At 71.6% G+C, this 56874-nt stretch carries 51 protein-coding genes (1 of these 51 running past the window's edge); 37 read left to right on the top strand and 14 right to left on the bottom strand.

From position 1 onward, the window contains the following. Nucleotides 1–32: 32 nt before the first annotated feature. A complete protein-coding gene (locus tag CRP27_RS11625) occupies nucleotides 33–479 on the bottom strand; it encodes a MarR family winged helix-turn-helix transcriptional regulator (protein ID WP_097180803.1) in 447 nt (148 codons plus the stop codon). A gap of 122 nt (nucleotides 480–601) precedes the next feature. Between CRP27_RS11625 and CRP27_RS11620 the strand changes: the two genes are divergently transcribed. Beyond that, nucleotides 602–1588, top strand: coding sequence for a helix-turn-helix transcriptional regulator (locus CRP27_RS11620; RefSeq protein WP_141399747.1), 987 nt, complete (start codon nucleotides 602–604; stop codon nucleotides 1586–1588). Between the two features lie 17 nt (nucleotides 1589–1605). Here the strand turns inward: CRP27_RS11620 and CRP27_RS11615 are convergent, their stop codons facing one another. Next, nucleotides 1606–2640, bottom strand: coding sequence for a LacI family DNA-binding transcriptional regulator (locus CRP27_RS11615; RefSeq protein ID WP_255257552.1), 1035 nt, complete (start codon nucleotides 2638–2640; stop codon nucleotides 1606–1608). Between the two features lie 147 nt (nucleotides 2641–2787). On the opposite strand from CRP27_RS11615, the gene CRP27_RS11610 reads away from it, so the two are divergent. The 4 genes from CRP27_RS11610 to CRP27_RS11595 all read left to right on the top strand — a co-directional run bounded on the left by CRP27_RS11610 (nucleotide 2788) and on the right by CRP27_RS11595 (nucleotide 8495). After that, nucleotides 2788–4086, top strand: a complete 1299-nt coding sequence (locus tag CRP27_RS11610; RefSeq protein WP_097180801.1) for an ABC transporter substrate-binding protein — start codon at nucleotides 2788–2790, stop codon at nucleotides 4084–4086. Nucleotides 4087–4093: 7 nt separating this feature from the next. Then, on the top strand, nucleotides 4094–5110 hold the full coding sequence (locus CRP27_RS11605; RefSeq protein ID WP_097180800.1) for a carbohydrate ABC transporter permease: 1017 nt from the start codon (nucleotides 4094–4096) through the stop codon (nucleotides 5108–5110). Beyond that, complete coding sequence (locus CRP27_RS11600) at nucleotides 5107–5988, top strand: carbohydrate ABC transporter permease (RefSeq protein WP_097180799.1); 882 nt, start codon at nucleotides 5107–5109, stop codon at nucleotides 5986–5988. The genes CRP27_RS11605 and CRP27_RS11600 overlap by 4 nt, the downstream gene beginning before the upstream one ends. 128 nt (nucleotides 5989–6116) lie before the next feature. After that, nucleotides 6117–8495: a glycoside hydrolase family 3 N-terminal domain-containing protein gene (locus CRP27_RS11595; RefSeq protein WP_097181045.1), complete on the top strand. Its 2379-nt coding sequence runs from the start codon at nucleotides 6117–6119 to the stop codon at nucleotides 8493–8495. Nucleotides 8496–8585: 90 nt separating this feature from the next. Here CRP27_RS11595 and CRP27_RS11590 read toward each other — a convergent pair whose 3' ends face one another. Then, nucleotides 8586–9377 (bottom strand): SDR family NAD(P)-dependent oxidoreductase, encoded by a 792-nt coding sequence (locus CRP27_RS11590; RefSeq protein WP_097180798.1) that lies wholly within the window; start codon nucleotides 9375–9377, stop codon nucleotides 8586–8588. A gap of 91 nt (nucleotides 9378–9468) precedes the next feature. On the opposite strand from CRP27_RS11590, the gene CRP27_RS11585 reads away from it, so the two are divergent. Further along, entirely contained in the window at nucleotides 9469–9966 is a 498-nt protein-coding gene (locus CRP27_RS11585) for a MarR family winged helix-turn-helix transcriptional regulator (RefSeq protein WP_097180797.1), read from the top strand. Nucleotides 9967–10025: 59 nt separating this feature from the next. Here the strand turns inward: CRP27_RS11585 and CRP27_RS11580 are convergent, their stop codons facing one another. Then, nucleotides 10026–10925, bottom strand: coding sequence for an NAD-dependent epimerase/dehydratase family protein (locus tag CRP27_RS11580; protein WP_176505570.1), 900 nt, complete (start codon nucleotides 10923–10925; stop codon nucleotides 10026–10028). Between the two features lie 54 nt (nucleotides 10926–10979). Here CRP27_RS11580 and CRP27_RS11575 point away from each other — a divergent pair, with 54 nt between their 5' ends. The 3 genes from CRP27_RS11575 (at nucleotide 10980) to CRP27_RS11565 (ending at nucleotide 13410) form a co-directional block, all read left to right on the top strand. Continuing rightward, nucleotides 10980–11327, top strand: coding sequence for a MerR family transcriptional regulator (locus CRP27_RS11575; protein ID WP_097180795.1), 348 nt, complete (start codon nucleotides 10980–10982; stop codon nucleotides 11325–11327). Nucleotides 11328–11396: 69 nt separating this feature from the next. After that, nucleotides 11397–12893, top strand: a complete 1497-nt coding sequence (locus CRP27_RS11570) for an LCP family protein (RefSeq protein WP_097180794.1) — start codon at nucleotides 11397–11399, stop codon at nucleotides 12891–12893. Between the two features lie 22 nt (nucleotides 12894–12915). Next, nucleotides 12916–13410, top strand: coding sequence for an NUDIX hydrolase (locus CRP27_RS11565; protein WP_097180793.1), 495 nt, complete (start codon nucleotides 12916–12918; stop codon nucleotides 13408–13410). 189 nt (nucleotides 13411–13599) lie between these two features. Here the strand turns inward: CRP27_RS11565 and CRP27_RS11560 are convergent, their stop codons facing one another. The 4 genes from CRP27_RS11560 to xylA form a co-directional block, all read right to left on the bottom strand. After that, nucleotides 13600–14793: a Fic family protein gene (locus CRP27_RS11560; protein WP_097180792.1), complete on the bottom strand. Its 1194-nt coding sequence runs from the start codon at nucleotides 14791–14793 to the stop codon at nucleotides 13600–13602. 70 nt (nucleotides 14794–14863) lie between these two features. After that, nucleotides 14864–15850 carry an acetylxylan esterase gene (locus CRP27_RS11555; RefSeq protein ID WP_097180791.1) on the bottom strand — a complete coding sequence of 329 codons (987 nt, stop codon included), beginning with the start codon at nucleotides 15848–15850 and terminating at the stop codon, nucleotides 14864–14866. Between the two features lie 25 nt (nucleotides 15851–15875). Further along, nucleotides 15876–17345, bottom strand: a complete 1470-nt coding sequence (locus tag CRP27_RS11550; RefSeq protein ID WP_097180790.1) for an FGGY family carbohydrate kinase — start codon at nucleotides 17343–17345, stop codon at nucleotides 15876–15878. Further along, nucleotides 17342–18532 carry a xylose isomerase gene (gene xylA, locus CRP27_RS11545; protein WP_097180789.1) on the bottom strand — a complete coding sequence of 397 codons (1191 nt, stop codon included), beginning with the start codon at nucleotides 18530–18532 and terminating at the stop codon, nucleotides 17342–17344. The genes CRP27_RS11550 and xylA overlap by 4 nt, the downstream gene beginning before the upstream one ends. A gap of 97 nt (nucleotides 18533–18629) precedes the next feature. On the opposite strand from xylA, the gene CRP27_RS11540 reads away from it, so the two are divergent. From CRP27_RS11540 to CRP27_RS11495, 10 genes are all read left to right on the top strand, one after another. Next, a complete protein-coding gene (locus tag CRP27_RS11540; protein WP_097180788.1) occupies nucleotides 18630–19808 on the top strand; it encodes a Gfo/Idh/MocA family protein in 1179 nt (392 codons plus the stop codon). Beyond that, nucleotides 19809–20507, top strand: coding sequence for a ThuA domain-containing protein (locus tag CRP27_RS11535; protein WP_097180787.1), 699 nt, complete (start codon nucleotides 19809–19811; stop codon nucleotides 20505–20507). Further along, nucleotides 20504–21604 carry a Gfo/Idh/MocA family protein gene (locus CRP27_RS11530; protein ID WP_255257551.1) on the top strand — a complete coding sequence of 367 codons (1101 nt, stop codon included), beginning with the start codon at nucleotides 20504–20506 and terminating at the stop codon, nucleotides 21602–21604. Before CRP27_RS11535 ends, CRP27_RS11530 begins: the two co-directional genes overlap by 4 nt. A 26-nt stretch (nucleotides 21605–21630) precedes the next feature. Beyond that, nucleotides 21631–22656 (top strand): sugar phosphate isomerase/epimerase, encoded by a 1026-nt coding sequence (locus CRP27_RS11525; protein ID WP_097180786.1) that lies wholly within the window; start codon nucleotides 21631–21633, stop codon nucleotides 22654–22656. Next, complete coding sequence (locus CRP27_RS11520; protein ID WP_097180785.1) at nucleotides 22653–23945, top strand: ROK family transcriptional regulator; 1293 nt, start codon at nucleotides 22653–22655, stop codon at nucleotides 23943–23945. Before CRP27_RS11525 ends, CRP27_RS11520 begins: the two co-directional genes overlap by 4 nt. Then, nucleotides 23942–24979: an NAD(P)-dependent alcohol dehydrogenase gene (locus tag CRP27_RS11515; protein WP_097180784.1), complete on the top strand. Its 1038-nt coding sequence runs from the start codon at nucleotides 23942–23944 to the stop codon at nucleotides 24977–24979. Before CRP27_RS11520 ends, CRP27_RS11515 begins: the two co-directional genes overlap by 4 nt. Before the next feature lie 239 nt (nucleotides 24980–25218). Next, a complete protein-coding gene (locus CRP27_RS11510) occupies nucleotides 25219–26592 on the top strand; it encodes an MFS transporter (protein ID WP_097180783.1) in 1374 nt (457 codons plus the stop codon). A 181-nt stretch (nucleotides 26593–26773) separates the two neighbouring features. Then, complete coding sequence (gene glmU, locus CRP27_RS11505) at nucleotides 26774–28207, top strand: bifunctional UDP-N-acetylglucosamine diphosphorylase/glucosamine-1-phosphate N-acetyltransferase GlmU (RefSeq protein ID WP_097180782.1); 1434 nt, start codon at nucleotides 26774–26776, stop codon at nucleotides 28205–28207. Nucleotides 28208–28261: 54 nt separating this feature from the next. Beyond that, nucleotides 28262–29239 carry a ribose-phosphate diphosphokinase gene (locus CRP27_RS11500; RefSeq protein WP_097180781.1) on the top strand — a complete coding sequence of 326 codons (978 nt, stop codon included), beginning with the start codon at nucleotides 28262–28264 and terminating at the stop codon, nucleotides 29237–29239. Continuing rightward, nucleotides 29236–30015 (top strand): putative protein N(5)-glutamine methyltransferase, encoded by a 780-nt coding sequence (locus CRP27_RS11495; protein WP_097180780.1) that lies wholly within the window; start codon nucleotides 29236–29238, stop codon nucleotides 30013–30015. Before CRP27_RS11500 ends, CRP27_RS11495 begins: the two co-directional genes overlap by 4 nt. Before the next feature lie 214 nt (nucleotides 30016–30229). On the opposite strand, the gene CRP27_RS11490 is transcribed toward CRP27_RS11495, so the two are convergent. Beyond that, entirely contained in the window at nucleotides 30230–31768 is a 1539-nt protein-coding gene (locus CRP27_RS11490) for a molybdopterin-dependent oxidoreductase (protein WP_097180779.1), read from the bottom strand. A 253-nt stretch (nucleotides 31769–32021) separates the two neighbouring features. Here CRP27_RS11490 and CRP27_RS11485 point away from each other — a divergent pair, with 253 nt between their 5' ends. Continuing rightward, nucleotides 32022–32711, top strand: a complete 690-nt coding sequence (locus CRP27_RS11485; protein ID WP_141399746.1) for a hypothetical protein — start codon at nucleotides 32022–32024, stop codon at nucleotides 32709–32711. Between the two features lie 151 nt (nucleotides 32712–32862). On the opposite strand, the gene gndA is transcribed toward CRP27_RS11485, so the two are convergent. After that, on the bottom strand, nucleotides 32863–34320 hold the full coding sequence (gndA, locus tag CRP27_RS11480) for an NADP-dependent phosphogluconate dehydrogenase (protein WP_097180777.1): 1458 nt from the start codon (nucleotides 34318–34320) through the stop codon (nucleotides 32863–32865). 113 nt (nucleotides 34321–34433) lie between these two features. On the opposite strand from gndA, the gene CRP27_RS11475 reads away from it, so the two are divergent. Further along, entirely contained in the window at nucleotides 34434–34973 is a 540-nt protein-coding gene (locus tag CRP27_RS11475; RefSeq protein ID WP_097180776.1) for a gluconokinase, read from the top strand. Here CRP27_RS11475 and CRP27_RS11470 read toward each other — a convergent pair. Further along, entirely contained in the window at nucleotides 34960–35202 is a 243-nt protein-coding gene (locus CRP27_RS11470) for a hypothetical protein (protein WP_097180775.1), read from the bottom strand. The genes CRP27_RS11475 and CRP27_RS11470 overlap by 14 nt on opposite strands. Before the next feature lie 215 nt (nucleotides 35203–35417). Here CRP27_RS11470 and CRP27_RS11465 point away from each other — a divergent pair, with 215 nt between their 5' ends. Together CRP27_RS11465 and CRP27_RS11460 are read left to right on the top strand one after the other, a co-directional pair. Further along, entirely contained in the window at nucleotides 35418–36728 is a 1311-nt protein-coding gene (locus CRP27_RS11465; RefSeq protein WP_097180774.1) for a sensor histidine kinase, read from the top strand. Continuing rightward, on the top strand, nucleotides 36725–37417 hold the full coding sequence (locus CRP27_RS11460; RefSeq protein WP_097180773.1) for a response regulator transcription factor: 693 nt from the start codon (nucleotides 36725–36727) through the stop codon (nucleotides 37415–37417). Before CRP27_RS11465 ends, CRP27_RS11460 begins: the two co-directional genes overlap by 4 nt. Before the next feature lie 123 nt (nucleotides 37418–37540). On the opposite strand, the gene CRP27_RS11455 is transcribed toward CRP27_RS11460, so the two are convergent. Continuing rightward, nucleotides 37541–38137: a class I SAM-dependent methyltransferase gene (locus CRP27_RS11455; RefSeq protein WP_097180772.1), complete on the bottom strand. Its 597-nt coding sequence runs from the start codon at nucleotides 38135–38137 to the stop codon at nucleotides 37541–37543. Nucleotides 38138–38217: 80 nt separating this feature from the next. Between CRP27_RS11455 and CRP27_RS11450 the strand changes: the two genes are divergently transcribed. Further along, nucleotides 38218–39018, top strand: a complete 801-nt coding sequence (locus tag CRP27_RS11450; RefSeq protein ID WP_176505569.1) for a sugar phosphate isomerase/epimerase — start codon at nucleotides 38218–38220, stop codon at nucleotides 39016–39018. 101 nt (nucleotides 39019–39119) lie between these two features. Here the strand turns inward: CRP27_RS11450 and uxaC are convergent, their stop codons facing one another. Beyond that, nucleotides 39120–40559 carry a glucuronate isomerase gene (gene uxaC, locus CRP27_RS11445; RefSeq protein ID WP_097180770.1) on the bottom strand — a complete coding sequence of 480 codons (1440 nt, stop codon included), beginning with the start codon at nucleotides 40557–40559 and terminating at the stop codon, nucleotides 39120–39122. A gap of 11 nt (nucleotides 40560–40570) precedes the next feature. Then, complete coding sequence (locus tag CRP27_RS11440; RefSeq protein ID WP_097180769.1) at nucleotides 40571–41608, bottom strand: LacI family DNA-binding transcriptional regulator; 1038 nt, start codon at nucleotides 41606–41608, stop codon at nucleotides 40571–40573. A gap of 221 nt (nucleotides 41609–41829) precedes the next feature. On the opposite strand from CRP27_RS11440, the gene CRP27_RS11435 reads away from it, so the two are divergent. The 13 genes from CRP27_RS11435 to mfd all read left to right on the top strand — a co-directional run. Beyond that, the gene (locus CRP27_RS11435; protein WP_097180768.1) at nucleotides 41830–43188 is read left to right on the top strand and encodes an ABC transporter substrate-binding protein; all 1359 of its coding nucleotides are present in this window, start codon (nucleotides 41830–41832) and stop codon (nucleotides 43186–43188) included. Then, nucleotides 43188–44219, top strand: coding sequence for a carbohydrate ABC transporter permease (locus tag CRP27_RS11430; RefSeq protein WP_097180767.1), 1032 nt, complete (start codon nucleotides 43188–43190; stop codon nucleotides 44217–44219). Before CRP27_RS11435 ends, CRP27_RS11430 begins: the two co-directional genes overlap by 1 nt. Next, a complete protein-coding gene (locus tag CRP27_RS11425) occupies nucleotides 44216–45169 on the top strand; it encodes a carbohydrate ABC transporter permease (RefSeq protein ID WP_176505568.1) in 954 nt (317 codons plus the stop codon). Before CRP27_RS11430 ends, CRP27_RS11425 begins: the two co-directional genes overlap by 4 nt. Nucleotides 45170–45262: 93 nt before the next feature. Continuing rightward, nucleotides 45263–46099 (top strand): sugar phosphate isomerase/epimerase, encoded by an 837-nt coding sequence (locus CRP27_RS11420; RefSeq protein ID WP_097180766.1) that lies wholly within the window; start codon nucleotides 45263–45265, stop codon nucleotides 46097–46099. Further along, on the top strand, nucleotides 46096–47286 hold the full coding sequence (locus CRP27_RS11415) for a Gfo/Idh/MocA family protein (protein ID WP_097180765.1): 1191 nt from the start codon (nucleotides 46096–46098) through the stop codon (nucleotides 47284–47286). The genes CRP27_RS11420 and CRP27_RS11415 overlap by 4 nt, the downstream gene beginning before the upstream one ends. Then, nucleotides 47283–48170, top strand: a complete 888-nt coding sequence (locus CRP27_RS11410) for a sugar phosphate isomerase/epimerase (RefSeq protein WP_097180764.1) — start codon at nucleotides 47283–47285, stop codon at nucleotides 48168–48170. Before CRP27_RS11415 ends, CRP27_RS11410 begins: the two co-directional genes overlap by 4 nt. Further along, nucleotides 48167–49435, top strand: a complete 1269-nt coding sequence (locus CRP27_RS11405) for a mannitol dehydrogenase family protein (protein ID WP_097180763.1) — start codon at nucleotides 48167–48169, stop codon at nucleotides 49433–49435. Before CRP27_RS11410 ends, CRP27_RS11405 begins: the two co-directional genes overlap by 4 nt. Continuing rightward, nucleotides 49432–50784 (top strand): D-mannonate dehydratase ManD, encoded by a 1353-nt coding sequence (gene manD / locus CRP27_RS11400; RefSeq protein ID WP_255257550.1) that lies wholly within the window; start codon nucleotides 49432–49434, stop codon nucleotides 50782–50784. The genes CRP27_RS11405 and manD overlap by 4 nt, the downstream gene beginning before the upstream one ends. Nucleotides 50785–50801: 17 nt before the next feature. Continuing rightward, nucleotides 50802–51695: a hypothetical protein gene (locus CRP27_RS11395; RefSeq protein ID WP_097180762.1), complete on the top strand. Its 894-nt coding sequence runs from the start codon at nucleotides 50802–50804 to the stop codon at nucleotides 51693–51695. A gap of 519 nt (nucleotides 51696–52214) precedes the next feature. Beyond that, nucleotides 52215–53594 (top strand): RbtT/DalT/CsbX family MFS transporter, encoded by a 1380-nt coding sequence (locus CRP27_RS11390; protein WP_097180761.1) that lies wholly within the window; start codon nucleotides 52215–52217, stop codon nucleotides 53592–53594. 341 nt (nucleotides 53595–53935) lie between these two features. After that, nucleotides 53936–54568 carry a 50S ribosomal protein L25/general stress protein Ctc gene (locus tag CRP27_RS11385; protein WP_097180760.1) on the top strand — a complete coding sequence of 211 codons (633 nt, stop codon included), beginning with the start codon at nucleotides 53936–53938 and terminating at the stop codon, nucleotides 54566–54568. 30 nt (nucleotides 54569–54598) lie between these two features. Then, entirely contained in the window at nucleotides 54599–55183 is a 585-nt protein-coding gene (gene pth, locus CRP27_RS11380) for an aminoacyl-tRNA hydrolase (protein ID WP_097180759.1), read from the top strand. A gap of 33 nt (nucleotides 55184–55216) precedes the next feature. Beyond that, nucleotides 55217–56874, top strand: the 5' end (the start) of a protein-coding gene (gene mfd, locus CRP27_RS11375) for a transcription-repair coupling factor (protein ID WP_097180758.1). It continues 1954 nt past the right edge of the window; 1658 of the gene's 3612 nt are visible here — the first part of the coding sequence; it begins with the start codon at nucleotides 55217–55219; its stop codon lies off the right edge, out of view.

The raw sequence follows: 56874 nt of genomic DNA, 5'->3' as shown, positions 1-56874 counted from the left end.
GAGGTGCGGTCGTCGTCGCCCGTACCCTGCCGTCAAGGCGACGGGGCGCCGAATTCGAGCGCTTCGATGACGCGGTCGATGACCCGGACGTACTTCGCCCGTTCGCGATCAGTGAAGGAGGACAACAGCTCGTGCAGGTGCTCGTTCGTGCTGTCCATCGCCGAGGCGTAGGCGCGCTCGGTCTCCGGCGTCAGCTCGATGAAGCGGCTCCGGCCGTCGTCCGGGTTCGGGACGCGGCAGAGGTGGCCCGCGCGCTCGAGCCGGTCGACCGTTCCCGTCACGGCGGGCCCGCTGAGGCCCAGGTGCGACGCGAGGTCCTTCACCCTGACCTTCCGCTCGGCCGCCGCGGCACGGGCCACGAACTGCAGGACCGTCAGGTCGGATCCGGACACGTCCAGTCGGTCCCGCAGTCGACCGCGCAGCGCCCCCATCGCGGCCTCGAGCCGGGTGACGGCCGCGGTCAGGTCGATCTCGCTCACGTGGTCGCCCTCTCGGTGCGGATCGTTTGCGCGACACGATACGCCGCACTCGTCACGCCAGCGTATCCAGATAACGAGGGTGGCAGCGGAATGTGGACACCCGAGTCGGAGCGTGGGCGCGCATGAGCGAGCAGCGGCCGAACCCGACCGGAGTGCCGGAGGCGATCCGGTTCGAGGTGTCCGGCCACCGTCCCGAGGACGCCGTCCGTGACCTCGCGAGGGTCTACGGCGGGGGCGTGGACGGCGCGGGGCGGTGGATCGCCCGCCCGACCGACGGCACCTTCGACCACCGCTACACCGCGCTCGGCGACGCCGAGGTGACGATCCGCCGCGCGATGCTGCACGGTGCGCTCCACGGGGTGGTGCCGGCCGGCGGCGACCACGTCGTCCTGTGGGTCGGGGCCGGCACGGTGGAGGTCGAGCAGCGCCCGCTGCCGCTCGAGGTACCCGTGCTGCTGCCGGCGGACCAGGAGTTCGCCTTCCGGGCGGTCGACCACGACCTGCGGATCGTGCACCTCGACCGAGCGTTCGTCCGCCGGGTCGCTGCACTCCGCGGCGACGTCGGCGAGCACGTCCTGCGCTTCGACAGCCACCGTGAACTCGGTCCGGAGGCCGCGGCGCGGTGGCGGGGAGCGCTCACCGCGCTCGCCCGTGCGTTGCGGGCCGGCGGGACGGAATCGGCAGCCTGGCAGGAGGCGAAGTCCGCGGCGCTCGAGGTGTTCCTGGACCTGTTCCCGCCGGTGCTCGACGACCTGCCCGCCGTCCTCGGGCAGCCGCGCAACGCACGGCTCCGAGCCGCCGTGGAGTACGTGCACGACCACGCGGCGGAGCCCATGACGATCTCGGACCTGTCCGCGGCGTCCGGACTGAGCGTTCGGTCCGTGCAGGAGTCGTTCCGCCGGGTCTTCGACGTGTCACCCCTCACGTACCTGCGACACGTGCGGCTCGACCGGGTCCGAGCGGAGTTGACCACCGCGGATCCGCAGGCCGGGGCGGTCGGTGACGTCGCGCGGCGCTGGGGGTTCGCACATCTCGGGCGGTTCTCGGCGGCGTACGCGGAGCGGTTCGGCGAGTACTCGAAGGAGACGCTGCGGCGGTCCGTGCACTGAACCGTCGTCGCGCCCGTTCAGGCAGGCGGGGCGGGCGGTGCCGTGCTCGCGCGGACGCGGAGGGTCGTCGGAAGCCGGACGTGGTCGGACGCCGGCTCGCCGCGCAGCATCGTGAGCAGCATCTCGACGGCGCGTGACCCGAGTTCGGCGAGCGGCTGCGCGACGGTCGTGAGCGGCGGGGTCGTGGTCGACGCCTGTGGGACGTCGTCGAACCCGACCACGGACACGTCCTCGGGCACGCGGAGGCCCAGGTCGGTCGCGGCGCGGAGCACACCGACCGCCGAGGAGTCGTTCGCAGCGAACACCGCGGACGGTCGATCGGGGCCGGCGAGCAGTTCGCGGGCGACCGCGGCGGACTGGTCCTCCTGGTAGCCGCCGTCCCGGACGAGTGACTCGTCGACGGGGAGCCCGGCGGCAGCGAGGGCGCGTCGGTACCCGGCCTCGCGGAGTTGCGCCGACGCCAGGTCCGGGCGGCCACGGAGGTGCGCGACGCGTGTGTGCCCTTGGGCGACCAGGTGCTCGACCGCCTGGACGGCACCGTCCTCGTTGTCGGCGTCGACCGTGGCGTGGCCCTCCGGACCGGTGTGCGGGTCGATCGCGACGACGGGGATCGACGAGCTCGACAGCGCGGTGGTCGGCGTCACGACGATGGCGCCGTCGATGAGCGTTCCGGAGAGCCGCGAGAGCGATCGCCGTTCCCACCCTGGCTGGTCGGCGCCCGTCACGAGCCCCGCGTAGGCGAGCAGTTCGTACCCGGTGCCGATGGTGGCGCTCGAGACGCCGCGGAGGAGCTCGGTCGAGAACGGTTCGAACTCGGGCACCAGGATGCCGAGGACCCCGGTGCGGGAACTGCGCAGGCTCCTGGCGACGAGCGAGGTCTCGTAGCCGAGCTGCTCGACGACCTCCTGCACGCGGAGGATCGTCGCCGGTGCGACGCCGTCGCGCTGGTTGATGACCTTCGACACCGTGGGGATCGAGACCCCTGCGGCCCGTGCGACGTCCCCGATCGTCACCCGGCCGGCTCCGGGACGCATGCCGAGAGCCGTGTCCATGTGCACACCGTACCGCTGCCTCGACGCGAAATCAGCAAAGAAAACGTTATCGATATCGATTGACAAGCCTCGCGTCGACCTGGCACGCTCTCCGCAAGCGGCAGTCGATGTCGCTGCAGGTCAACGACGACACTCAGGAGTTCCACGATGACGAGGAAGATCCGTGCCGCGGCAGCCATCGCGCTGATCGGGGCCACAGCACTGGTGGCCGCAGGCTGCTCGGCGGGCAGCGATGCCGCCGGGGGCGACGGCGGGAAGGTCTCGATGACCTTCTGGCACAACTCCACCACCGGTCCCGGCAAGGCGTTCTGGGAGAAGACCGTCAAGGACTTCGAGGCGGAGAACCCGAACGTCACCATCAAGATCCAGGCGATCCAGAACGAGGACCTGGACGGCAAGCTCCAGACCGCGCTCAACTCCGGTTCCGCTCCGGACGTGTTCCTGCAGCGCGGCGGCGGGAAGATGGCAGCAATGGTCAACGCCGGCCAGCTGATGGACATCTCCGGCTCGATCGGCAAGACCGCCAAGAGCGAGATCAGCGACGGCACGTTCAAGGGCTACGAGCAGGACGGCAAGACGTGGGCCATGCCGGTCGACGTCAACCCGGAGGGCATCTGGTACAGCCAGGACCTCTTCAAGCAGGCCGGCATCGAGGGCACGCCCACCACGATCGACGAACTGAACGCCGACATCGCCAAGCTCAAGGCAGCGAACATCCAGCCGGTCGCCGTCGGCGCCAAGGACGCCTGGCCGGCCGCGCACTGGTACTACAACTTCGCGCTCCGGGCATGCCCGAGCAGCGTCCTGACCAAGACCGCGAAGGACCTGAAGTTCACGAACTCGTGCTGGGAACAGGCGGGCAAGGACACCAAGGCGTTCTTCGACACGAAGCCGTTCAACGACGGCTACCTCACCACCGCCGCGCAGCAGGGCGCCGGCAGCTCCGCCGGTCTCATCGCGAACCACAAGGCCGCGATGGAGCTCATGGGCGCCTGGGACCCCGGTGTGATCTCGTCGCTGACCCCGGACGGCAAGCCGCTGCAGGACCTCGGCTTCTTCCCGTTCCCGGAGGTCTCCGGCGGCAAGGGTGCTCCCGGCTCGATGATGGGCGCCGTCGACGGGTACTCGTGCTCGGCCAAGGCCCCCAAGAAGGCCTGCACCGACTTCCTGAACTACATGACGCAGAAGCCCGTGCAGGAGGCCTACTACAAGGCGTTCAACGCGATCCCGGCGAACAAGTCGGCGCAGTCGGTCGTCACCGAGCCCTACCTGAAGACGGTGCTCGAGGCGTTCAACAAGGCACCGTTCGTGTCGAACTACCTCGACACGGTCTACGGCCAGAACGTCGGCAACGCCCTGAACACGAGCGTCGTGAACCTGCTCGCCGGCAAGGGATCCGTCGACGACATCGTCAAGACCGTCAACCAGGCCGCAGCGAAGGGCTGACGACACGATGACCACCTCCGTCGCACCGCGTTCCGACGCTGCGCGGTCCGGGGCGGGACGGAACACGACCGGGGCGGACGGTTCGCCGTCGGCCCCGGTCCGCCGGCGCCGCACGGGCACCGACGTCCGAACCCGCGTCGAGATCGCCGTCCTCGCCGGGCCGGCCACGATCATGTTCGTCGGGTTCGTGATCCTGCCCGTCGCGCTCGCCGCCTACTACGGCTTCTACAAGTGGCAGGGCTACGGCACCCCCACCGACTTCGTCGGCCTGCAGAACTACGCGATCATCTTCACCGACCCGGACTTCCGGGGCGTCCTGCTCCACAACGCGTTCATCGTGATCGGGTCGCTCCTCGTGCAGGGACCGATCGCGATCGTGCTCGCCCTCCTGCTCAACCAGCGCATCCGGGGTCGCGGACTCATCCGCGTCCTGATCTTCCTGCCGTACGTCATCTCCGAGGTGATCGTCGGCACCGGATGGAGCCTCATGCTCCAGTCGAGCGGCGCCGTGAACGACCTGCTCCAGGCGGTGGGGCTCGGTGCTCTGCGCGCCGACTGGCTGTCGAACCCGGACATCGCGATCTGGACCCTGCTCGCGATCATCTCGTGGAAGTACATCGGCTTCGCGGTGATCCTGTTCCTCGCCGGCCTGCAGAGCATCCCCGAGGAGCTGTTCGAAGCAGCCCAGCTCGACGGCGCCAGCTACTGGCAGATCCAGCGGCGCATCACCCTGCCGCTCCTCGGCCCGACCGTCCGCATCTGGGCGTTCCTGTCGATCATCGGGTCGCTGCAGCTGTTCGACCTCGTCTACATCATCTGGGGTCAGTACATCGCCGCGACGGCGGGCACCTCGACGATGGCGACGTACATGGTCGCGAACGGCCGCATGTCCGGCAACTACGGGTACGGCAATGCCGTCGCCGTGGTCATCTTCCTCATCTCGCTGGCGGTCGCACTCGTCTACCAGCGGTTCGTCCTGCGCCGCGACACCGCCGGCGCCCTCACCGAGAAGGCCGACCGATGACCGCCACCGCCTCCATCGTCGCGCCGAAGCGCCGACGCGGCCCTCAGGACTCCGGACCCGTCCGCCGCGAACGGAACCTCGGCACGTACTTCGTCGCCCTGCTGTTCATCGCGGTCTGTGTCGGGCCGGTGCTGTACATCGTGCTCGGCGGGTTCCGCAGCAACTCGCAGATCACCGCGAGCCCGGCCGGTCTGCCCAGCCCGTGGCAGTTCGGCAACTACCTCTCCGTGCTGTCGAGCGGCGTCTTCTGGCAGCAGCTCGGCAACTCGGTGATCGCCGGCGTCACCACCACGGTCGGTGTCGTCGTGCTCGGCCTCATGGTCAGCTTCGTGATCGCCCGCTACCGGTTCCGCGGGCGCGACGCGCTGTACTCCCTGTTCGCGGCCGGTCTGATGTTCCCGATCACCGTCGCGATCACGCCGCTGTACCTGCTCGTCAAGGACCTCGGCCTGACGAACAGCCTGGCCGGGGTGATCCTGCCGCAGATCGCGTTCGCGCTGCCGACGACGGTGATCATCCTCGTGCCGTTCCTCCGGGCGATCCCGGACGAACTCGAGGAAGCAGCGTCGATCGACGGTGCCAGCCGACTCGGGTTCTTCTTCCGGATGGTCGTGCCGCTGTCGCTGCCCGGCGTCGTCACCGTCGGCATCCTGGCGTTCATCGGCAGCTGGAACAGCTACATCCTGCCGCTGTTCATCCTCAACGACGCGTCGGCCTACACGCTGCCGCTCGGGGTGCAGGCGTTCTCGTCGCAGTACTCCGTCGACACCGCGCGGGTCCTGGCGTTCACGTCGCTGTCGATGATCCCGGCGCTCGTGTTCTTCGCCGTCTTCCAGCGCCGCATCGTCGGCGGCCTGACCGGGGCGGTGAAGGGGTGACGACGGCGGACGCGACGCGGACCGCCGGGGACGACCCGCGCCTCCAGGCCGACGCCGCGCGCACGACGGACGCGGCCGGCGCGACCGATGCGACCGACGGGACCCGCGCCACCGCCCTGCTCGCCGCGATGACCCTCGAGGAGAAGACCGCCCAGCTCGTCGGGTACTGGCTCGACCAGAACGGCGTCGTCGCCCCGATGCAGGGCGAGATGACGGCGACGGCGGACGGCCGCACCCTCGCGGACATCACCCGCCACGGCATCGGCCAGTTCACGCGCGTCTACGGCACCCGACCGGTCGAACCGGACGAGCGTGCCGCCTGGCTGTGGGCGGAGCAGCGACGACTCGTCCGCGAGACCCGGCTCGGGATCCCCGCGCTCGTCCACGAGGAGTGCCTCACCGGGCTCGCCGCGTGGAAGGCCGCCACGTTCCCGACGCCGCTGGCGTGGGGTGCGGCGTTCGACCCTGACCTCGTCGAGCAGGTCGGCGCCGTGATCGGGGAGTCGATGCGCCAGCTCGGCATCCACCAGGGCCTCGCGCCCGTGCTCGACGTGGTCCGCGATCCGCGCTGGGGCCGCGTCGACGAGTGCATCGGCGAGGACCCGTACCTGGTCGGGACCGTCGGCACGGCGTACGTCCGGGGACTGCAGGGCGCGGGCGTGGACGCGACGCTGAAGCACTTCCTCGGCTACTCGGCGTCGCAGGCCGGCCGGAACCACGCACCCGTTCATGCCGGGCCGCGCGAGATCGCGGACGTCTTCCTGCCGCCCTTCGAGATGGCGCTGCGGGACGGTGGCGCGCGGAGCGTCATGAACTCGTACGCCGAGATCGACGGCGTGCCCGTCGCGGCGAACGGCGAGCTGTTGACCGACGTGCTGCGCGACCGGCTCGGGTTCGACGGGACGGTCGTCGCGGACTACTTCTCGGTCGCGTTCCTCGAGGTCATGCACGGCATCGCCGCCGACCGTGGCGAGGCCGCCGCGCTGGCGCTGTCCGCGGGCATCGACGTCGAGCTGCCGACGGGGGACGCGTTCCTGCAGCCGCTCGTCGACCGCGTGCGCGCCGGGCTCGTCGACGAGGCGCTCGTGGACCGAGCCGTGCTCCGGGTCCTCCGGCAGAAGGAGCGGCTCGGGCTGCTCGACCCGTCCGCGTTCGAGGACGAGCCGCCCACCGGCATCGACCTGGACACACCCCGGCACCGGGCGCTCGCGAAGGCGCTCGCGGCACGGTCGCTCGTCCTGCTGGCGAACCGACCCGTCCCCGGCGGCGCGGACCTGGCGGACACCGTCCACGCTGCGCCCGTGCTCCCGCTCCGCGCCGACGCGACCGTGGCCCTGATCGGCCCGAACGCCGACCGTGCCGAGGCCCTGCAGGGCTGCTACTCCTTCGCCAACCACGTGCTCGCCGCCCACCCGGACCTGCCGCTCGGCTTCGACATCCCGACCGTCCGCGAGGCCCTCACCACGTCCCTCGGATCGTCCGCCGTCCGGTTCGCCACCGGCTGCGCCGTCAGCGGCACGGACCGTTCCGGGATCGCCGACGCGGTCGCCGTGGCGCAGGCCTCCGACGTCGCGGTGGTGGTCGTCGGCGACCAGGCCGGACTGTTCGGCCGCGGCACCGTCGGCGAGGGCAACGACACCGAGTCCCTCGACCTGCCCGGCGTGCAGCGCGAGCTCGTCGAGGCCGTGGTCGCCACCGGGACGCCCACCGTCGTGGTGCTGCTGACCGGGCGGCCGTACGCCATCGGGTGGGCGCTCGACGGCGACGCCCAGCGGCCCGACGCGCCCCTGCCCGCGGCCGTCGTCCAGGCGTTCTTCCCCGGCGAGGAGGGCGGCACCGCCATCGCCGACGTCCTCACCGGAGCAGCCTCGCCCTCCGGCCGTCTGCCGGTCTCGCTCCCGCGCGCCGCAGGGGCGCAGCCGTACACGTACCTGCACCCGCGGCTCGGTGGGCCGTCCGACGTCACCGCAACGGACTCGACGCCCGTGCGGCCGTTCGGCTTCGGGCTCACCTACACGTCCTTCGCGTACGAGGACCTCGTCACCGATCCCACCGTCGGCAGTGACGGCGCGTTCGACGTGTCCGTCACGGTCCGGAACACCGGAGACCGCGCGGGTGACGACGTGGTGCAGCTCTACGGACACGACGTGCACGCCGGCGTCACGCGCCCCGTTGCGCAGCTCCTCGGCTACGCGCGGGTCGCGCTGGCACCGGCGGAGTCGGTGCGGGTGCGGTTCAGCGTGCCGGTCCAGCGGTTCGCGTTCACCGGTCGCGACCTGCGGAAGGTGGTCGAGCCCGGCGACGTCGAGGTCTGGGTCGCGTCGCACGCTGCGGCGTCACGGCCTGGAGGCACGGTGCACGCCGACGGGATCGTGGCCGTCCGCGGCGGGTCGGGTCCGGAGCCCGTCCCCGGCTCCGCCACGGACCGCGCCGTGGTGCGCGTCACCGGCCCCGTCCGCGAGGTCGAGGCGTCCGACCGCCGGATCGTCACGTGGGAGCGCGTCTGAGGGGCGCGTCGGCGGCCGGGGTCGTTCAGTGAGCAGGGGTGGTCGAGTCCGTTCGCGCGACTCGACCACTCCTGCTCAGTCGATGTCGCGTCAGAGGATGCCGGTCAGGACTCCGCCGTCCGCTCGGACCGCCGCACCGTTCGTCGCCGAGGACAGTGGGCTCGCCAGGTACGTCACGAGGTGCGCGATCTCCTCCGGCGCGATGAACCGCTCGAGCAGCGTGGTCCGGTTCTGGCCGATCACCGCGGCCCGGACCGCCTCGGCCGGGGCACCCTGCGCCGCAGCGATCGCCTCGACCGTCGAGGCCACCCCGTCCGAGTAGGTCGGACCGCCGAGCACCGTGTTCACCGTGACGCCGGTGCCGCGGGTGCGCTTCGCGAGGCCGTTCCCGAGCGCCACCACCGCGGCCTTCGTGACGCCGTAGTGGACCATGTCGACCGGCACGTTCACGCCGGACTCGCTGCTGGTGAACACGACGCGGCCCCACCCGCGGTCGAGCATCGGGCCGAGGAGCGCGCGGGACAACCGGACGCCGCTCATCAGGTTGACGTCGAGGTACCTGGCCCACTCGTCGTCGTCGACGGCGTCGAAGTCGGCGAGGCCGAACAGCCCGACGTTGTTCACGAGGACGTCGATCGCGGGCAGTCGGTCGATCAGTACCGCGACCTGTTCGGGGTCGGCGAAGTCCGCGGCGATGCCCGACAGCTCCGCGCCGGGGTGTGCGGCCCGGAGCCGCTCCACCGCGGCGTCGACGCGGGTCTGCTCCCGTCCGTTCAGCACCACCCGTGCGCCCTCGGCCGCCAGCGCCGAGGCGACCGCGTACCCGATGCCCTGCGTCGAGCCGCTGACGAACGCCGTCCTGCCGGTCAGTCCCAGGTCCATGTCCACTCCCGTCGTGTCGATTCACTTGCTCAGGCAAGTCAACCTACGGTGTATCACTTGCCTGAGCAAGTCACAGTGCTAGCCTCGAGGCATGCCGAACCCCGACGCGGACGCCGCGCTGAGCGCCGAGCAGCTCGAGGTCTGGGCCGCGCTGGCGACCGTCCTCGAGCGGCTGCCCACCGCACTCGACGCGCAGCTCCAGCGCGACAGCGGCCTGACGCACTTCGAGCACGGCGTCCTCTTCGCCCTCGACGCAGCTCCCGACCGAATCCTCCGGATGAGCACCCTCGCCGGGTACGCGAGCTGCACCCTGTCGCGGCTCTCCCGTGCGGTGACGCGGCTCGAGGGGAAGGGGTGGGTCCGGCGGATGGTCGACCCGAGTGACGGTCGCTTCACCCTCGCCGAGCTCACGGCAGCCGGTCACGACCAGGTGGTGGCGTCGACCCCGGCACACCAGGACCTCGTCCGCCGGGTCGTCTTCGACGCCCTCACGCCGACGCAGGCCCGCCAGCTCGGGGTGATCGGCCGCCGCATCGCGGAGGCCGTCGGCGGTGGCCCCGTCTGGACCCCGCCGGCCGACGCGCGGTGAACGCCGGACCGGCGGACCGGAGGCGCGGTGCGGGCTGCCACCGCGCCTCCAGTCCGACGTCAGGCGCGCGTCGGCGCGACGTACGAGCCGTTCCGGACGTCGTCGAGCAGCGAGCGCTCGGACGGACGCCAGCCGAAGGTCGACCGCGCCTTCGTCGCGAGGAGGTGGGTCGAGGTCGTCAGTGTGCGGACGGCAGGGCCCATCTGCGCCTCCGCGACCTCGAGCGGGACCGGGACGGCCGGCGTGCCCGTGAGGTCGCCGATCGCTTCGGCGAGCTCTCGGAACGTGAACGGGACGGTCCCGACCGCGTTGTAGGCACCGGGGACCGGGTGCTCGATCGCCCGGACGTAGAGATCAGCGAGGTCGTCGACGTGCACCGGGTACCAGGCGTTCGCGCCGTCGCCGATGTACGTGGACGCCCCGTTCCCCACCGCGGCGTCGATCAGGCCCGTGACGAGGCCGGTGCCCCCGCGGCCGAAGACGAGACCGGCGCGGATCGCGATGCCCGCGACCCGGGCATCGCCGAGCACGATCCGTTCCGCCTGTGCCTTGACGGGCTGGGCGCTCACCGCGGGGAGCTCGGCGTCCTCCGTGACGTCGGTCGGGTCGGGGCCGTAGACCAGACCGGTCGAGGTGTAGACGACGGGCTTCGGAGCGGTCCCCGGAGCGGCAGCGCCGCCGACGACGGCGCCGACGGCGGCGAGTTCCGCCTGCATCGACTCATCGGTCGGCGCGTAGTCGGACGCGGCGTACACCACGGCATCCGCGGCGGCCGCAGCCGATCGCAGCACCGCGGTGTCCGCGATCGATCCGGCGACGGGTTCGGCGCCCGCTGCCCGGAGGCGTTCCGCGCTCCGGTCGGACCGGGCGAGGGCGGTGACGGTGTGGCCGGCAGTGAGCAGGTGTTCGACGAGGACCGAGCCGAAGTAGCCGGTGCCGCCGATGACGAAGACGTTCATGGACGGCACGCTAAACTCTGACATCAGTGTCAAGGTCAAGCGGGAGGCGGCACGATGCGCATCAGCGACCTGAGCCGGGCCAGCGGGGCGAGCGCCCGATCCCTGCGGTACTACGAGCAGCTCGGCTTCATCAGTCCCGAGCGCCGGTCCAACGGGTACCGGGAGTACGACGAGTCGGACGTCGAGACGGTCGGCACGATCAAGATGCTGCTCGACCTCGGACTCCCGACGGCGCTCATCGAGCAGGTCCTGCCGTGCACCCGGGGCACGAAGGTCGAGGACCAGTGCCCGGGGATCATCGACCAGGTCGTCGCGATCCGGGACGACATGGACGCCAGGGCGCAGCGGTTGCTCGCGATGCGGGACGCGCTGTCGGAGTCGTTGTCGCGGGTGGGTCGCTGACCACGAGCCCGGTCGTGTTCTCAGGTCCGCTTCCCGCATCCTCGCCGGAGCCGCCCCTAGGGTGACGGGATGCACGAGGATCCTGTGGGGGACGAGGTCCCGGTGGTGACCGAACCGAACGGTGCCGTCCGGCACGGGCGGCAGCGACGGGGCGCGCGGGTCTGGTTCGCGGCGGTCGGCGGGGTCGTCGCGATGGCGCTCGTCCTGGCCGGCGGGTACGCGGCGTGGTCGTACGTGCAGCTCGACACCAGCGTGACGAAGGTGCACATCGCACTGCCACACCCGTCGTCGTCACCGGACACGGACGGTGCAGCGCAGAACATCCTGTTGGTGGGCGACGACCACCGTCCCGCCGACGCCACGCCGCAGGAACTCGCGGAGCTCGGCACCGAACTCGACGGCGGCGCGACGAACACCGACTCGATGATCGTCCTGCACATCCCGGCCGGCGGTGGGAGCGCGACGATGATCTCGTTCCCACGCGACTCGTGGGTGCCGATCCCCGGCCACGGGACGTTCAAGCTCAACAGTGCGTTCTCGGACGGCGCGGCGAACGGCGGCGGCGACGCGGGCGGCATGCGGTTGCTCATCCAGACCATCGAGAACATGAGCGGGCTCTCGATCGACCACTTCGTCCGGGTGTCGCTGCTCGGCTTCTACCAGCTCGTCAAGGCGCTCGGACCGGTGCAGGTCTGCCTGAACGAAGCCGTCCACGACACGAACTCGAACGTCGACCTGCCCGCCGGGAACTCGACGCTCAACGCCTCGCAGGCCCTCTCGTTCGTCCGCCAGCGCGACGGACTGCCACGGGGTGACCTCGACCGCGAGGTCCGCCAGCAGTACTTCCTCTCGCAGGAGGCCCGGAAGGCCCTGTCCGCCGGGACACTGCTCAACCCCGTGAAGGTCTCGAACCTGCTGCAGGGCGTCGGGCAGTCGATCCAGATCGACGACGGGTTGAGCATCCCCAGCCTCGTGAACACCTTCCGGAGCATCGACCTGGCGAACATCCGCTCCACGGCCATCCCGACGTCGGGCACGCCGACGATCGACGGCTACTCCACCGTGGCGGTCGACTCCGCGGCGATGCCGGCGTTCATCCAGGGCATCGTCGGGCCGCCGGCCGCGTACACGTCGGCGACCGCCGCCGCGCCCGCCAGCGTGCACGTGTCCGTGCAGAACGGCGGGTCGACGCCCGGTGGTGCGACGGCGGCCTCGGCAGCGCTGACCGCGAAGGGCTTCGTGGTCGGCGCGCCGTCCGACACGACGACCACCACGACGACCGTCGTGGAGTACCCGAAGGGTTCGGAAGCCCAGGCCAAGGCGGTCGCGAACGCCGTGCCGGGGGCGACCGCGGTGCTCTCGACGACGGCCACCGGGGTGACGCTCGTGCTCGGGACGGACGGGCACACGGCCGCGACGGGGACCTCGTCCTCGAGCTCCTCGGCGAAGGCTCCGGCGTCGGACGCTCCGGCGTCGAAGGCCCCGTCGTCGAAGGCGTCGGCCGCGTCACCGTCGTCGACGCCGGTGGGGAACGCGTACGGCAAGCAGGGCACCTGCATCAACTGACCAGCGGTGGCAGGGTGGACCGATGGGGACCATCAGGAACATCGCCGTGGGGTTGCCCGTCCGGGGCGGCCACGTGCTGCTCTCCGAGGGGTTCGACCGCGTCCGGCAGCTCCGCTTCCACCGGGCGGTCGGCGGTGGGATCGAGTTCGGCGAGCTCGCCGTCGAAGCACTGCACCGGGAGTTCCGCGAGGAGCTCGACGTCGCGATCGATTCGGCTGAACCACTCGGCGTGCTCGAGAACCGGTTCGCGTTCGAGGGGACCCCCGGGCACGAGGTCGTGCACGTCTTCGCGGTCCGCTCGGCAGCACTCGACGCGGTACCGCTCGACGCCGAGCTCGTGGTGCTCGACGAGGGCAGTCCGGTGCGCTGGGTGCCGCTGGACACCAATGTCCCGGTGTTCCCGCCCGGCGTCCTCGATCTGCTGCCTCAGCGGGGCCGCGAGGCGCGAAGAACGGTGCCGACCGCGGCCGTCGCCAGTCCCAAGCCGGTCACTCCGACGAGCATGCCCAGCACGTAGAGCAGGCCGGCTGGGAAGTTCACCCCGGTGCCGATCGGCGTCAGGATCGTCCACACGGAGCCGACAGCGGTGAGGACGAAGCCCGCACCCGTGACGACAAGTGCCGCGACGACGAGGCCGCGGACGTCGGAGACGGCTCGTGCTCCACCGGAAGGGTTCTGCGGTACGGTCATGGTCACAGCCTCGTCGTCAACTGCGCCGGCCTGCACGTGCCGCGAACGCGTCGAGCGCGCGGAGGATCTCGTCGTTCCGGTAGACGACCCCGTGCCGGTACTCGTTCTTCTTCGCCAGGACGCCGGCCTCGACCAGGCGTTCGAGGTGCGGGTACACGTTCTTCGGGTCCACCCCCATCTCGGCGGCGAGCGTCGACGCGTTGAGGACCGGTTGCCGCGCCACCACCTCGAGGGCACGCCACACACCGGAATCGCTGCGGGCGGTCACCGCCGTACGCCAAGCAGCCCGGATGGCCGAGATCTCCTCGACGAGTTCGCGCGCGTTCCCGACCGCCTCGAACGATGCCTCGGACACGAGCCGGATGATCGGGTCGACCTCACCACGGCGGTACGCAGTGAGCGCGTCGACGTAGCCCGCGGTGTCGGTCAGCAGTCCTGCCGAGACGGGCACCGTGACGTTCTGCGTGAGTTCGTTCGAGCGCAGCATCGCCTGGAGCAGCGCGCGCCCGGTTCGTCCGTTGCCGTCGGTGAACGGGTGGATCGTCTCGAACTGTGCGTGGGTGACGGCCACCTGGGCGAGTCTTGGGAGGTCGGTCCGGCGGGCGAAGGTCATCGTGTCGTCCACGAGGGCGGGGACACGCTCCCAGGACGGCACGACGTACTCTGCACCCACTGGTGTGCGCCCGCTCGTCCCGATCCGCACCGGTTCCTCGCGGAAGCGGCCGGCCTCGTGGCGTCGGTCGTGCTCCATCAGGACTTCGTGCATCGACAGGACGGTCGCCGTGGTGAGCTCGTCGGAGAGTTCGATGGCCGTCCGCATCGCGCGCGTGTTCGAGACGATCTCGCTCGCGTTGCGTTTTCCCTCCCCGCCGAGCTCCGCCGTGAAGATCTGTCGTGCACTCGCCGTGAGGTGCTCGATCTGCGAGGAAGCAGCGGCTTCCGATCGGAGCAGGAGTGCGGCGAACGGAGCAACCTCGTTGCCCAGCGAATCGTCGAACCGAGCGAGGGCCGTCGAGGCCTCGTCCGCCAGGGCAGCGACCTCTGCCGAGGGCCGGAGCGAGCGCTGCGCGATGGTCGGCGGGAGCGCGGCTTCGTACCGTTCGCTGACGACGTCACGTCGCGCGGCTCGCGGTCCGGATTCCGCGTACCGGCTCTGCCACCGGAGTTCCTCGAACTCGAGAGCAGGCCAGGCCTCGGATGCCGATGTCATGACGACCTCCTCGGATTTTCTGAGTTAGACGATTATCTCAGAAAATCTGCCCTCCGCGTCCTGTGATCCGTCAGCCCCGCGCCCGCAGGAACGCGACCTGCCGCTCCCAGTGCCGGAAGCCGCCACCCTCGTGCCCGTTGTACGGGTAGACCTCGATCGCCTTGTCCGCCGAGCCGAGGGCGTTGTACGCCGCGAAGGTCGTCCGCGGCGGCACGACGTCGTCCATGAGCGCGACGGAGAACAACGCGGGAGCGGTGATCCCGGCGGCGAAGTGCACCCCGTCGAAGTACGCGGCGGTGTCCCACACGGTGTCGATCGCGTCGCGGTGCACGGACAGGTACTGCGCGAGTTCGCGGTACGGTCCGCCGACCGCGACCGCCGTGCCGTTCTCCCAGTCGCTGAGGAACGCGACGTCGGGCAGCAGTGCTGTGATCGGTCCGACGTGCGCCTCGACGAGGGCGGCAGCGGCGATGGTGATCCCGCCGCCCTGGCTGCCGCCGGTGAGCGCGATGCGCGTGGCATCGACGCCGGGCAGTGTCCGGACGGCGTCGACGAGCCGGACGGCGTCGGTGTACACGCGCCGGTAGTAGTGGTCGGCGGGCGATCCGATGCCGCTCGTCATCCACCCGCCGATGTGCGGGGCGGACCCGTGCGGGTCGGGAGTGTCACCACCGGAACCCCACCCGCTGCCCTGACCGCGGGTGTCCATGACGACGTGCACGTACCCTGCGAGGGCCCACGAGACGCGCTCACCGGGCAGCCCCCGCCCGCCGTTGTAGCCGAGGAACTCGACGACGACGGGCAGGGGCTCGGTGGTCCCGACCGGACGGGTGATCCAGGCGCGGACCGGGTCGGCGGCGAAGCCCGGGAACGTGAGGTCCTCGACGACGAGTCCCGTCACCGGGGTCTCCGCGGGGACGACGACGGGCGCGACGCCCGCCCCGGCGGTCCGTGCCGACTCGATGGTCTCCGTCCAGAACGCGTCGAAGTCGGCGGGGCGCCGGACCTCGGGTCGGTACGAACGGAGCGCGTCGAGGGGCAGGTCGGTCAGGGGCATGTGGGTTCCTCCGGGTGTGCTGGTGTCAGCGAGCCGCTCCACGGTACTGCGCGAGCACCTCAGGACGCGGGTCCGCCGTGACGGTCGTCGCGTCGGTCGTCCACGTCGGCAGGGCGCCGGTGAGCGCCCACGCGGCCTGCTTCGCGGCGCCGGCCGCGACGTACTCGCCGGGTTCCGGCACGAGGACGTCCCGCCCGAACACCTGTGCGGCGACGACGCGCACGGCCTCGTTGCGTGCGGCACCGCCGATGAGCAGCAGCCGTTCCACCGTGACGCCGGTGCCCTCGACGGCCGCGAGACCGTCCGCGAGCGCGCACAGCATCCCCTCGACGGCGGCCCGCGCCAGGTGCGCACGGTCCGTGGTCGCGGGTGTCATGCCGAGCAGCGAGGCGGTCGCGTCGGGCCGGTTCGGGGTGCGCTCGCCGACGAAGTACGGCACGAGGACGAGTCCGTCGGCACCGGCCGGCGCCTGCAGCGCCAGCTCGCCGAGCTCGTCGTGGTCCACGCCGAGCAGTCCGCCGATCACCTCGAGCACGCGGGCCGCGTTGAGCGTGGTGACGATCGGGAGGCGCGACCCGGTCCCGTCGGCGAATCCCGCCACGGTCCCGCTCGGGTCCGTCACCTCGGCGTCGGTGACCCCGAAGACGGTGCCGCTCGTGCCGAGGGACACCGCGACGTCACCCGGGCCGAGCCCGAGGCCGAGCGCCGCCCCGGCGTTGTCGCCGAGCCCGGCGCCGACGACGAGACCGGACGGTGCCGTGGCACCGTGCGGCAGCGGGACGTCGACGTCGAGCGTGCCCATCGCCTCGTCCGGGGCGACGACCCGCGGCACGACCACGGCGTCGTCGTCCCCGGTCTCGGCGGTGCGGAGGGGCCGGCCGAACGCGAGCGCGAACAGCTCCGGGTCGTACTCCCGGCGCACCGGGTCCCAGTAGGCCGTCCCGCTCGCGTCGGAGCCGTCCGTGGCCAGGGCGTCGAGGTCGGGACCGAGGGGGCTCTCGTCCGCCGGACCGTACCCGCGCAGCCGCCACGACAACCAGTCGTGGGGGAGCGCGACGGCGGCCACGCGCGCCGCGTTGTCCGGCTCCGCGTCGCGGAGCCACCGCAACTTGGTCCCGGTGAACGACGCGACCGGCACCAGACCCGTGTGGGCGACCCATGCCTCCCGGCCGAGCTCCTCGACCATCTGCGCGGCCGCATCCGCACTGCGGACGTCGTTCCAGAGGAGGGCGTCGCGGACCACGTGACCGTCGGCGTCGAGCGCGACCATGCCGTGCTGCTGCCCGGCGATCGCGATCGCACCGACGTCCTCGAGGCCGCCGGCGTCCGCGATCGCGGCGCCGAGGGCGTCCCACCAGTGGCGCGGGGCGACGGACGTGCCGTCCGGGTGGGACGCGCGCCCCTCCCGGACGACCGCACCGGTGCCCGCGTCACGGATGGTGACCTTGCAGGACTGGGTCGACGAGTCGACCCCGGCGACGAGCTGCTGGCTCAACGAGCGCCCATGAGGTGCTCGATCGCGAGCTGCTGCAGCTTGACGAAGCCGAAGCCCTTGCCGCCGAAGTACGCGTCCGCGTCGAAGTCCTCGTACGCGGAACGGTCCGCGAGGAACGCGTCGTACGACTCGCCGTCGTTCAGCGTCGGCGTGCTGAGCTCGCCGACCTTCGACGCCTCGAGCGCGGCTTGGACCTCGGGGTCGGCGCGGAACGCCTGGGCACGCTCCTTGAGCAGCAGGTACATGCGCATGTTCGCGGCCGCGGAGTCCCAGACGCCGGAGATGTCCTCGGTGCGGCTCGGCTTGTAGTCGAAGTGGCGCGGGCCGTCGTAGGCCGGTCCGCCCTGGGGGGCACCGTGCTCGAGCAGGTCGACGAGCGAGAACGCGTTCTGCAGGTCGCCGTGACCGAACACGAGGTCCTGGTCGTACTTGATGCCGCGCTGACCGTTGAGGTCGATGTGGAAGAGCTTGCCCTGGTAGAGCGCCTGCGCGATGCCGGCCGTGAAGTTCAGGCCCGCCATCTGCTCGTGGCCGACCTCGGGGTTGATGCCGAACAGCTCCGGGCGTTCGAGCGTCTCGGTGAAGGCGATCGCGTGGCCGAGGGTCGGCAGGAGGATGTCGCCGCGGGGCTCGTTCGGCTTCGGCTCGATCGCGAACCGGATGCCGTAGCCCTTGTCCGTGACGTAGTCGGCGAGGAGGTTCACGGCCTCGCGGTAGCGCTCGAGCGCGGCCTGCACGTCCTTCGCCGCGTCGTACTCGGCGCCCTCGCGGCCGCCCCACATCACGAAGGTCTTCGCGCCGAGCTCGGCGGCCAGGTCGATGTTGCGGAGGACCTTCCGGAGCGCGAACCGACGGACCTGGCGGTCGTTCGAGGTGAAGCCGCCGTCCTTGAAGACCGGGGCCGAGAACAGGTTCGTGGTGACCATCGGGACGACGATGCCCGTGGCCTCGAGTGCGCCCTTGAGCCGGTCGATCTGCTTCTGACGCTCGGCGTCGGTCGAGCCGAACGCGAAGAGGTCGTCGTCGTGGAACGTCAGGCCGTAGGCGCCGAGTTCGTCGAGCTTCTCGACGCCCTCGACCACGTCGAGGGCGGGGCGGGTCGGGCCGCCGAAGGGGTCGGAGCCGTTGTAACCGATGGTCCAGAGACCGAAGGAGAACTTGTCTGCACGGGTGGGCGTCGTTGCCATGGGGATCACCGTTCGTCGTCGAAACAAAATGTTGCCGCGCCCAACATAAGCGGTAGTGTTGGCTGTGGCAAGGACGTGATCGCAAGGGAGCGAGCGGATGGCACAGGATCGACCACGGGTCGCCATGATCGGGCACGGCTTCATGGGAGCCGCGCACTCACAAGCCTGGCGGACAGCGCCGCGGTTCTTCGACCTCGGTGTCGAACCGGAGATGGCGGTGATCGTCGGACGCGATCCGGACCGCACCGAGGCCGCGCGGGTGCAGTACGGATGGCAGGCCGCCTCCACCGACTGGCGTGCCGTCGTCGCCGACCCGGACATCGACGTCGTGGACATCGTGTCGCCGGGGTCGTCGCACGTCGAGATCGCGATCGCCGCGCTCGAGGCGGGCAAGCACGTGCTGTGCGAGAAGCCCCTCGCCAACAGCGTCGCCGAGGCCGAGGCGATGACCGCTGCCGCCGCGGCTGCCCGGGCGGACGGCGTCCGCGCGATGGTCGGGTTCAGCTACCGTCGCGTGCCCGCCATCGCGTTCGCGAAGCAGCTCGTGGCGTCCGGCCGGATCGGGACCGTGCGGCAGGTCCGTGCGCTGTACCTGCAGGACTGGCTGGCCGACGCCGACGGCCCGATGACCTGGCGGCTCGACAAGGAGCTCGCCGGGTCCGGAGCGCTCGGTGACATCGGTGCGCACGCGATCGATCTGGTCGAGCACGTCACCGGTGCGTCGCTCACCACGGTCTCGGGGCTGCTCGAGACCTTCGTGACCGAACGGCCGCTGCTCGCCGACGGCGTCGGACTGTCCGGCACGGCGTCGAGCGAACGCGGGCAGGTCACCGTCGACGACGCGGCGTTCTTCACCGCACGGCTCGGCGGCGGCGCGGCCGACGGTGCGATCGGCACGTTCGAGGCCACGCGCTACGCCACCGGCCGGAAGAACGGTCTGACGCTCGAGATCAGCGGGTCCGACGGCGCGATCCAGTTCGACCTCGAGTCGATGAACGAACTCCGACTGTACGAGTCGTCGGCACCCGCGGGGGAGCAGGGCTTCCGCCGCATCCTCGTCACCGAGCCGGAGCACCCCTACATGGCGGCGTGGTGGCCCACCGGACACCTCATCGGGTACGAGCACACGTTCAGCCACCAGGTGAAGGACTTCATCGAGGCGATCGTCGCGGGCACCGACCCGTCACCGTCGTTCGAGGACGGCCTGCACGTGCAGCGCGTGCTCGACGCCGTCGAACGCAGTGCCGCCGACGGCAGCGCCTGGACGGTGATCTGAGTGACGGGACGCAAGCAGGCGCTCGTCGTCCGCGGTGGCTGGGACGGCCACCAACCCGTCGAGACCACCGACTCGTTCGTGCCGTTCCTCCGCGACAACGGGTTCGACGTGCAGGTGTCGGACTCGACCGCCGTGTACGCCGACGAGTCCGTCATGGCGGACGTCGACCTGATCGTCCAGGTCGTCACGATGTCCACCATCGCCGACGACGAGTTCGCCGGGCTGCAGCGGGCCGTCCTCGGCGGCGCCGGGCTCGCGGGCTGGCACGGCGGCATCGCGGACGCGTTCCGGAACACCGCCGACTACCTGCACATGATCGGTGGGCAGTTCGCACACCACGCGGGGAAGCACCCGTCGGAGCGCACCGGCGAGCAGTCCGACAACTACATCCCGTACACGGTCCACATCACCGACCTCGGGCACGAGCACCCGATCACGCACGGCATCGAGGACTTCGACCTCGTCACCGAGCAGTACTGGGTGCTGAGCGACGAGTACAACGACGTCCTCGCGACCACCACACAGGAGGCACGGGACTTCGACACCTGGAACCGACCGGTCACGGCGCCGGCGATCTGGACCCGGCAGTGGGGCGAGGGGCGCGTGTTCGTGTCCGCGCCCGGACACCGGCTCGAGGTCGTCGAGTCGCAGCCGCTCCGCACGATCATCGAACGGGGACTCCTGTGGGCAGCCCGGTGAACGGACCAGCGCTGCGGGTCGGTGTCGTCGGTGTCGGCACCATCAGCCAGCAGTACTTCGAGCACTTCCCGGCCCTGCCCGGCCTGGCGCTCACGGCCGTGGCGGACCTCGACGTCGACCGCGCCCGGTCGGTCGGCGACGCCCAGGGCGTGCGGGGGACCAGCGTCGACGAGCTCCTCGCCGCGGACGACGTCGACGTCGTGCTCAACCTGACGATCCCGGCCGCGCACGCCGAGATCGCCACCCGGGCCCTCGACGCCGGCAAGCACGTGTACGGCGAGAAGCCGCTCGCACTCGCGACGGCCGAGGCCGCTCCCGTGCTCGAACTGGCCGCACGCTCGGGCCTGCGGGTCGGCAGCGCGCCGGACACCGTGCTCGGGACGGGGATCCAGACCGCCCGCGCGGCGATCGACGACGGCCGCATCGGCGACCCGGTGGGCGCCGCGGTGTCGTGGAGCGCCCCCGGACACGAGCTCTGGCACCCGGCACCCGCGTTCTACTACCAGCCAGGCGGCGGACCGCTGCTCGACATGGGGCCGTACTACCTGACGAGCCTCGTGCAGTTCTTCGGCCCGGTCGCCCGGGTCAGCGGCAGCGCCACACGCTCCACCCGCGAGCGCACCATCGCGACCGGCCCCTTCGCCGGCGCGCCGATCCCGGTCGACGTCGACACCCACGTGGTCGCGGTGCTCGAGCACGCGAGCGGCGTGGTCTCGACCGTGACCGTCTCGTTCGAGGTCTGGGCCACCCGGGCGCCGCTGTTCGAGGTGCACGGCACCGCGGGCAGCCTGGCGGTGGCCGACCCGAACCGCTTCTCGGACCCGGTGTCGATCGCCACGGCCGACGACCGCGAGTGGCGCGAGCTGCCGGTCGCGGCCGGGTACGCCGACGCCGGACGTGGCTACGGTCTCGCGGACATGGCGCACGCGATCGCGACCGACCGGCCGCACCGGGCGTCGGGCGAGCTCGCGTTCCACGTGCTCGAGATCATGGAGGCCGTCCAGACCGCGGCACGGGAGCACACCGTCGTGACGGTGTCGTCCCGCGTCGAGCGGCCCGCGACGGTGCCCCTCGGTGCCCGGCCGGGCACCTGGTGAACCGGCCACAGGAGGAAGGAAGCAGCATGACGGACACGACCCGTGCCTCCAGGCCGGTCACCCTGTTCACCGGCCAGTGGGCGGACCTGCCCTTCGAGGAGGTCGCACGCCTGGCGGGCGAGTGGGGCTACGACGGCCTGGAGATCGCCTGCTGGGGCGACCACCTCGACGTCCGCCGCGCCGCGACGGACCCGTCGTACGTCGCCGACCGCAAGGCGGTCCTCGAGCGCAACGGCCTGCAGGTCTGGACCATCGCGAACCACCTCACCGGGCAGGCGGTGTGCGACGACCCCATCGACCAGCGGCACGAGGACATCCTGGCACCGCACGTGTGGGGCGACGGCGACCCGGAGGGCGTCCGGCAGCGTGCCGCCGAGGAACTGCAGTGGACCGCGCGTGCGGCCGCAGCGCTCGGCGTCGACACCGTCACGGGGTTCTCGGGCTCGTCGATCTGGAAGACCGTCGCCGGGTTCCCCCCGGTTCCCGCGTCGATGATCGACGCCGGGTACCAGGACTTCCACGACCGGTGGTCGCCGATCCTCGACGTGTTCGAGGAGGTCGGGGTCCGCTTCGCGCTCGAGGTGCACCCGTCCGAGATCGCCTACGACTACTGGACGGCTGCACGGGCCCTGGAGGTGTTCGCGGACCGGCCGTCGTTCGGGTTCAACTTCGACCCGTCGCACTTCGTCTGGCAGGACCTCGACCCCGCCGCGTTCCTGCTCGACTTCGCCGACCGGGTCTACCACGTGCACTGCAAGGAGTCGGTCAAGCAGCTCGACGGCCGCAACGGACGGCTCTCCTCGCACCTGGCCTGGGGCGACCCCCGACGCGGGTGGGACTTCGTCACCGCCGGACACGGGGACGTGCCGTGGGAGCGGGTGTTCCGCGTGCTGAACCACATCGGGTACGCGGGTCCGACGAGCGTCGAGTGGGAGGACGCCGGCATGGACCGACTCGTCGGCGGCCCGGAGGCGCTCGCGTTCGTGCGCAGGCTCGGGACGATCGCGCCGCCGGAGGCCTCGTTCGACGCGGCGTTCTCGCGGTCGCGGTGAGCGGCCCGCGGGGCCCGAGACCCGGCCGCAGCGACAGTCCTCGCGCTCCCGAGCCCGAGGACGGTCGCTCAGGCCGAGTCTCGGCGACCAAGCCGGCGGCGACCAAGCCCGGCAACGCCGCGCGGGTCCTCCGCATCGTGCACGAGGACGGCCCGGTCACGCGCGCCGAGCTGACGCGCCGCACCGGGCTCAACCGGTCCACGATCCTCGCACTCGTCGGGGAGCTCGTCGACCTCGGCCTCGTGCACGAGGAGACGCCGGCGCCGGGCACCCCGGGAGCCGGCGTCGGGCGCCCGAGCGGCGTCGTCCGAGCCTCGAGCGACGTGCTCGCCGCAGCGGTCACGGTCGAGATCGACGCGGTCGGGGTGGCGCTCGTCGGCCTCGACGGCACCGTGCGCGACCGCGAGGTCGAAGCCCAGCAGGACGTCCCCACCGCAGCGCAGGCGATGGACGCCGTCGTCCGGGTCCTCGCGGTGCTGACCGCCAGGACCGCCCCCGCGGCCCGGATCGTCGGGGTCGGCGTCGCCGTCCCCGGCATCGTCCGCGTCGAGGACGGCACCGTCCGGGACGCCCCGCACCTCGGGTGGCGCGACGAACCCTTCGCCGCGCCCCTCGCCGATCGGATCGGTCTCCCGGTGCGTGCGGCGAACGACGCCAACCTCGGTGCCTGGGCGGAGCGCCTGTACGGCAGCGCCCGCGGCGTCGACGACCTGGTGTACCTCAACGGTGGTGCGAGCGGCATCGGCGGCGGGATCGTCAGCGCCGGCCGACCCTTCAGCGGCGCAGACGGGTACGCGGGGGAGCTCGGCCACACCTTCGTCGCCGCGAACGGCATCCGCTGCCACTGCGGTGCGGTCGGGTGCCTCGAGACCGAGGCATCGCGGTCGGCCCTCACGCTCGCCACCGGCACGCCCCCGGACGACCTGGCGGCGCTCGCCGTCGCGCTCGCCGCAGGACGCCCGGAGGTCGAGCGGGTCGTCGACCGGCAGGTCGCCGCGCTCGCCACGGGGCTCCGCAACGCGATCCACACGGTCGACCCGGAGGTCGTCGTGCTCGGCGGCTTCCTCGGGGCCCTGCTCGGCCACGTCGGGGACCGCATCGAGGCCGACGTCCGTGCCCAGTCCATGCCGGCCATGACCGAGCGGCTCCGGATCGTGCCGGCCGCCCTCGGCACCGACGTCCTCGTCCGCGGTGCCGCCGAGATCGGCTTCCGCGACCTCCTGCTCGACCCGTCATCACCCACCACCACGGGCCGCGCCGCTGCGGCCGAGGAAGCGAGACCCGCATGACCACCGACCAGCACCAGCGTGTGAGCGTCCTGCTCGGCACGCAGGACCTCACCGTCGAGGACCGCCCCGTCCCCGCCGTCGACCCCGGCGACGTGCTCGTCCGGGTCGCCGCCGTGGGCGTCTGCGGCTCCGACGTGCACTACTACCGGCACGGCCGCATCGGGGACTTCGTCGTCGAGGAGCCGCTCGTCCTCGGCCACGAACTGTCCGGCACGATCACCGCCGTCGGCGAGGGCGTCGACCCGTCCCGCGTCGGGCAGCGCGTGGCGATCGAACCGCAGCGGCCGTGCCACCGGTGCGCGCAGTGCCTCGCCGGGCGCTACAACCTCTGCCCGCACATGCGCTTCTACGCGACGCCGCCCGTCGACGGTGCCTTCGCCGAGTTCGTCACGATCGAGTCCGAGTTCGCGCACCCGCTGCCCGACTCGGTGTCGTTCGAGGCCGGAGCCCTGCTCGAACCCCTGTCCGTCGGCATCGCCGCCGTCCGCAAGGCCGGGATCGTCCCCGGTTCGAGCGTGCTCATCGCCGGTGCCGGTCCGATCGGCATCATCTGCGCGCAGGCCGCGAAGGCGTTCGGCGCCTCGCGGATCGTCATCAGCGACCTCGTCCCGGAGCGTCGCGAGCGTGCGCTGTCCTACGGCGCCACCGAGACCGTCGACCCGACCGTGGTGTCCGTCGCGTCCGACCTGCCGCCGTTCGACGCGTTCATCGACGCCAGCGGTGCGCCGCGGGCGGTCTCGGACGGCATCAGGGCCGTCGGACCCGCTGGCGCGGCGGTGCTCGTCGGGCTCGGCAACTCCGAGATGACGCTGCCGGTCGAGCACATCCAGAACCTCGAGGTCACGGTCACCGGGATCTTCCGCTACACGAACACGTGGCCGGTCGCGATCGAGCTGGTCGCGTCGGGCCAGGTGGACCTGGACTCGCTCGTCACCGGCCGCTACGGCCTCGACGACGTCCGCGAGGCGCTCGAGAGCGACACCGACCCCGAGTCCCTCAAGTCGGTCGTCTACCCGGGTGGCGTGCCGGCCTGACCTCGCACGGTGCGAGGTGTGCCGTCGGACCGTGCGAGGTTCCGCGCAGGGTGGCACCCTCGGTGCCTCGCACCGTGGACGGTGCCTCGCACCGACCGAGGCGCGCGCACGGCGGGCAGGGACGACGTGACGGATGGGCGGACTGGAGGCGCGGTGCGGGCCCGCCCCGTTCCTCCAGTCCGGCACGTGACCCGGAACGGGGCCACCGGTGCGACACCCGGACGCGCTACGGTTCGCGCATGACGGCTTCCCCCGCGGCTGCAGTGCCGCAGCGCACCGACCGCCGCGCGCTCGTGTCCTGGGCCCTGTGGGACTGGGGGTCCGCGGCGTTCAACGCCGTCGTCACGACCTTCGTGTTCAGCACCTACCTGGCGAGCCGTGCGTTCGTCGACCCGGCGCTCGTCGCCGACACCTCGGCCGCCGGGAAGGCGCTCGTCGAGCGCGAACTCGCCCACAACGCGGCCGTCGTCTCGACGGCGCTGACCATCGCGGGGATCGTGGTCGCCCTGGTCGCCCCGGCGGTCGGTCGGCTCGCCGACTCGTCCGGGCACCGGCGGCGCTCGGTCCTCGTCGCCACCATCGGCGTCGTGCTGTCCATCGCCGGCATGGTCTTCGTCGCGCCGAGCCAGCCGTACCTGCTGCTCGGCGCGGCGCTGCTCGGGATCGGGACGGTCGCGTACGAGATCGCGAGCGTCGGGTACAACGCCATGCTCGGCCAGGTCGCGTCGGGGGAGGAGACCGGGCGGGTCTCGGCGATCGGCTGGGCGGCCGGGTACTTCGGCGGGATCGTGCTGCTCGTCGTGCTGCTCGTGCTGTGCATCCAGGACTTCGGCGGCGGCGACGTCGCGGGACTCCTGCAGCTGCCGGCGACGGTGGCGTCCGGGCAGTGGGACGTCCGCGTCGCGATCGGCATCGCCGCCGTCTGGCTCGCGGTCAGCTCGATCCCGCTGTTCGTCACCGTGCCCGAGGCCGTGCCGGACCCGTCGGTCCGTGGCGGCGGCGTGTTCGGCGCCTACCGGGACCTCGGGCGTGACATCGCGCGGCTCTGGCGCGAGCGGCGCAACGTCCTGGCGTTCCTGCTCGCGAGCGCCGTCTTCCGTGACGGGGTCGGCGCGGTGTTCACCTTCGGCGGGATCGTCGCCGCCCAGGTGTTCGGGTTCAGTCCGTCGCAGGTCATCCTGTTCGCCATCGCCGCGAACGTGGTCGCCGGCGCCGCCACGTTCCTGTCCGGCAGGTTGGACGACCGTTTCGGGTCGCGCGCGATCATCACGGTGTCGCTCGTTGGGCTCGCGGTGTGCGGGATCGGCGTCTTCGCGGTGGGCACCGTGACGGCGGGCTTCTGGGTGCTCGGCCTGACGCTGGCGGTGTTCGTCGGGCCGGTGCAGGCGTCCTCGAGGGCGTACCTCGCACGGTTGGCGACACCCGGGCGCGAGGGCGAGCTCTTCGGGCTGTACGCCACGACCGGTCGTGCGGCGTCGTTCCTGGCCCCGGCGCTGTTCGGGATCGCGGTGACGGTCGGCGGGTCCACGCGGTTCGGGATCCTCGGGGTCGTGGTGGTGCTCGTCGCCGGGCTGGTGCTGATGACCCTGGTGAAGCGGGAGCCCCGGGCGTAGTGAGCGGGCGCGGCGTGCCGGGCGCCGGGTGCCGGGCCCCGGGCGAAAAGGGGCGTACCTGGCGAGAACGGGCGTACCGAGTGCTTCTTTTCGACCGGGTACGCCCGTTCTCCCATTGGATCGCGCGCGTTCTGGGAAGGAACGTCCGACTTCCGCAGGTCGCGTGCGCCAGGATGGTGGCATGACCGACCAGCGGATCGCCGTCGTCGTCCTCGCCGCCGGGCAGGGCACGCGCATGAAGTCGTCCACCCCGAAGGTGCTGCACCGTCTCGCAGGCCTGCCGCTCATCGCACACGTGCTCCGGACGGCGTCGTCCCTCGAGCCGGAGTACGTCGCCGTCGTCGTGCGGCACGAACGCGACCGGGTCGCGGCCGAGGTCGTCGAGCGCGCCCCGGACGCCATCGTGGTCGACCAGGACGACGTGCCGGGCACCGGGCGGGCGGTCGAGGTCGCCGTGCAGGCGCTCCCCGCCGACTTCGACGGTGCCGTCGTGGTGCTGTCGGGCGACGTGCCGCTGCTCGACGCACCGTCCCTCCGTTCGCTCGTGGACGCCCACGTCGGTGGCCGCAACGGTGCGACCTTCGTCAGCGCCATCGCGCCGGATCCCACCGGGCTCGGACGCATCGTCCGTGACGCCGACGGGGCGTTCGTCGCGGTCGTCGAGCACAAGGACGCGACGGCCGAGCAGTTGACCATCACCGAGGCGAACGCCGGCATCTACGCGTTCGACGTCGCACACCTCCGTGCGGTGCTGCCGTCCCTCACCACCGCGAACGCGCAGGGCGAGAAGTACATCACCGACGCGCCGGCACGCATCGGCGAGCGGGGCGGCCGGGTCGACGTCGTCACCCTCACCGACCCGTGGCTCGTCGCCGGGATCAACGACCGCGCGCAGCTGTCCGACGCGGCCCGCGTGCTCAACGAGCGCATCGTCCGCCGCCACCAGCTCGCCGGGGTCACCGTGCAGGACCCGGCGACCACGTGGATCGACCTCGACGTGTCGATCGAGCCCGACGCCGAGATCCTCCCGGGCACGCAGCTCGTGGGCGCGACCGCGATCGCGGCCGGCGCCGTGGTCGGCCCGGACACCACGCTCCGTGACACCGAGGTCGGTGCCGGCGCGGTCGTCAACCGTGTCGACGCGACCCTGGCGGTCATCGGCGACGACGCCTCGGTGGGACCGTTCGCGTACCTGCGCCCTGGGACGATCCTCGGCGACCACGGCAAGATCGGGACGTTCGTCGAGACGAAGAACGCGAGGATCGGCCGGGGCAGCAAGGTGCCGCACCTGTCGTACATCGGCGACGCCGAGGTGGGCGAGGACTCGAACATCGGGGCGAACACGATCACCGCGAACTACGACGGCGTGCACAAGCACCGGACCGAGGTCGGGTCGAACGTCCGTACAGGCTCGCACAACGTGTTCGTCGCCCCGGTTAGGATTGGCGACGGGGCGTACACCGGCGCGGGTACGACCGTCCGCAAGGACGTACCGGCCGGTTCGCTGGCCATCAGCTACGCCCCGCAGCGCAACACCGACGGTTGGGTCGAGGAACACCGACCCGGCACGCCGGCGGCCGAGGCTGCTCGGCGAGCGCACGGCGAACAGATCTGACGGCTCTCGGGCCGATCGACACGGCCCCGCGGGGTCAGGGAGTGAGCACCGCACTTGTCCGGAATCAAAACGACCGGCCAGAAACGACTCGTCCTCGTCTCAGGACGAGCACACCCGGCGCTCTCGGCCGAGATCGCCGAAGAACTCGGTGTCGAGCTCGTCCCGACCGATGCCCGCACCTTCGCGAACGGGGAGCTCTACGCCCGGTTCGACGAGTCGGTCCGTGGCTGCGACGCCTTCGTCATCCAGTCGCACACCGCGCCGATCAACGAGTGGCTCATGGAGCAGCTCATCATGGTCGACGCGCTGAAGCGTGCCTCGGCGAAGCGCATCACCGTCGTCGCGCCCTTCTACCCCTACGCCCGGCAGGACAAGAAGGGCCGCGGGCGCGAGCCGATCTCGGCCCGTCTCGTCGCCGACCTGTTCAAGGCCGCCGGTGCGCACCGCATCATGAGCGTCGACCTGCACGCCGCGCAGATCCAGGGGTTCTTCGACGGCCCCGTCGACCACCTGTTCGCGATGCCCGTCCTGCTCCAGCGCTTCCAGGAGATCCTCGACCCGTCGACGCTCACCGTCGTCTCGCCGGACATGGGTCGCGTCCGCGTCGCCGACATCTGGTCCGAGAAGCTCGGCGCGCCCCTGGCGATCATCCACAAGCGCCGCGACCCGCTCGTCCCCAACCAGGTCTCCGTGCACGAGATCGTCGGTGACGTCTCGGGCCGCGTGTGCCTGCTCGTCGACGACCTCATCGACACGGGCCGGACCATCGCGAAGGCGGCCGAGGCGCTCAAGAACGCCGGCGCCACCGGGGTCGTCGTCGCCGCGACGCACGCCGTGTTCTCCGACCCGGCGACCGAGCTGCTGCAGAGCGAGTTCATCGACCGGGTCGTCGTCACGGACACGCTGCCCCTGCCGGAGGAGAAGCGCTGGGACCGTCTCGAGGTCCTGCCGATCGCCCCGCTCATCGCCCGCGCCATCCACGAGGTCTTCGACGACGGCTCCGTCACGTCGATGTTCGACGGCGCCGCTTGACCACACCCGCGCGTGACGCGCTCGCGGCCCGGCTCCGGGCCGCGGGCAGCGTCTTCGCCGAGGACGAAGCCGACCTCCTGCTCGAGGCCGGGGACGGCGACCCGGCACGGCTCCGCTCGGTCGTGCACCGCCGGCTCGGTGGTGAGCCGCTGGAGTACGTCCTCGGCTGGGCGGCGTTCGACGGGCACCGCGTCCGCGTGACCCCGGGGGTGTTCGTCCCCCGTGCCCGCACGACGGTCGTGGTGGAGCAGGCCGCGCGTCGGCTGCAGCGCTACGACCGGGTGGTGGACCTCTGCTGCGGTGCCGGGGCGATCTCGGTGGCACTGCTCGGACGCGTCGGCGCGCTCGACCTCGTGGCGGCGGACATCGACCCAGACGCCGTGGACGTCGCCGCCGAGAACATCGGCGACCGGGGCATCGTCGTCGCAGGGGACCTCTTCGCGCCACTGCCGGACCGCTTCCGCGGTGCCGTGGACGTCATCGCGGTGAACGCCCCGTACGTGCCGACCGGCTCGATCGCGACGATGCCGTCGGAGGCCCGCGACCACGAACACCGCGTCGCACTGGACGGTGGCGCGGACGGCCTCGACCTGCACCGGCGGATCGCCACGGGAGCGGGGGAGTGGCTCCGGCCGGGCGGCTCCGTCGTCATCGAGGTCTCCGAGGCGCAAGCGGCGGTGTCGTGTGCCCTGTTCACCGACGCCGGCTTCGACGCCGCAGTCGAGTCCGACGACGAGGTCGACGGCACCTGCGTCGTGGCGACCCGCCCCGCCTGAGACCCGGCCCAGCGCGCGAGACGCCGCCCGGGCGCGCGAGGCGCCGCCCGGCGCGCGAGACGCCGCCCGGCGCGCGAGACGCCGCCTGCCGGACGGGACGCCGCCGGATCCGGCGGTGTGTCGCCCTGGACGCGGTGTCTCGACGACGTGACGGTGTCCCGTGAGCCGCACCGCGCCTCCAGGCCGACGACGAGACGTCGACAGCCGGCCATCGTCAGGCCGCGCGCACCTCGACACTGTGCCACCCGGAGGCGCCGTTCGGTGCCGGCGGCCGCTCGACGCTCGTCTGCACCTCGCCGTCGGCGCTCACGGCACGGACCTGGATGCGGTGCGACCCCTTCGTCGGCGTCCACCGGTACACCCACTGCCGCCAGGTGTCGGCGGACACGGAGTCCGCCAGGGTGGCGTCCTGCCACGCGCCGTCGCCGACCCGGACCTGCACGGCCTTGACCCCGGTGTGCGGCTGCCAGGCGACGCCGGCGACGGCGACCGTCGATCCGGCGTCGACCGTGGAACCGGCGCGGGGCGTGTCGATCCGCGACTCGAGCTTGACGGGCCCGCGTTCCGACCAGCCGCGCGGCGTCCAGTAGCCCTGGGCGTCGGCGAAGCGGGTGACCTCGAGTTCGGTGACCCACTTCGTCGCGGACACGTAGCCGAACAGCCCCGGGACGACCATCCGGACCGGGAAGCCGTGCTCCGGGGGCAGCGGCTCGCCGTTCATGCCGACCGCCAGCAGCGCCGCGGTCCCGTCGTCCTGCAGCACGTCGAGCGGTGTCCCGGCGGTGAAGCCGTCGACGCTACGGGAGAGCACCATGTCGGCGCCCGCGTGCGGTCCGGCGCGTTCGAGCAGGTGTCGGATCGGGTAGCCGAGCCACAGCGCGTTGCCGATGAGGTCGCCACCGACCTCGTTCGAGACGCAGCTCAGGGTGGCGAGGTGCTCCTCGAGCGGCAGGGCGAGCAGGTCGTCCCAGGTCAGCTCGACCTCGTGGTCGACGGCGCCGTGGATCCGCAACCGCCAGTCCGCGGTGTCGACCGACGGCACCCGCAGCGCGGTGTCGATCCGGTAGAAGTCGGCGTTCGGGGTCACGTACGGGGTGATGCCGGCGACGTCGAGCGACGCCCCTGCGGGGACGGCCGGCGCCGTGGTCGCGGGCTCCGGCAGTCGGATCGCCCGACGGGCGGCCGCGGCTGCCTGCATGGCCGAGGTCCCCAGCCTGGAGGCAGTGCCCACCACGACCGCGAGGGTCGCCGCGGTGACGCCCCAGACCAGGAACGCGCGACGCTCGGTCGACGCCGGGCGCGGTGCGGCGGACGGCACGGCCGCCGCGGCCTCCCACCGGCGGAGCCGCACCGCGAGGAGTCGCAGCACGATGATCGCCGCGGCCACGCCCAGGACCGACGGTGCACCGTCCCACGTCCCGCTGCCGGAACGAGTGCTGACGGCGACGAGCGACAGGACCCCGCCGACCGCGAACACGAGCGCCCCGAACGGCGGCCGTGCCCGCTCGAGGACACCCGCGCCGGCGCTGATCACCGCGACGAGGACGGCCATCAGGACGAACAGCGCCGCCTTGTCGCCGGTGCCGAACAGGGCGACCATGAGGTCCTTCGCACCCCGCGGCGCGAGGTCGATGACGGCCGACCCGACGGCGACGAGCGGACTCCCGGCACCGCCCAGCGCGAGGGCACCGAGCTCGGCGGCGGCGAAGAACGCAGCGGCGGCGACGAGACCCGTTCCGGCCGCGAGGACCATCGGTCGACGGACGGTCCGGGGTGCGGTCTCGACTGCGGGCTCGACGTCAGTGGTCACGGGCCGAGCGTAGGTCGCGGCTGCCGCGCGTGGGCTGACAGTTGTGCGTGTCCGTCCGTCCACCGGGCCGGGCGTGGTTCGCCCGTCCACCGGGCCGGGCGTGGTTGGGTGCCCGTTCACCGGACCGGGCGTGGTTGGGTGCCCGTTCACCGGGCCGGGCCAGCGGGCACCGAGCGGGGCGTGCGAGGATCAGGGTGTGCTGAGGCGTCCCGACCGTGTCCCGCGCTTCGGTCGCGCCCGACGGCGGGAACGCCGCCCGATGTCCCCGGCACGGCGGTTGCTGGTCCTGCGCTGGGTCATCGTCGGCGTGTGGGCAGCACTCCTCACCGCCAGGATCATCGTCGTGGCCACCACACCGGACGCCGACCTGACGTACTTCGGGGTCGCCGAGGTCGTTGCGATCACCCTCGGGGTCGTCGTGATCGGTGTGGCGGTCGTCCGGGCGCAGTCCGTCCGGCGCCGCCGCGAGGACGAAGCACTCGCCCTCGCGATCCGCCGCATCGACCCGACGGTGTGGCTCGTCCCCGCCGCCCCGACACCGGAACTCCGCACCTCGATCGAGACCATCCGTCCCGAGGTCTCGCTCGGCCACCGCGTCACGTGGGCGTTCGGCGCGACCGAGGCGTCGCTGTGGGAACTCGAGGATCGACGCGCGACCCGGCTGCTCGTGATCCGGTGGAGTCGCATGGTGCACGTCGGGCTCGAGGACGTCCAGGGCGACGGGCGGTCGTGGGCGATCGCCATGCACTACGTCCGGCCTGACGACACCACGGCCGTGGCGACGTTCTTCGTCCGCGCGGCCCCGGGGTCGCGGCGGATGCTGGGACGCGGGCCACGGCTGGAGCGGCTCGTCGCGGACCTCGCACGGGAGCGCATCGTCGCGTAGCGGCCGACGACCGGGCCGCGTGGCGTGCGGCGGCGGGGCCGCGTGGCGTCCGGCTGCGACGTCGCGTGGCGTCCTGCGGCGGGGACCGCCGGGAAGGCGGGAGGCCCCGCCGATCGGCGAGGCCTCCCCGTGGTGCGGTTGTCGCCGCGGTCTAGTGGGTGGACGGTTCCTGGTCGACCTCACGCCGGTCGTCGTCGGACCACAGCGTGTGGAAGGTGCCGTCCTTGTCGATGCGCTGGTAGGTGTGCGCGCCGAAGAAGTCCCGCTGCCCCTGGATGAGGGCGGCCGGCAGCCGGTCGGAGGCGAGGGAGTCGAAGTACGCCAGCGCCGACGAGAAGCCCGGTGCGGGGATCCCGGATGCCGCAGCGATGCCGACGATGCGGCGCCAGGCGGCCTCGCCCTCCTGCACGGCGTTCGCGAAGTACGGGTCGACGAGCAGGGACTCGAGCGTCGGGTTCTTGTCGTACGCCTCGACGATGCGGTTGAGGAACTGGGCCCGGATGATGCAGCCGCCGCGCCAGATCTTCGCGATGTTGCCGAGGTTGATGTCCCAGCCGTACTCCTTCGCCCCGGCGATGATGAGGTCGAACCCCTGTGCGTACGCGACGACCTTCGACGCGTACAGCGCCGCACGGACGTCGTCGGCGAACCCGTCCGGGACCTCGGCGATGGCGGGACGGTCCGGGAACGCCCGCTGCACCGCGGCACGCTGGGTCGGCTTGGACGACACGGCACGGGCGAACACCGCTTCGCCGATGCCGGAGACGGGGATGCCGAGCCCGACCGCGTTCTGCACGGTCCACACACCGGTGCCCTTCGAGCCGGCTTCGTCACGGATGACGTCGACGAGGGCCTTGCCGGTGTCGGCGTCCTGCTGCTTGAGGACCTCGACGGTGATCTCGATCAGGTACGACTCGAGGTCGCCGCCGTTCCACTCGTCGAACACCTTCACGAGGTCCTCGACACTGAGCCCGCCGACGCGGCGGAGCAGGTCGTACGACTCGGCGATGAGCTGCATGTCGGCGTACTCGATGCCGTTGTGCACCATCTTCACGAAGTGGCCGGCGCCGTCGGTGCCGATGTGGGTCACGCACGGCTCGCCCTCGGCGACCGCGGCGATCGACTTCAGGATCGGACCGAGGGTCTCCCACGCCTCCTTCGACCCGCCGGGCATGATCGACGGACCCTTCAGCGCGCCCTCTTCACCGCCCGAGATGCCGGTGCCGACGAAGTTCAGACCCTTCTCGCGGAGGTCGTGCTCGCGGCGGATGGTGTCGTGGAAGTTGGCGTTGCCGCCGTCGACGATGATGTCGCCCTCCTCGAACCGCTCGGCCAGCTGCTCGATGACCGCGTCGGTGCCCTTGCCGGCCTGCACCATGATGATCGCGGTGCGCGGCTTGGAGAGCGACGCGACGAAGTCGTCGATCGACTCGGACGCGATGAACCCGGCGTCGCTGTGCTCGTTCAGCAGTTCCTCGGTGCGGGCGTAGGTGCGGTTGTAGACCGCGACCGTGTTGCCCTCACGCGAGGCGAGGTTGCGTGCGAGGTTCGACCCCATCACGGCGAGACCGACCACGCCGATGTTCGCCTGTCCGTTGTTGTCTGCCACGAAGGTCTCCTTTGTCCTGACGTTCGCCACCAACCTACGGTCCGCGGCTCGGGACCGCACGGGTGTTACGGCAACTGGGGATCAGTGTTCACGCAGACCAATACTGTGGAGGGATGACCGAGAGCGTTGTCCTCCCGCCCGTGCTCGTGATGGGGGTCTCCGGCTCCGGCAAGTCGACGATCGGCCAGGCCCTCGCCGATGCGCTCGCCGAGCGCGGTGACCCGAGTGCGTTCGTCGACGCGGACGACCTGCACCCGGCCGCGAACAAGGAGAAGATGCGTCAGGGCATCCCGCTCACCGACGAGGACCGGTGGCCGTGGCTCGATGCCTGCGCCGCCCGGATCGCGTCCGTCGAGGCATCGGGAAGCCGGTGTGTGATGGCGAACTCGGCGCTCAAGCGCGTCTACCGCGACCGTCTCCGCGAATCGGCTCCGGGCCTCGTCATCGCGTACCTCGACGGCTCGCACGACCTCATCGCCGAGCGGCAGTCGCACCGGCACCACGAGTACATGCCGGCGTCGCTGCTCGACTCGCAGTTCGCCATCCTGGAGCGGCCGGAGCCGGACGAGGCCGCCGTCGCCGTGCCGATCGACGGGTCGGTCGACGACACGGTGACGGCGATCCTCGCGGCGCTGTCGGTCACTTCCGGCTGAGCTCGGAGAGCCGCGAGCGGTACTCCTCGGCGTCGATGTCGCCGCGGGCGAAGCGGTCGGCGAGCACGGAACGGGCGTCCGACCGAGCACGCCCGCTGCCACGGCGGAGGACCCCGAACACCACGAACACGACGAGGAACGCGAAGAAGAAGAACGCGGGGAAGACGAAGAACGGGAACCCGCCGCCGTGCCAGTACGGGGCGGTGGCTGCGATGGTGGTGGTGAGCACGAGGACCTCCTGGGGTCGGTTTCGGTGCCGCTGTCGCGACCGTTCCAGGATCCGGTCTGGAGGCACGGTGCGCGTCCGCCACGGAGCCCCACTTCCGCCTGCTCCCGCGGTCGTAGGGCACGTCCTCCTCCACAGGCGACTACTCCCGGGGGAGTAGTCCACAGGTCGTGCTCTCGCCCGATGCCCCGCGCTCGCGCCGACCCTAGGCTCGAACCATGGACCCCAGCCCGACCGTCGTCGAACCGGCGGACGTCGACCCCAGCTGGGGCCGGCGTCGACGCTTCGCCCGCGTCGGTCGCGTGCTGCCGGTGGCGTTCCTGCAGATCGTCGGCACGCTCGTCGCGTCCCGCTACGCCGCCTCGGGCGGCGGCGTCGCCGGCGACGGTTCCGGTCCGCCGTGGGCACGGCACGCCTTCGGCGGCGCGGTCGATCCGGTGGTCGTGGGACCACTCGCGATCGCCCTGCTCGTGGCGGGCGTCGTCGTGCTCCCGTGGCGGTGGCGATGGCCGCGCGCGGTGCTCGTCGTCACGCTCGCCACCACGATCGGGTACGCCCTGCTGGTGAGTCCTCGTGGGCCGTTCGTCGCAGCCCTCACGATGGCGATGGCGAACGCGTGGCTCCGTGGGCACCGACGGTGGGTCGCCGGTGCGGCGGGACTGGCGATCGCGGTGCTCCCCACCGCCGACGTGCAACTCGGGCGGTCGGCGGTCCTCGACCTCAGTGCAGGCCTGCTCTGCATCGCGTGGGTCACGGTGACGATCGCGGTGTCCGAGCTCGTCCGGGTCCGCCTCGAGCGCGTCGCCGAACGACGGCGACAACGAGCAGAGGCCGATCGTCGCCGCGCAACCGACGAACGGGTCCGGATCGCACGGGAACTCCACGACTCGGTCGCCCACAGCATGTCGCTCATCAACCTCCAGGCGGGGGTCGCCCTCCACCTCGGGGCCGACCTGCCGGAACAGACCCGGGACTCCCTCGCCAGCATCCGCGACTCGAGCCGCGAAGCCCTCGTCGAGCTCCGGACGATCCTCGGCGTGCTCCGTTCCGTCGACGGGGCGAACGAGGGTGCGGCCGACGGAGCGGGGTCGGAACGCGCCCCGACCGCGGGCCTCGATCGCGTCGCCGACCTGGTGGAGCGCGCGCAGGCCGCCGGGATCGACGTCACGCTGACGCTCGAGGGGGACAGGGACGGCGTGCACGGCGTCACCGACCGGAACGCGTTCCGCATCGTGCAGGAGTCGGTGACCAACGTGATGAAGCACGCGCCGGGGCACCGGGCGGCGGTGACGATCTCGATCGGGCCGGACGTCGTCGACCTCCTGGTCGAGGACCACCCGGTGGAGCCGCAGTCGGTCGGCACCCCGTCGACCGAACCGCTCGCGTCGACCGGCAACGGCATCATCGGGATGCGAGAACGTGCGAACGCCGTCGACGGCACCCTCTCCGCCGGACCGACGACCGACGGCGGCTGGCGGGTGGCTGCGCGCCTCCCGGTCGTCGGTACCGAACCGGAGGACGCCGGATGACCACCGATCCCACCACTCCCGACACGATCCGCGTGGTCCTCGTCGACGACCAGGTGCTCGTCCGCGCCGGACTCCGGGCGCTCGTCGACGCCGAACCCGGGATGACCGTGGTCGGCGAGGCGGGCGACGGCGACACCGCGGTGGACGTCGCCCGGCGGGAACACCCCGACGTGGTGCTGATGGACATCCGGATGCCGGGCACCGACGGCCTCGCGGCGACGCAGCGGATCTCGGCCGACCCCGACCTCGCCGGCGTGCACGTCGTCATCCTCACGACCTTCGAGGAGGACGACTACGTGTTCGAGGCGATCCGCGGTGGTGCCGCCGGGTTCCTCGTGAAGGACACCGAGCCCGCCGAGCTCCTCCGGGCGATCCGGACCGTCGTCGCGGGGGAGTCCCTGCTCTCTCCTGGGGCGACCCGCTCCCTGGTCGAGGCGTACGCCACCCATGCCAAGCCGTCGTCCCTCGCACCGGAGCTCGGCGTCCTCACCGACCGGGAGCGCCAGGTCATGCAGCTCGTCGCGGTGGGGATGACGAACGCCGAGATCGCTGCACACCTGTTCGTGAGCCCGATGACCACGAAGACCCACGTGTCCCGGGCGATGATCAAGCTCGGCGCCCGCGACCGCGCCCAGCTCGTCGTCTTCGCCTACGAGACCGGCCTCGTCACCCCGGGTTGGCGCCCGTGATCCCGCGCTCCGCTCCGAGCACGACCTCGGAACCCTCGGCCATCGACGTCCAGATCGACCTCGCACTCGGAGACTTCGCCGATGCGCTCGACCGACTCCGAAGCGCTGATCAAGAGTGTCCGATCAACGGCGCACCGCGCTGATCGAGGCGTGCGGTCGATGTCCGGGATCTTCTCGATGCCGGACGTCGGTGACGGTGAAGCCGCCATCGACGAGCACGCCCGCCAGCTGGTCCACCGGCCACCGGTAGGCGGTCGTGACGGCGTGGTCGAACGGCTCGAGTTCCGGCCCGTCGAAGAACCCGACCAGCAACGTTCCACCCGGTCGCAGGATCCGGTCGAACTCCGCGATCGCTTCGGGCACACGACCCGGCTCGTGATGGATCAGCGAGTACCACGCCAGCACACCAGCGACGGTTCCGGTTGCCAGTCCGGTCGCCTCGAGCGGCCGGAGTCGGAAGTCACGACCCGGCGCTCGATGCACCGCATGGTCGATGAACCACGGAACAGCGTCGATGCCGATGGCCGGAATCCCCAGGCCCGCGAGGTGATCGGTCCAGTGGCCTGGCCCGCAACCCGCGTCGACCACGGTTCCGTCGCAGCCCTCGGCCCAGCGGACGACAAGATCTCGATCCTCCGGGTGCACGCTGTCCATGCTGCCGAGCAGGCTCGTGTACTCCTCGGCTCGAGACGCGTACGCCTCGGTGACGTGACTCTCCATCGCACGACGGTACTTCGTCGACCGGGTGGCAACGGATGGCAACGGCTGCCCCGAGCCGGGCGGCCGAGTTGCATGGGGCCATGTCGTCCAGCGGGTACGGCGTCGTCGCCGGAGCAGAACTGACCGAGGCCGTCCGCCGTGCGGGCGCCGATCACGTGGAGCCGACGATCGCCGGCAACCTGGCGATCCGGCCGGGCGGTGACGACGGCGGCTGGGCGCGCAACGACGTCTACGCCGGTGCCCGCTTCGCGTCCTTCGCGATCCTCGTGCCCGGAGACCTTCCGCTCCTGACCGCGACCCCCGCCGCCGTCCGGGACTACTTCGACGCCGTCCTGCCGATCGTCCGCTCCGTCGCCGACCCCGGTGCCAAGATCGTGTTCGGGTCGGGGACCGCCCGCACAGCACCCGACGGCATGCCCCGGACCGAGGCCCACCGCCGGTTCGCCGAGGTGCTCCGCACGGCCCGGGACACCGCCGCGGCGAACGATCTGCGCATCGTGCTCGAACCGCTGAGCCGCTCGGAGACGAACGTGCTGCACTCCTTCGCCGAGGCCGTCCGGTTCCTCGACGACGCGGCCATCGACGGGGTGGACGTCGTCGCGGACCTCTTCCACATCCGGAACGAGGGGGAGTCGCTCGACGTCCTCCGGGACCACGGCGACCGTGTCGGCCACGTGCACGTCAGCGATCGGGGCCGGCTCCCGCTCGGGGCCGAGGGCGGCGACGACGTGTGGCGCGACTTCCTCACCGCCGTGCACGACGGCGGCTACCGCGGCTCGGTCTCGCTGGAGTGCAACTGGTCCCGGGACACCCCGGCCGCCGAGGCCGAGATCCGTCGCTCCCTCGACCTCCTGCGGCGAGCGCACGACGCGCTCGTGTGAGGCAGGACCCGCACGGTGCGAGGTTCCGCGCGCGGTGCGACCGAGATCGCCTCGCACACTGCGCGGAACCTCGCACACTGCGGAACAGCGCCCGCACCCCCTCAGAGCTTGAACGTCGCCCTCGGGATGTCCGACACGATGCGCTGCGCGGTGCGGACGGCGTCCTCCTCGGACAGCTCGTGCGTGACCACGAGCGACGCCAGGTACGCCGCGTCCGCACGGCGGGCCATGTCGTGCCGTGCCGGGATCGAGCAGTACGCCCGGGTGTCGTCGATGAACCCCGAGGTCTTCGTGAACGACGCGGAGTCCGTGATGGCCGCCCGGTACCGTCCGATCGCCGCGGGGGTGTCGATGAACCACCAGGGCGCGCCGGCGTACACGGCGGGGTAGAAGCCGGCGAGCGGTCCGATCTCGCGGGAGAACACGGTCTCGTCGACGGTGAAGAGCACGAGGTGGAAGCCGGGTGCGGTCCCGAACGACTCCAGCAGGGGCCGGAGCGGTTCGGTGAACGACCCGACCGCTGGTAGGTCGTGTCCGGTGTCCGGGCCGAAGCGCTCGAGCGTCGGCGCGTGGTGGTTCCGCAGCACACCGGGGTGGAGCTGCATGACGAGGCCGTCCTCGACGCTCATCTCGGCCCAGCGGTAGAGCATGTCGTGCCGGTACGCGACGGCCTCCGCGGCGGTCACGCCTCCCGGACCCGAAAGCGCGGCCGCGTGGATCCGCGAGCGCTCCGCGGCCAACAGCGGTGTCGATCCAGCGTCGAGCACTCCGGTGTCGGTGGCCGTCGCGCCGTGCTGGATGAAGTACTGGCGACGTGCGCGCAGAGCCGCCAACAGCCCGTCGTGGGTTCCCGTGTCGATGCCGGCGGCCTCACCGATCGACGCGACCACGTGCCTCCAGTCCGGTCCCGACGGGTCGAACACGGCGTCCGCGCGGAACGTGGGGAGCACCCGGCCGGTGAAGGTGGGGTCCGCGGCGAGCCGTGCGTGCGCGGCGAGGTCCGCGGTGGGGGCGTCGGTGGTCGCGAGGACCTCGATGCCGAAGGCGTCGAACAGGGCGCGCGGACGGAACGCCGGCGACGCCAGCAGGTCGGCGATGTGGTCGTACTGCGCGTCCGCGTTCGCGGCCGACGGCTGCTCCGTCAGTCCGAAGACGTCGTGCAGCTCCGTCTCGAACCAGTAGCGGACGGGGGTCCCGAGGAAGTCGTCCCAGTGCTCGGCCAGGTTCCGCCAGATGGACCTGCCTGGAGGCACGGTGCCGGTTCCGGACAGGTCGACGCGACCCAGCGCCTCCAGTCCGACACCGTTCGCGTGCAGGAGCCGCAGGACGTAGTGGTCCGGCGTGATGAGCAGCGACGCGGGGTCCTCGAACGGCTGGTCGTCCGCGATGAGGGAGGCGTCGACGTGGCCGTGGGGGGAGATGATCGGCGCGTCCTTGACGGCGTCGTAGACCGTGCGGGCGACCGCGCGCGCTCCCGGCTCGGCGGCGAAGAGCCGGTCGGGGTGCGGGGCGAGCGGGGTGGCGGTGCTGGTACGGGTCATCGTCGACTCCTTCAGGACGGGTGCGGGGCGGGTGCGGGACCGGTGGACTCGCGGACGGTCAGGTGGGTGGGCAGTGCGACGGCGCCGCTCATGTGCTCACCGGGCAGTTCCTCGGCGGGGATCGCGCCGAGTCGGCCGAGCAGCATGCGGATCGCGACCCGGCCGGCGCGCTCGATGGGCGACGTCATGGTGGTGAGCGGCGGGTTGCAGAAGTCGGCGCCGAAGATGTCGTCGCAGCCGACGATGCTCATGTCCTCGGGGACGCGGACGCCGCGTTCCCGCAGTCGGGCGAGCATGCCGATCGCGATGAGGTCGTTGAAGGCGATGCAGGCGGTCGCCCCCGCGTGCACGGCGGCATCGGCGGCGGCCGCTCCGGAGTCGACGAACGGCGCGTGCGGTCCGACGCGGGCGACCCGCACGCCGAGGCGCTTGGCGACGCGCACGAGTGCCTTCCAGCGGCGTTCGTTCGACCACGAGCTGTCCGGTCCGGCGACGTAGAGGATGTCCCGGTGCCCCAGCGACACCAGGTGCTGCACGGCCTGCTCGACCCCGCCGGGGGTGTCGATCAGGACGGAGGGGACCCCGGCTGGCCGGCGGTTCACGACGACGAGCGGGGTGCGTTCGGCGAACCGGGCGATCTGCGCGTCGGAGAGTCGCGACGCGGTGAGCACGGCGCCGTCGGCCTTCCCGGCGATCGCGCTGAGGGCGGCCATCTCGGCGTCGGCGGACTCCTCGGTGTCGACGAGCAGCTGCGTCCACCCGGCGCCGGCGAGCTGGTGCTGGGTGCCACGGATGACGTCGAAGTAGAAGGGGTTCGTGATGTCGGACACCAGGACGGCGACCGCGCGGGTCCGCCCGGAGGTGAGCGCCCGCGCCTGTGAGTTCGGGACGTAGCCGAGTTCGCGGGCCGCCTGCTGGATGCGCTGCTGCGTGGTGTGGTTGACCCGGTCGGGGAGGGACAGCGCGCGGGACACGGTCGACGGGGCCACACCGGTCGCGTCGGCGATGTCGCGGATGGTCACCCGCCGGGCGGTGTCGGTGTCGGTCACGTGTCCTCCGTCGTCCGGTCGGCGCCGCGGTGCGCCGATGCAGTCTGCCGGCGCCGCGGTGCACCGATGCAGTGAACGTAGGCCGGTCTGGCAACAAGTGGCAACCGGTTGCCGGATGTTGCCATGGCGGCGACAGTGGTGTCACGCCGGGGGCACGACCCACCCGGCACCCGGGACGCAGCGTCGCTCCCGGGTGGAGGTCTCGAGGAGGAAACCCCCGCATGAGCACAGGAAGACTCAGGACACGCACCCTGATCGGTGCCGTGGCCGTGGTCGCCCTCACCGCGCTGTCCCTGCAGGGGTGCGCCGTGGTGAACGGCAGCGGTGACGACCCGAACACCCTCCGCGTCATGATGGGCGCGGACACCACCTACCCCAAGGAACGCAAGCAGTGGCAGCAGGACGTCGCCGCCGAGTTCCAGCGCACCACCGGGGCGAAGGTCCAGTGGGAGACGTACTCCTCCGCGCAGGAGGAGTTGACCGCCATCCAGACGAGCGTCATCTCCGGGCAGGGTCCTGACGTGTACGCCATCGGCAGCACGTTCACCCCCACCGCCTACGCCACCGGCGCCTTCGTCGAGATGGACGCGAAGGACTGGAAGGCCGTCGGCGGCAAGGACCAGTTCGACCCGGCGTCCTTCGGCATCTCGGGCCCGAACAGCTCGAAGCAGATCGGCATCCCGTTCGCCAGCCGTCCGTTCGTGATGGCCGTCAACAAGGACCTGCTCGCCGATGCGGGGATCACCGAGATGCCGACGACGTGGGACCAGCTCACCGCGGACGCGAAGGCCACCACCACCGGTGACCGGCACGGCCTGGCGATCGCCTACGCCGATGGCTTCGACCCGTGGAAGTTCGTCTGGGGCATGGCGCAGAACGCCGGGAACACCATCGTGTCGAAGAGCGGCAAGGCCGAGATCGACACGAAGGCCGTCGAGAACGCCTACCGCACCTACTTCGACTGGGTCACGAAGGACGGCGTCGTCGACAAGGCCGCGATCGGGTGGAACAACGCCCAGGCCCTCGCGCAGTTCACCGAGGGCAAGGCCGCGTTCTTCCCGATGACGACGACCACCGCGATCAACTCGTTCAAGAACACGCCCATCGACGGCAAGTACGAGTTCGCCCTGCTGCCGACGGTGCCGCCTGGCGCGACGTCGCGTCCGAGTGACGGCATCGAGGCCGCGAGCATCCTCTCGGGCGACAACTGGGTGGTGGCGGACTACGGCACGAAGCAGGACCTGTCGTTCGACTTCATCAAGCAGCTCAGCACGCCGAAGGCGCAGCTCGAGTACTACAAGCTCTTCGGCAACCTGCCGACGAACACCGACGCCGCGGCCCAGCTCGCGGCGGCGAACCCGCAGCTCGAGCCGATCATCGACGCCGGGAAGCTCTCGAAGCCGACCGCCTTCACCGGTGCATGGTCGGACATCCAGCTCTCGCTCGTGGACGTCGTCGTCCAGTCGATCCCGTCGCTGAAGAGCGGCGAGGTGACCGACGACCAGCTCCGGAAGCGGCTGCAGGACGCCCAGAAGGACGCCCAGTCCACGCTCGACCGGCAGAAGAACGGAGGCCTGTGATGACGCAGGTCCAGACACCCGCGCCGCGCGCGGCCGAGCAGCACGGCCGCGCGGTCCGTCCGCACGGGAAGACTCCGCTGTACAAGCGTGAGCGTCCACTCTGGATGCTCCTGCCCGGCGGCGTCCTCATGCTCGCCGTCATCGTCGTGCCGCTCCTGGTGGGCGTGTACATCGCGATGCTCGACCTCGACCAGTACACGCTGCGCCAGTGGTTCAGCGCCCCGTTCGTCGGGTTCGCGAACTTCGCCGAGGCCTTCACCGACTCGCCGCTGCTCCACTCGATCTGGATCTCGGTGTCGCTGTCGGTGCTCGTCACCGCGGTCACCGTGCCGATCGGGGTCGCCGCGGCGATCTCCACCCAGAACCGGTTCCCCGGCCGCGGACTCGTCCGGTCGATCTACCTCATCCCGTACGTGCTCCCGGCGTTCGTCGTCGGCACGTTCTTCCGGACCATGCTCCAGCCGCAGGGCGTCGTGAACTCGATCCTGCACACGGACGTGCTCTGGCTGAACGGCTCGGCGTCGTACTGGGCGCTCGCCGGCGTGATGATCTGGACGAGCTGGCCGTTCGTCTACCTGCTCTCCCTCGCCGGACTCCAGGCCGTCGACAACGAGGTGCACGAGGCCGCCGCACTGGACGGGGTGACCTGGTGGGCGAAGCTGCGCTACATCATCTTCCCGTACCTGCGCGGACCGCTGTCGCTGGCGATCATCATCTCGATCCTGCACAACATCAACAACTTCACCCTGCCGTTCGTGCTGTTCGGCATCCCGCTGCCCTCGAGCGTCGAGGTGATGCCCGTCCTGACGTACATCGCGAGCTTCCAGTCGTTCCGCTTCGGCCTGTCCGCGGCGATGGCGATCTGCTCCCTCGTGATCGTCGCCATCCCGCTGTTCGTCTACCTCCGGGCCGTCAAGCTCGACACCGGTGACGACGCCGGACCCAACCGGAAGCAGCGCCGTGCCGACCGGCGCACCCTCGCCGCAGCGACCCCGGCCGCTGCCGCCGACATCGACGGAGCCCGAGCATGAGCGCCTTCACCACCTCCACGCGGACCCGCCCCACGGCGACGCTGACCGAGAGCATCACCGCCGGCGACCGCGGCCGTCGGCACAAGCGCCCCTACGACACCGACGTCACCCGGCTGCTGCCGCGCTGGCTGCTCGTGACCGTGATCGCCGTCATCATCGCCTTCATCGCGGTGCCGGTGCTCTACATCCTGTTCGGCTCGGTGAACTCCGACGTCGCGGTCGCCCGTGGTGAGTACTTCCCCTCCGAGTTCACGCTGTCGAACTACGTCAACATCTGGTCGACGGTCGCGCTCGGGTCCGGACTGGTCAACAGCATCCTGACCGCCGGTGCCGTCGCCGTCGCGAGCGCCGCGCTCGCCGTGTCCACCGCGTACGTGCTCGTCCGCTTCCGGTTCCTCGGGCGCCTGACGATCCTCCGCGGACTCCTCGCGCTGCAGTCGATCCCGGGCACCCTCCTGCTCCTGCCCGTGTTCGTGGTGTTCTCGAACATCGCGAGCGCGACCGGGGTGCAGATCATCGGGACGCGCTGGGGACTGTTCGTCACGTACCTGACCTTCGCCCTGCCGTTCTCGACCTGGGTGATGGTCACGTACCTCCGCGGCCTGCCGAAGGAACTGGAGGAGGCGGCCCGCATCGACGGTGCGTCCTCGACGAAGATCCTCACGAAGATCGTCCTGCCGCTGTCCTGGCCGGGCATCGTCGTGTCGGCGATCTTCGCGTTCCTGCTCGGCTGGAACGACGTCCTGTTCTCGACGATCATGACGACCCCCAACACCCGCACGGTGGCGGTCGTCCTGCAGGTCCTCGGCACCACGCAGGAGGGCGGCGCCGTCCCGATCTACGGCCAGATGATGGCGGCCTCGATCGTCTGTGCGGTCCCGGTCGTCGCCCTCTACCTGATCTTCCAGCGCTACCTGGTCGGCGGTCTCACCGCCGGCTCCGTCAAGTAGCGCTGTGGAGTCCGCGGACTTGTCCACAGACCGACTGGAGGCGCGGTGCCAGCCCGCCCCGCGCCTCCAGACTGCCTTCATGAAGGGAATGCAATGACCCAGCCCAGTTGGGAGCTCTCCGGCTTCGGCGACGAGATCGACGCCGACCCCGCGATCCAGGTCGCGGTCCTCCAGGCGCTCGGCGCCAGCGCCATCGAGGTCCGCAGCGCCTGGGGCGTGAACGTCGTCGACCTCGACGAGGACCAGCGCGCCGGCCTGCACCGCCTGTTCGAGGAACGCGGGCAGACCGTCTCCGCGATCGCCTCGCCGATCGGCAAGGTCGCCGTCGACGAGCCCGTCGAGCACGAGGTCGAGCGACTCGGTCGGGCGATCGCTGCCGCACACGCGCTCGGAACGACGAACATCCGGATCTTCTCGTTCTACTTCGAGGGCCGGCAGCCCGAGGCCGTCCGCGACGACGTGCTCGTCCGGATGCGTGCCCTGGCCGACCTCGCCGAGCGCGAGGGGGTCACGCTGCTGCACGAGAACGAGAAGGACATCTACGGCGACGTCCCCGAGCGCGTGCTCGACATCGTCGAGAGCGTCGGGTCCTCGGCGCTCCGCCTGGCGTGGGACAACGCGAACTACGTGCAGTGCGGCGTCAAGCCGTTCACCGACGGCTGGGCCCGGCTCGCCCCGTACGTCGACTACCTGCAGGTCAAGGACGCCCTCGCCGCCGACTCCTCCGTGGTGCCCGCGGGCGAGGGCGACGGCGAGCTCCTGGAGACGCTCACCGCGCTCCGCGACGCCGGGTACTCCGGCTACGCCTCACTCGAGCCGCACCTCAGCGACTTCACCCACCTCGGCGGGTTCTCCGGTCCCGCGGCCTTCGGTCGCGCCGGCCGCGCCTTCCGCACCCTCACCGACCAGATCGGAGTCACCCTGCGATGACCACCCCACTGAAGTTGGCAGTCGTCGGCGCCGGCGTCATCGGACGCCACCACGCCAAGGTCGCCGTCCACCACCCGGACCTGCAGGTCGTCGCCCTCGTCGACGCCGTCCCCGCCGCGGCCACCAGCGCAGCCGACGAGATCGAGGCGATGGGCGTCCCCCGTCCGATCACCACCGAGACCATCGAGGAAGCGATCGCGCAGACCGACATCGACGTCGTCGCGATCTGCTCGCCGTCCGGCATGCACGTGCAGCTGGCCGAGGCCGCCCTGGCCGCCGGCAAGCACGTCGTCATCGAGAAGCCGCTCGACACCACGATGCCCCGGGCCCGGCAGATCGCCGCGCTCGCCGCCTCCGCTCGGTCGCGTGGCCTCGTCACGAGCGTCATCAGCCAGCACCGCTTCGACCCGGCGTCCGCCGCCGTCGCCGCAGCCGCCCACGACGGCGGCTTCGGCACGGTGACCTCGGGCCTGGCGAGCGTCGCCTGGTACCGGTCGCAGGGCTACTACGACTCCGGCGACTGGCGCGGCACCTGGGCGCTCGACGGCGGCGGTGCGGTGATGAACCAGGGCGTGCACACCGTCGACCTGCTCGTCTGGGCACTCGGGCGTCCGGTCGAGATCTCGGCGCAGACCGGGCTGCTCGCACACGACCGCATCGAGGTCGAGGACACCGCCGTCGCCACCGTCCGGTTCGCCGGCGGCGCGCTCGGGGTCATCCACTGCACGACCGCGGCGTACCCGGGCCTCTCCGCCCGATACGCCGTGTACGGCACGCACGGGTCCGCGATCGTCGACGACGACCGGCTCGCGTACTTCCACATCGCCCCGGACAGCGCGACGCTCGAGTCCGCCTCGACGACCTCGAACGCCTCCGCGGTCGAGGGGGCAGTCGACCAGAAGGACCAGGTCGTCCCGCCGGAGCACGTCGTCGGCGGCCCGGCCGAACCCGACCACTTCGCCGCCGGACACGGGCGGCAGTACACCGACATCGTCGCCGCGATCCGTGAGGGCCGTGACCCCGGCGTGACCGTCGACGCAGCCCTCGTGTCCCTCGCCACCGTCCGCGGCCTCTACGTCAGCGCGACGCTCGGCAAGCCCGTCCGGATCGACGACGTGATCGAGGGGGCGTACGACGACGTCGTCCCCGTCGTCGGCGCACACGCAGCAGAAGGAGCCACCCGATGAAGTTCTCCGTGTTCACCGCGTCCACCCCCGACTGGACTCCGTCGCAGGCCGCCTCGACGCTGGCCGAGCAGGGCTGGGACGGCATCGAGTGGCGCATCGTCGACGACCGCCCCGCCGACGGCGCCGAGGTGCCCAGCGGTCGGTCGTTCTGGGCCGGCAACAACTCGACGTGGCAGTTTACCGGCATCGAGGACCAGGTCGGCGAGATCGCCCGGATCACCGACGCAGCCGGGCTGGAGTACTCCGGCATCGGCGGGTACCAGCAGGCGTCGAACCGCGACGGCGTCGACACGATGCTGCGCGTGACGAGCGAGCTCGGTGCCCGCCAGGTCCGGGTCTCGATGCCGATGTACCGGCAGGAGAAGGAGCGTACGGGGGAGACCTACGCGCAGATCTTCGACCGCACCCGCGCCGACCTCGAGTGGGCGGTGTCCCGTGCGACGGAACTCGGGGTGAAGGCCCTCGTCGAACTGCACCACATGACGATCACGCCCTCGGCGTCGGCGGCGCTCCGGCTCGTCGACGGGCTCGACCCGGCGCACGTCGGGGTCATCCACGACCTCGGGAACCTCGTGATCGAGGGACAGGAGGACCACCTCGCCGCGTTCGAGCTCCTCGGCCCGTACCTCGCGCACGCCCACGTGAAGAACGCCCGCTGGGTCGACACCGGCGACACCCGGGCCGACGGCAGCACCGTCTGGCAGAACGAGTGGGCGCCCCTCCGCACCGGCCAGGCATCGGTGTCCGAGTACCTCGACGCCCTGCGCCAGGTCGGCTACGACGGCTGGGTCACCATCGAGGACTTCTCCACCGACCTCCCGCTCGAGGCCCGGACCGCCGACAACCTCGCGTACCTGCGGTCCCTGGTCCCGGTGTCGGCATGACCGACCGCCGCCCCGGCATCGTCCACCTCGGGGTGGGTGCCTTCGCGCGCGCCCACCTCGCCTGGTACACGCAGCACGCGGGTGAGTGGGGCATCACCGCCTTCACGGGCCGGTCGCCGGCCGTCGCCGACGCGCTGGTGGCCCAGGGCTGCCGGTACACGCTCGTCACGCGTGCCGCGTCGGGTGACGACGCCGCCGTGGTCGACGCGATCGTGGCGGCGCACCCCGGCAGCGACGACACGGCCTGGAGGCACGCGGTCGCCTCCCCGGAGACGACCATCGTCACGCTGACGGTCACCGAGCAGGGCTACCGGTCCGGATCCGACGTCCCGGCCCGTCTGGTCGCGGGGCTCGACGCACGGCGTGCCGCCGGCTCCGGTCGGATCGCGCTGGTCAGCCTCGACAACCTGACCCACAACGGCGAGGTCCTGCGTGAGGCCGTCCTCGGTGCGGCCGCCGATCCCGGACTGCGCTCGTGGATCGAGGCGCACGTGTCGTTCCCGTCGTCGATGGTGGACCGGATCACCCCCGCCACCACCGAGGCCGACGTCGCTGACCTCGCTGCGCTGCCGGGAGCGCTCGACGGCGACCGGGTGCCGGTCGTCACCGAGCCGTTCTCGGAGTGGGTGCTCGAGGGCGCCTTCGACGGCATCGACCGACCCGCGTGGCAGACAGCCGGGGTCCGCATCGTCGACGACGTCACGCCGTACGAGCAACGGAAGCTCTGGCTGCTGAACGGCTCGCACTCCCTGCTCGCCTACCTCGGCCTGCAGCTCGGCCACGAGACCGTCGCCTCCGCGATGGACGATCCGGTCTGCCGCGCGGCCGTCGAAGAGCTCTGGGACGAAGCGGCCCGCGAACTCCCGCTGCCCGCGGCCGAGATCACCGCGGCACGCGACGCCCTGGTCGAGCGGTTCGCGAACCCCCGCATCCGGCACACCCTGCGGCAGATCGCGTCCGGCGGGTCCGAGAAGCTCCCCGTCCGGGTCGTCGACGTGCTCCGGCACCGGCTCGCCCGGGACCCGTCCGCCGGCATCGGCCCCGGTGCCGCGACCGCCATCGCGGCGTGGTGGCTGCACCTGACCGAGCAGCCCGACCTGGTGAGCGACGACGGAGCCCCCGGGGCAGACTCGGACGTGCACGACGTGCTGCGCGTCATCGCCCCCGACCTCGACACCGAAGCGACCGCGACGGCGGTGACGGCCGCCGCCGACCGCATCCGTGCCAGCACCACCACCCGCACCGACGAAGGAGTCCCCGCATGACCGACACGACCACGAACCCCGCGGCCCCGGTGCCGGGTGCGGCGGACACGGGTGCCGCGAGCGACCCGACCGCCGGGCGTCCGGACACGTGGGCGTCCACGGACCGCGGCCAGCTCATCGAGCGCGCCGAGGTCATCGTGACCAGCCCGAACCGGAACTTCGTCACGCTGAAGATCACGACCGTCGACGGGGTGACGGGCCTCGGTGACGCGACGCTCAACGGGCGCGAGCTCGCCGCCGCCGCGTACCTGTCCGAGCACGTCGTCCCGCTCCTCATCGGTCGGGACGCCAGCCGCATCGAGGACGCCTGGCAGTTCCTCTACCGGTCGTCGTACTGGCGCCGCGGTCCCGTCACGTTGGCCGCGATCGCCGCCGTCGACATGGCGCTCTGGGACATCAAGGGCAAGGTCGCGGGGATGCCCGTGTACCAGCTGCTCGGTGGGGCGTCCCGCACCGGGCTGATGGCGTACGGGCACGCGTCGGGCAAGGAGTTGCCGGAGCTGTTCGACTCCATCCGGGAGCACCAGGCCGAGGGCTACCGGTCGATCCGCGTGCAGACGGGCGTGCCAGGGCTGGAGAGCATCTACGGCATCGCGTCGAACAAGACGACGGCCGGCAACGACGGCGTCCGGTACGACTTCGAGCCGGCGCAGCGAGGGGCGTTCCCGGCGATGGAGGACTGGGACACCCGGGCGTACCTGCGCCACGTGCCGACCGTGTTCGAAGCCGTCCGCAACGAGTTCGGCCCCGAGCTGCCGCTGCTGCACGACGGCCACCACCGCATGACCCCGCTGCAGGCCGCGAAGCTCGGCAAGTCGCTCGAGCCGTACGACCTGTTCTGGCTCGAGGACTGCACCCCCGCCGAGAACCAGGAGGCGCTGAAGCTCGTCCGGCAGCACACCACGACGCCGCTCGCGATCGGCGAGGTCTTCAACACGATCTGGGACTTCAAGGACATCATCCGTGACCAGCTCATCGACTACGTCCGCGGCGCCGTCACGCACATGGGTGGGATCAGCCCCCTGAAGAAGACGATGGACTACGCGGCGATGTACCAGATCAAGTCCGGGTTCCACGGACCGACCGACATCTCGCCGGTGGGCCTCGCGGCGCAGATGCACCTCGGGCTCGCGATCCACAACTTCGGCATCCAGGAGTACATGCAGCACGGCCCGAAGACGAACCAGGTGTTCCGGCAGACCTTCACCTTCACCGACGGGTACCTGCACCCCGGCGACGAACCCGGCCTCGGCGTCTCGCTCGACGTCGACGAGGCGGGCAAGTACCCGTACGAACAGGCCTACCTCCCGTTCAACCGGCTCGCCGACGGCACCGTCCACGACTGGTAACGGGCAAGCTGGGCCGCATGGGGTTCGCGGACGTGGCGAGGGAACTGCTCCTCGTCGCGCCCGCGGACTTCGTGGCCGAACGGACCGCACGGCAGCGGGCGGCCCGGAAGGACGACCGCGAGCTCGCGACGGCGATCGGTGCACTCCGGAAGCCGGCCCCGGCTGCGTGGGTGATCGACCTGCTGGCGAGTGAGGCCGCGCTCGACGACGCCGTCGACCTCGGACCCGCGCTGCGGCAGGCCCAGGCGGATGCCGACCCGGCCGAGATCGCCACGCTCCGGCGGCAGCGGTCCGACGTCGTCGGAGCACTCGCGCAGGCCGGCGCCGACCTCGCCGAGCAGGCAGGGCACCCGGTGACGACGGCGGTGCTCGACCAGGTGCGGGCGACGATCGAGGCGGCGATGGCCGACCCACACGCCGGTGCCGCCGTCCGGTCGGGGCTGCTCGTCCGGCCGCTCGAGAGCGTGGGGTTCGACGACGTCGACCTCGACGGGGCACTCGCGGATCCCGACGCGGTGCCGGACGCCTGGTCCGGCAGCGACGCGCCTCCGATCCCCATCGAGGACGCGCGCCGATCCCGGAAGGCGAGCCGCGCCTCCAGGCCCGCTCCCGCACGGGAACCGAAGCCCGCCCCGCAACGCGAGCCGAAGACCGACCCGGCGGCGGAACGTCGCGCTGCCCGCGCAGCCGAAGCCGAGGCCCGCACGGCGTCCCGCGAGGCCGATGCCGCGCTCGACCGGGCGGAGGGCGAACTCGAAGCCGCCGAGGACCGGCGCGCCGAGCTCGAACGCGCCCTCGCGGACGCGACCGCCGAGGTCGAACGACTCGAGCGCAGCCGCGACGAGGCCGAGGCTGCGAGCGACCGCGCACGCGACGCGTTCACCGCGGCCCGGAAGCGACGCCGGACGTAGACCGAGAGCCGCATTCCGTCCTGCGCCCGGTCGGGGCCGAGCGTGCCCGTTCCTTCCCATGACGGTCGAGATAGCACGCGGATTCGCGCGTACCGAGTCGAAAGAAACGACCAGGCACGCCCGGAACGACCCGCCGTGCCCGGAACGGCCAGGCACGCCCGGAACGACCCGCCGTGCCCGGAACGGCCAGGTACGCCCGGAACGACCCGCCATGCTCGGAACGACCCACTACCCGCGGACGGGCCCCGCCGCCCGCATCGTTACGCAACAGTTGTCGTTCTTGACGCCGTGCGTTGGAGCGGTCTAATCTCGGGCACCACGCTTCGGGCCGGCGATGGTCCGCCGGGTCCGCCCTGCGATCAGCACGGGGCGGCCCGGGTACAGGACTCGCATCATCGCCGACGCGCCACCTGCCCGCAGCCACCGCGCGGGCAGGTGGTGCGCGGCGCGCGGCGCACCCCGGAGACATGCCGCGATGCCGGGTCGAGCACTCCGGGGCCCCTCCAGGAGAGACGACACATGTCGGAACCCCGCACCGCCAGCACCACCACCCTCACGCCGCCGAACGGCGTCATCGCACCCGAGTCCGGCACCGCCGCACCACCACCGCCGGCCGCCGCCGCCCGCGAGGGACTCCTCGCCCGCCTCGGCATCCCGCACCCCCTGCGCTGGGGCTTCCTCGGCGTGCTCGTCTTCATGACGGGCGACGGCATCGAGTCGAACTTCATCTCGCCGCACATCGCCGGGGTCCTGGGCAGCGGCGGGACCGACAGTGCCGCGATGATCATCGGCATCTACGGCGTCGCGGTCCTCGTCGCGTCGTACTTCGCCGGCGTCCTGTCGGAGCTGTGGGGTCCACGCCGCGTCATGACCATCGGCGCGGTGCTCTGGGTCGTGTTCCAGGTCGCGTTCCTCGCGGCGCTGCCCACGGCGTCGGTCGGACTCATCGCGCTGACGTACTTCCTCCGCGGCCTCGGCTTCCCGCTGTTCGCGTTCTCGTTCCTCTGCTGGATCAACCACACGGTCGCCCGGGAGCGGAACGCCACCGCCGTCGGCTGGTTCTACGTCGTGTTCACCGGCGGCCTGCCGACGCTCGGCTCGCTCATCGCCATCGGCACGATCCCCGCGTTCGGCGGAGGCTCGCTCGGTGAGACCTGGTCGATGGCGGCGTCGCTCGTCTTCGTCGTCGCCGGCTGGCTGATCGTCCGTTTCGGCGTCCACGAGTCCACGGGCCTCCGTCGGATCGCCCCGCGTGAGCACTCGGCGGCCCGGGTCATCGCGTCCGGCATCGAGGTCTGCATCCGTCGCCCCAAGGTGCTGCTGGCCGTGGTGATCCGGCTCGTCAACACGGCGCCGGAGTTCGGCATGTTCGTGATCATGCCGGCGATCATCGGCACCGAGCTCGGCTGGGGCCAGTCGAAGTGGCTGACGATGACCGTGATCGTCTACGCGGGCAACATCCTCTTCAACGCGTTCTTCGGTGCGCTCGGCGACCGCATCGGCTGGATCCGCACCGTGAAGTGGTTCGGCATCGCGGCCTCCGCGGTGGGGCTCCTCGCCTGGTGGTACGTGCCGCACCTCGTGCCGGCGGGCTCCGAGTGGGGCTTCTGGCTGGCGACGGCGGCCGGCACGGTGTTCGGCATCATGCTCGCCGGCTTCACCCCGATGGGCGCGATCGTCCCGGCCTTCGCGGGTGAGGAGCGGCGCGGCCCGGCGATGGCGATGTACGCGACCGCAGCCGGCGGCGCGACCTTCCTCGGCAACGCCGTCGTCAGTGCGGTCCTGCCCTGGGGCGGCCCCGGCGGGGTGGTCTGGACCTTCGTCCTCCTGTACGTCCTCGCGTTCGTGGTCCTGTGCTTCCTCAAGGTGCCGAGGGGCGCGGAGGCCGCCGGTCACTAGGCGACCAGCGGACGGCCTGGCGTGTCCCGCTCGGCGGCGACGCGGAGCGTCGCGCGGGACACGCCGACCGAGCCTGCGAGGGAGGACGGGGCGGCGCCGCCCCGCGCCTCCAGGCCGACCTGTACCCACGTCCAGGGCGTGGGCCGACACGCCCGGACCGGTGCTGCTAGACTCGGTGACTGACTTCGGCGAGGGCCGCGCATGCGCGGCCGTGATCGACGCGGTGGGAGAGCCGGCCCAGTCCTGGGAGCGTTCCTCACGCGTGTACGCGTTCGAGTTGCAACACCACAGACCCCCACGATGCCGGCACCCCGGTGTCGCCCCCGAGACCAGGAGACATCATGGCCGACTACACCAAGCTCGCAGCGGAAGTCCGCACCAAGTTCGGCAAGGGCGCTGCTCGCAAGCTCCGTGCCGCCGACAAGATCCCCGCGGTCGTCTACGGCCACGGCACCGAGCCCAAGCACATCACCCTCCCGGGTCACGAGACCATGCTGCTCGTCCGTACCGCCAACGCGGTCGTCGACCTCGACATCGAGGGTGCTGCCCAGCTCGCCCTCGTCAAGGACGTCCAGCGTGACCCGGTGCGCCAGATCATCGAGCACATCGACCTCGTGGTCCTCCGCCGCGGCGAGAAGGTCACGGTCGACGTGCCCGTCGTCGTCGAAGGCGAGTCCTTCTCCGGCACCATCCACGTGCAGGACCTCAACACGGTCTCGCTGCTCGTGCTCGCGACCGACATCCCCGAGCACGTCGTGGTCGACGTCGAGGGCCTCGAGGACGGCACGCAGATCCACGCCTCGCAGCTCACCCTGCCCGAGGGTGCCGAGCTCGAGACCGACGGCGAGGCCCTCGTCGTCGCGATCGTCACCCCGCGTGGCACCGCTGACGACGACGCCGCCGACGAGGCAGCCGCCGAGGCCGGCGCCGAAGCCGGTGCCGAGGGCGGCTCCGCCCCGGTCGACGGCGAGTAACACCCCCTTCGCGGACATCTGGTCGACGCTGTGGCGGATCGCACCCTGATCGTGGTCGGGCTCGGGAACCCCGGGCCCGGCTACGCGGGGAACCGTCACAACGTCGGCCAGATGGTCCTCGACGAGCTCGCCGCCCGGATGGGCGCGACGTTCAAGAAGCACAAGACGCCGAACCAGGTCGCCGAGGGGCGCCTGGTCCCCGGCGGCCCGAAGCTCGTGCTCGCCAAGCCGGGGTCGTTCATGAACACCTCCGGCGGCCCGGTGTCGAGCGTGCTCGGGTTCTACAGCGCCACCCCGGAGTCGCTCGTCGTCGTGCACGACGAACTCGACCTGCCGTTCGACACCGTGCGGCTCAAGGGCAGCGGCGGGCACGGCGGGCACAACGGCCTGCGCGACATCATCAAGGCGACCGGGACGAACGAGTTCACCCGCGTGCGGATCGGCATCGGCCGACCCCCGGGGCGACAGGACCCGGCCGACTACGTGCTGCGTGACTTCTCGCCGACCGAGAAGAAGACGCTGCCGAACCTGCTCGCCGACGGCGCGGACGCCGTCGAGGCGATCGCGGACCTCGGGCTCCTCGCCGCGCAGCAGCGGGTGCACGCCCCGTCCTGATCGTTGTCGGTCGTGGCCGGTACCATCTCCTGAGTGACGATCTCGGGCATCATCCCTGCGCTCTCGCGCGCCTCCGCGTTCGATCGCGTCCTCCGCACCGCGAACCGCGACGCCGACTTCTCGGTCGTCGACGGCCTGCGCGTGCCGCTGCTGGGCGCGCTCCTCGCCGAGCGGAACGGGCCGCAGTGCCTCTTCGTGGTCACGGCCACCGGGCGTGAGGCCGAAGCGGTCCGCGACGCACTCGGCAGCTACCTGCCCGAAGCCGACGTCCTCGAGTTCCCGGCGTGGGAGACTCTGCCCCACGAACGGCTCAGCCCGAGCGCGCAGACCGTGGGCACGCGCATCGCCACGCTCCGGAAGCTCGCCGCGTGGCAGGACGCCGCACCGGGGGAACGCCGCACCACCGTCGTCGTGGCCAGCGTCCGCGCGGCGCTGCAGCCGATCGCGGGCAACCTGACCTCGCTCGCACCGGTCGTGCTGCGGACGGACTCCCGGGGCAACGACCTCGGCACGATCGCCGGGCAGCTCGTCGACATGGCGTACGCCCGGGTCGACCTGGTCACCCGCCGTGGTGAGTTCGCGGTACGCGGTGGCATCCTCGACGTCTTCCCGCCGACCGCCGACCACCCCGTGCGCGTCGACTTCTTCGGCGACGAGATCGAGGCGATCAAGGCGTTCTCCGTGGCGGACCAGCGCACCACGGACGACGAGCTCGGCACGGTCGAGCTCACCGCCTCCCGCGAACTCCTGCTGAGCGACGACGTCCGGCAGCGTGCCCGCGAGATGCTGCACGAGTTCCCGAACCTGTCCCAGATGCTCGCGAAGATCGCCGAGGGCATCCCGGTGGAGGGCATGGAGTCGCTCGCCCCCGCCCTCGTGCAGGACCTCGTGCCCGTGACGCACTACCTGCCGACCGACGCCGTCATCACGGTGCTCGGGCCGGAGCGGGTCAGCGGGCGCGCGCACAGCCTCGCCGAGACGAACACCGAGTTCCTGCAGGCCGCGTGGAGCGCCGCGGTCGCCGGTGCCCAGGCGCCGATCGACCTCGACGCCGGCAACTTCCTCTCGGTGCAGCAGCTGAAGAACGGCCGCGGGCAGCGCACCTGGTGGACGGTGTCGCCGTTCGACTCCGGGCTGGACGAGGGCGACTCCGAGCGCGTCCTCACCGACGCCGAAGCAGTGGCTGAGGCCGGGGACTACATCCGCGTCCGGGCCGAGGCGATCCCGAGCTTCGCCGGCAGCGCGGACGGGGCGATCGCGCACGTCAAGCAGCTCACCGACGACGGATGGGCCGTCGTGGTGACCGCCCAGGGCCAGGGGCTCGTCGAACGGGCGGTGCAGGTGCTCGCCGACGCCGGCGTCGCAGCCCGGGCCGAAGCCCTCACCGCGCCTCCCGAGCCCGGCGTCGCCATCGTCACGACCGCCGCCGTCGAGCACGGCTTCGCCACCCCGGATCCACGCATCGCGGTCCTCAGCGAGGCCGAGTTCTACGGTCGCAGCGTCCAGCAGGGCGCCCGCACGGTCAAGAAGCTCGCGAGCCGGCGGAAGAACGTCGTCGACCCGCTGCAGCTCAAGCCGGGCGACGTCGTCGTGCACGCCACGCACGGCATCGGCAAGTTCGTCGAGCTCGTCTCGCGCGAGGTGTCCAGCGGTGGCCGCAACGCCGTGAAGACGCAGCGCGAGTACCTCGT

Source organism: Curtobacterium sp. 314Chir4.1 (assembly GCF_900215175.1).
Taxonomy (GTDB): Bacteria; Actinomycetota; Actinomycetes; order Actinomycetales; family Microbacteriaceae; genus Curtobacterium; species Curtobacterium pusillum_A.
This window is presented reverse-complemented; position numbering and strand designations above follow the sequence as displayed.

What these genes read in the sequence shown, in the direction of transcription:
- CRP27_RS11620 (WP_141399747.1), top strand. Translation starts at nt 602, where the DNA reads ATGAGCGAGCAGCGGCCGAACCCGACCGGAGTGCCGGAGGCGATCCGG.
- CRP27_RS11615 (WP_255257552.1), bottom strand. Translation starts at nt 2,640, where the DNA reads ATGGACACGGCTCTCGGCATGCGTCCCGGAGCCGGCCGGGTGACGATC.
- CRP27_RS11610 (WP_097180801.1), top strand. Translation starts at nt 2,788, where the DNA reads ATGACGAGGAAGATCCGTGCCGCGGCAGCCATCGCGCTGATCGGGGCC.
- CRP27_RS11605 (WP_097180800.1), top strand. Translation starts at nt 4,094, where the DNA reads ATGACCACCTCCGTCGCACCGCGTTCCGACGCTGCGCGGTCCGGGGCG.
- CRP27_RS11600 (WP_097180799.1), top strand. Translation starts at nt 5,107, where the DNA reads ATGACCGCCACCGCCTCCATCGTCGCGCCGAAGCGCCGACGCGGCCCT.
- CRP27_RS11595 (WP_097181045.1), top strand. Translation starts at nt 6,117, where the DNA reads ATGACCCTCGAGGAGAAGACCGCCCAGCTCGTCGGGTACTGGCTCGAC.
- CRP27_RS11590 (WP_097180798.1), bottom strand. Translation starts at nt 9,377, where the DNA reads ATGGACCTGGGACTGACCGGCAGGACGGCGTTCGTCAGCGGCTCGACG.
- CRP27_RS11585 (WP_097180797.1), top strand. Translation starts at nt 9,469, where the DNA reads ATGCCGAACCCCGACGCGGACGCCGCGCTGAGCGCCGAGCAGCTCGAG.
- CRP27_RS11580 (WP_176505570.1), bottom strand. Translation starts at nt 10,925, where the DNA reads ATGAACGTCTTCGTCATCGGCGGCACCGGCTACTTCGGCTCGGTCCTC.
- CRP27_RS11575 (WP_097180795.1), top strand. Translation starts at nt 10,980, where the DNA reads ATGCGCATCAGCGACCTGAGCCGGGCCAGCGGGGCGAGCGCCCGATCC.
- CRP27_RS11570 (WP_097180794.1), top strand. Translation starts at nt 11,397, where the DNA reads ATGCACGAGGATCCTGTGGGGGACGAGGTCCCGGTGGTGACCGAACCG.
- CRP27_RS11565 (WP_097180793.1), top strand. Translation starts at nt 12,916, where the DNA reads ATGGGGACCATCAGGAACATCGCCGTGGGGTTGCCCGTCCGGGGCGGC.
- CRP27_RS11560 (WP_097180792.1), bottom strand. Translation starts at nt 14,793, where the DNA reads ATGACATCGGCATCCGAGGCCTGGCCTGCTCTCGAGTTCGAGGAACTC.
- CRP27_RS11555 (WP_097180791.1), bottom strand. Translation starts at nt 15,850, where the DNA reads ATGCCCCTGACCGACCTGCCCCTCGACGCGCTCCGTTCGTACCGACCC.
- xylA (WP_097180789.1), bottom strand. Translation starts at nt 18,532, where the DNA reads ATGGCAACGACGCCCACCCGTGCAGACAAGTTCTCCTTCGGTCTCTGG.
- CRP27_RS11540 (WP_097180788.1), top strand. Translation starts at nt 18,630, where the DNA reads ATGGCACAGGATCGACCACGGGTCGCCATGATCGGGCACGGCTTCATG.
- CRP27_RS11525 (WP_097180786.1), top strand. Translation starts at nt 21,631, where the DNA reads ATGACGGACACGACCCGTGCCTCCAGGCCGGTCACCCTGTTCACCGGC.
- CRP27_RS11515 (WP_097180784.1), top strand. Translation starts at nt 23,942, where the DNA reads ATGACCACCGACCAGCACCAGCGTGTGAGCGTCCTGCTCGGCACGCAG.
- CRP27_RS11510 (WP_097180783.1), top strand. Translation starts at nt 25,219, where the DNA reads ATGACGGCTTCCCCCGCGGCTGCAGTGCCGCAGCGCACCGACCGCCGC.
- glmU (WP_097180782.1), top strand. Translation starts at nt 26,774, where the DNA reads ATGACCGACCAGCGGATCGCCGTCGTCGTCCTCGCCGCCGGGCAGGGC.
- CRP27_RS11490 (WP_097180779.1), bottom strand. Translation starts at nt 31,768, where the DNA reads ATGGTCCTCGCGGCCGGAACGGGTCTCGTCGCCGCCGCTGCGTTCTTC.
- CRP27_RS11475 (WP_097180776.1), top strand. Translation starts at nt 34,434, where the DNA reads ATGACCGAGAGCGTTGTCCTCCCGCCCGTGCTCGTGATGGGGGTCTCC.
- CRP27_RS11465 (WP_097180774.1), top strand. Translation starts at nt 35,418, where the DNA reads ATGGACCCCAGCCCGACCGTCGTCGAACCGGCGGACGTCGACCCCAGC.
- CRP27_RS11460 (WP_097180773.1), top strand. Translation starts at nt 36,725, where the DNA reads ATGACCACCGATCCCACCACTCCCGACACGATCCGCGTGGTCCTCGTC.
- CRP27_RS11455 (WP_097180772.1), bottom strand. Translation starts at nt 38,137, where the DNA reads ATGGAGAGTCACGTCACCGAGGCGTACGCGTCTCGAGCCGAGGAGTAC.
- CRP27_RS11450 (WP_176505569.1), top strand. Translation starts at nt 38,218, where the DNA reads ATGTCGTCCAGCGGGTACGGCGTCGTCGCCGGAGCAGAACTGACCGAG.
- uxaC (WP_097180770.1), bottom strand. Translation starts at nt 40,559, where the DNA reads ATGACCCGTACCAGCACCGCCACCCCGCTCGCCCCGCACCCCGACCGG.
- CRP27_RS11435 (WP_097180768.1), top strand. Translation starts at nt 41,830, where the DNA reads ATGAGCACAGGAAGACTCAGGACACGCACCCTGATCGGTGCCGTGGCC.
- CRP27_RS11430 (WP_097180767.1), top strand. Translation starts at nt 43,188, where the DNA reads ATGACGCAGGTCCAGACACCCGCGCCGCGCGCGGCCGAGCAGCACGGC.
- CRP27_RS11425 (WP_176505568.1), top strand. Translation starts at nt 44,216, where the DNA reads ATGAGCGCCTTCACCACCTCCACGCGGACCCGCCCCACGGCGACGCTG.
- CRP27_RS11420 (WP_097180766.1), top strand. Translation starts at nt 45,263, where the DNA reads ATGACCCAGCCCAGTTGGGAGCTCTCCGGCTTCGGCGACGAGATCGAC.
- CRP27_RS11415 (WP_097180765.1), top strand. Translation starts at nt 46,096, where the DNA reads ATGACCACCCCACTGAAGTTGGCAGTCGTCGGCGCCGGCGTCATCGGA.
- CRP27_RS11410 (WP_097180764.1), top strand. Translation starts at nt 47,283, where the DNA reads ATGAAGTTCTCCGTGTTCACCGCGTCCACCCCCGACTGGACTCCGTCG.
- CRP27_RS11405 (WP_097180763.1), top strand. Translation starts at nt 48,167, where the DNA reads ATGACCGACCGCCGCCCCGGCATCGTCCACCTCGGGGTGGGTGCCTTC.
- manD (WP_255257550.1), top strand. Translation starts at nt 49,432, where the DNA reads ATGACCGACACGACCACGAACCCCGCGGCCCCGGTGCCGGGTGCGGCG.
- CRP27_RS11395 (WP_097180762.1), top strand. Translation starts at nt 50,802, where the DNA reads ATGGGGTTCGCGGACGTGGCGAGGGAACTGCTCCTCGTCGCGCCCGCG.
- CRP27_RS11390 (WP_097180761.1), top strand. Translation starts at nt 52,215, where the DNA reads ATGTCGGAACCCCGCACCGCCAGCACCACCACCCTCACGCCGCCGAAC.
- CRP27_RS11385 (WP_097180760.1), top strand. Translation starts at nt 53,936, where the DNA reads ATGGCCGACTACACCAAGCTCGCAGCGGAAGTCCGCACCAAGTTCGGC.